At 70.3% G+C, this 55951-nt stretch carries 54 protein-coding genes (2 of these 54 cut by a window edge); 25 read left to right on the forward strand and 29 right to left on the reverse strand.

Annotation, left to right across the window (positions count from 1 at the left end):
• On the forward strand, positions 1-651 hold the 3' portion of the coding sequence (locus L3Q67_RS29990) for a cytochrome P450 family protein (protein ID WP_499184782.1). It extends 468 nt beyond the left edge of the window; only the last 651 of its 1119 coding nucleotides appear in the window; its start codon lies beyond the left edge, outside the window; its stop codon occupies positions 649-651.
• 70 nt (positions 652-721) lie between these two features.
• Here L3Q67_RS29990 and L3Q67_RS29995 read toward each other — a convergent pair whose 3' ends face one another.
• Entirely contained in the window at positions 722-1297 is a 576-nt protein-coding gene (locus L3Q67_RS29995) for a DUF3558 domain-containing protein (protein ID WP_499184783.1), read from the reverse strand.
• Between the two features lie 296 nt (positions 1298-1593).
• Here L3Q67_RS29995 and L3Q67_RS30000 point away from each other — a divergent pair, with 296 nt between their 5' ends.
• The gene (locus tag L3Q67_RS30000) at positions 1594-2937 is read left to right on the forward strand and encodes a serine hydrolase domain-containing protein (protein ID WP_499184784.1); all 1344 of its coding nucleotides are present in this window, start codon (positions 1594-1596) and stop codon (positions 2935-2937) included.
• Between the two features lie 239 nt (positions 2938-3176).
• On the opposite strand, the gene L3Q67_RS30005 is transcribed toward L3Q67_RS30000, so the two are convergent.
• Entirely contained in the window at positions 3177-3779 is a 603-nt protein-coding gene (locus tag L3Q67_RS30005) for a TetR/AcrR family transcriptional regulator (RefSeq protein ID WP_499184785.1), read from the reverse strand.
• Between the two features lie 91 nt (positions 3780-3870).
• Between L3Q67_RS30005 and L3Q67_RS30010 the strand changes: the two genes are divergently transcribed.
• The 3 genes from L3Q67_RS30010 (at position 3871) to L3Q67_RS30020 (ending at position 6195) form a co-directional block, all read left to right on the forward strand.
• Positions 3871-4704, forward strand: a complete 834-nt coding sequence (locus L3Q67_RS30010) for an arylamine N-acetyltransferase family protein (RefSeq protein ID WP_499184786.1) — start codon at positions 3871-3873, stop codon at positions 4702-4704.
• A gap of 241 nt (positions 4705-4945) precedes the next feature.
• The gene (locus L3Q67_RS30015; protein WP_499184787.1) at positions 4946-5125 is read left to right on the forward strand and encodes a recombinase; all 180 of its coding nucleotides are present in this window, start codon (positions 4946-4948) and stop codon (positions 5123-5125) included.
• Positions 5126-5187: 62 nt separating this feature from the next.
• Entirely contained in the window at positions 5188-6195 is a 1008-nt protein-coding gene (locus L3Q67_RS30020) for a hypothetical protein (protein ID WP_499184788.1), read from the forward strand.
• A 69-nt stretch (positions 6196-6264) separates the two neighbouring features.
• On the opposite strand, the gene L3Q67_RS30025 is transcribed toward L3Q67_RS30020, so the two are convergent.
• Both L3Q67_RS30025 and L3Q67_RS30030 read right to left on the reverse strand, forming a co-directional pair.
• Complete coding sequence (locus tag L3Q67_RS30025; RefSeq protein ID WP_499184789.1) at positions 6265-7113, reverse strand: Rossmann-fold NAD(P)-binding domain-containing protein; 849 nt, start codon at positions 7111-7113, stop codon at positions 6265-6267.
• Positions 7110-7529, reverse strand: a complete 420-nt coding sequence (locus L3Q67_RS30030) for a nuclear transport factor 2 family protein (protein ID WP_499184790.1) — start codon at positions 7527-7529, stop codon at positions 7110-7112. Before L3Q67_RS30030 ends, L3Q67_RS30025 begins: the two co-directional genes overlap by 4 nt.
• 154 nt (positions 7530-7683) lie before the next feature.
• Here L3Q67_RS30030 and L3Q67_RS30035 point away from each other — a divergent pair, with 154 nt between their 5' ends.
• From L3Q67_RS30035 to L3Q67_RS30045, 3 genes are all read left to right on the forward strand, one after another.
• Positions 7684-8511, forward strand: coding sequence for a helix-turn-helix transcriptional regulator (locus tag L3Q67_RS30035; RefSeq protein WP_499184791.1), 828 nt, complete (start codon positions 7684-7686; stop codon positions 8509-8511).
• A 135-nt stretch (positions 8512-8646) separates the two neighbouring features.
• Entirely contained in the window at positions 8647-8940 is a 294-nt protein-coding gene (locus tag L3Q67_RS30040; RefSeq protein ID WP_499184792.1) for a hypothetical protein, read from the forward strand.
• On the forward strand, positions 8940-10109 hold the full coding sequence (locus tag L3Q67_RS30045; RefSeq protein WP_499184793.1) for a WXG100 family type VII secretion target: 1170 nt from the start codon (positions 8940-8942) through the stop codon (positions 10107-10109). The genes L3Q67_RS30040 and L3Q67_RS30045 overlap by 1 nt, the downstream gene beginning before the upstream one ends.
• Before the next feature lie 249 nt (positions 10110-10358).
• On the opposite strand, the gene L3Q67_RS30050 is transcribed toward L3Q67_RS30045, so the two are convergent.
• The 3 genes from L3Q67_RS30050 to L3Q67_RS30060 form a co-directional block, all read right to left on the reverse strand.
• Positions 10359-10925, reverse strand: a complete 567-nt coding sequence (locus L3Q67_RS30050; protein ID WP_209667704.1) for a class I SAM-dependent methyltransferase — start codon at positions 10923-10925, stop codon at positions 10359-10361.
• Entirely contained in the window at positions 10870-12255 is a 1386-nt protein-coding gene (locus L3Q67_RS30055) for an MFS transporter (protein WP_499191676.1), read from the reverse strand. The genes L3Q67_RS30050 and L3Q67_RS30055 overlap by 56 nt, the downstream gene beginning before the upstream one ends.
• A 379-nt stretch (positions 12256-12634) precedes the next feature.
• A complete protein-coding gene (locus L3Q67_RS30060; RefSeq protein ID WP_499184794.1) occupies positions 12635-13285 on the reverse strand; it encodes a TetR/AcrR family transcriptional regulator in 651 nt (216 codons plus the stop codon).
• 117 nt (positions 13286-13402) lie between these two features.
• Between L3Q67_RS30060 and L3Q67_RS30065 the strand changes: the two genes are divergently transcribed.
• Both L3Q67_RS30065 and L3Q67_RS30070 read left to right on the forward strand, forming a co-directional pair.
• Positions 13403-14263 carry a shikimate dehydrogenase gene (locus L3Q67_RS30065; RefSeq protein WP_499184795.1) on the forward strand — a complete coding sequence of 287 codons (861 nt, stop codon included), beginning with the start codon at positions 13403-13405 and terminating at the stop codon, positions 14261-14263.
• Positions 14256-16013, forward strand: coding sequence for a bifunctional sugar phosphate isomerase/epimerase/4-hydroxyphenylpyruvate dioxygenase family protein (locus tag L3Q67_RS30070; protein ID WP_499184796.1), 1758 nt, complete (start codon positions 14256-14258; stop codon positions 16011-16013). The genes L3Q67_RS30065 and L3Q67_RS30070 overlap by 8 nt, the downstream gene beginning before the upstream one ends.
• Here the strand turns inward: L3Q67_RS30070 and L3Q67_RS30075 are convergent.
• Positions 15997-16407, reverse strand: a complete 411-nt coding sequence (locus tag L3Q67_RS30075; RefSeq protein ID WP_499184797.1) for a Dabb family protein — start codon at positions 16405-16407, stop codon at positions 15997-15999. The two genes, L3Q67_RS30070 and L3Q67_RS30075, sit on opposite strands and share 17 nt — an antisense overlap.
• Positions 16408-16488: 81 nt before the next feature.
• Between L3Q67_RS30075 and L3Q67_RS30080 the strand changes: the two genes are divergently transcribed.
• A complete protein-coding gene (locus L3Q67_RS30080; protein ID WP_499184798.1) occupies positions 16489-17109 on the forward strand; it encodes a TetR/AcrR family transcriptional regulator in 621 nt (206 codons plus the stop codon).
• 42 nt (positions 17110-17151) lie between these two features.
• Positions 17152-17421 (forward strand): hypothetical protein, encoded by a 270-nt coding sequence (locus L3Q67_RS30085; protein ID WP_499184799.1) that lies wholly within the window; start codon positions 17152-17154, stop codon positions 17419-17421.
• Positions 17422-17427: 6 nt separating this feature from the next.
• On the opposite strand, the gene L3Q67_RS30090 is transcribed toward L3Q67_RS30085, so the two are convergent.
• The gene (locus tag L3Q67_RS30090; RefSeq protein WP_499184800.1) at positions 17428-17952 is read right to left on the reverse strand and encodes a winged helix-turn-helix domain-containing protein; all 525 of its coding nucleotides are present in this window, start codon (positions 17950-17952) and stop codon (positions 17428-17430) included.
• Positions 17953-18005: 53 nt separating this feature from the next.
• Between L3Q67_RS30090 and L3Q67_RS30095 the strand changes: the two genes are divergently transcribed.
• On the forward strand, positions 18006-19214 hold the full coding sequence (locus L3Q67_RS30095) for an MFS transporter (RefSeq protein WP_499184801.1): 1209 nt from the start codon (positions 18006-18008) through the stop codon (positions 19212-19214).
• Here L3Q67_RS30095 and L3Q67_RS30100 read toward each other — a convergent pair.
• Positions 19193-20098 carry an SDR family oxidoreductase gene (locus tag L3Q67_RS30100; protein WP_499184802.1) on the reverse strand — a complete coding sequence of 302 codons (906 nt, stop codon included), beginning with the start codon at positions 20096-20098 and terminating at the stop codon, positions 19193-19195. The genes L3Q67_RS30095 and L3Q67_RS30100 overlap by 22 nt on opposite strands.
• Before the next feature lie 85 nt (positions 20099-20183).
• Between L3Q67_RS30100 and L3Q67_RS30105 the strand changes: the two genes are divergently transcribed.
• Positions 20184-20753 (forward strand): TetR/AcrR family transcriptional regulator, encoded by a 570-nt coding sequence (locus L3Q67_RS30105; protein WP_499184803.1) that lies wholly within the window; start codon positions 20184-20186, stop codon positions 20751-20753.
• Here L3Q67_RS30105 and L3Q67_RS30110 read toward each other — a convergent pair.
• Complete coding sequence (locus L3Q67_RS30110) at positions 20750-22600, reverse strand: ABC transporter ATP-binding protein (RefSeq protein WP_499184804.1); 1851 nt, start codon at positions 22598-22600, stop codon at positions 20750-20752. The two genes, L3Q67_RS30105 and L3Q67_RS30110, sit on opposite strands and share 4 nt — an antisense overlap.
• Positions 22597-24330 (reverse strand): ABC transporter ATP-binding protein, encoded by a 1734-nt coding sequence (locus tag L3Q67_RS30115; protein ID WP_499184805.1) that lies wholly within the window; start codon positions 24328-24330, stop codon positions 22597-22599. Before L3Q67_RS30115 ends, L3Q67_RS30110 begins: the two co-directional genes overlap by 4 nt.
• Positions 24331-24422: 92 nt before the next feature.
• On the opposite strand from L3Q67_RS30115, the gene L3Q67_RS30120 reads away from it, so the two are divergent.
• Entirely contained in the window at positions 24423-25013 is a 591-nt protein-coding gene (locus L3Q67_RS30120) for a TetR/AcrR family transcriptional regulator (protein WP_499184806.1), read from the forward strand.
• A 105-nt stretch (positions 25014-25118) separates the two neighbouring features.
• Positions 25119-25973, forward strand: coding sequence for an SGNH/GDSL hydrolase family protein (locus L3Q67_RS30125; protein ID WP_499184807.1), 855 nt, complete (start codon positions 25119-25121; stop codon positions 25971-25973).
• Here L3Q67_RS30125 and L3Q67_RS30130 read toward each other — a convergent pair.
• A complete protein-coding gene (locus tag L3Q67_RS30130) occupies positions 25942-27153 on the reverse strand; it encodes a PucR family transcriptional regulator (protein WP_499184808.1) in 1212 nt (403 codons plus the stop codon). The two genes, L3Q67_RS30125 and L3Q67_RS30130, sit on opposite strands and share 32 nt — an antisense overlap.
• A gap of 22 nt (positions 27154-27175) precedes the next feature.
• Between L3Q67_RS30130 and L3Q67_RS30135 the strand changes: the two genes are divergently transcribed.
• Positions 27176-27628, forward strand: a complete 453-nt coding sequence (locus L3Q67_RS30135; RefSeq protein ID WP_499184809.1) for an NUDIX hydrolase — start codon at positions 27176-27178, stop codon at positions 27626-27628.
• On the opposite strand, the gene L3Q67_RS30140 is transcribed toward L3Q67_RS30135, so the two are convergent.
• Complete coding sequence (locus L3Q67_RS30140) at positions 27625-28026, reverse strand: VOC family protein (protein WP_499184810.1); 402 nt, start codon at positions 28024-28026, stop codon at positions 27625-27627. The genes L3Q67_RS30135 and L3Q67_RS30140 overlap by 4 nt on opposite strands.
• 224 nt (positions 28027-28250) lie before the next feature.
• Here L3Q67_RS30140 and L3Q67_RS30145 point away from each other — a divergent pair, with 224 nt between their 5' ends.
• Positions 28251-29468 (forward strand): cytochrome P450 family protein, encoded by a 1218-nt coding sequence (locus tag L3Q67_RS30145; protein WP_499184811.1) that lies wholly within the window; start codon positions 28251-28253, stop codon positions 29466-29468.
• Positions 29469-29981: 513 nt separating this feature from the next.
• Positions 29982-32183, forward strand: coding sequence for a helicase domain-containing protein (locus L3Q67_RS30150; RefSeq protein WP_499184812.1), 2202 nt, complete (start codon positions 29982-29984; stop codon positions 32181-32183).
• A 69-nt stretch (positions 32184-32252) separates the two neighbouring features.
• Here L3Q67_RS30150 and L3Q67_RS30155 read toward each other — a convergent pair whose 3' ends face one another.
• From L3Q67_RS30155 to L3Q67_RS30185, 7 genes are all read right to left on the reverse strand, one after another.
• Positions 32253-33518, reverse strand: a complete 1266-nt coding sequence (locus L3Q67_RS30155) for a cytochrome P450 (protein ID WP_499184813.1) — start codon at positions 33516-33518, stop codon at positions 32253-32255.
• A complete protein-coding gene (locus L3Q67_RS30160; protein WP_499191677.1) occupies positions 33515-34051 on the reverse strand; it encodes a GTP-binding protein in 537 nt (178 codons plus the stop codon). Before L3Q67_RS30160 ends, L3Q67_RS30155 begins: the two co-directional genes overlap by 4 nt.
• Before the next feature lie 76 nt (positions 34052-34127).
• Entirely contained in the window at positions 34128-34487 is a 360-nt protein-coding gene (locus L3Q67_RS30165; RefSeq protein WP_209667683.1) for a DUF742 domain-containing protein, read from the reverse strand.
• The gene (locus L3Q67_RS30170) at positions 34484-34900 is read right to left on the reverse strand and encodes a roadblock/LC7 domain-containing protein (RefSeq protein ID WP_499184814.1); all 417 of its coding nucleotides are present in this window, start codon (positions 34898-34900) and stop codon (positions 34484-34486) included. Before L3Q67_RS30170 ends, L3Q67_RS30165 begins: the two co-directional genes overlap by 4 nt.
• Positions 34901-34977: 77 nt before the next feature.
• Positions 34978-36339 (reverse strand): ATP-binding protein, encoded by a 1362-nt coding sequence (locus L3Q67_RS30175; protein WP_499184815.1) that lies wholly within the window; start codon positions 36337-36339, stop codon positions 34978-34980.
• 382 nt (positions 36340-36721) lie between these two features.
• Positions 36722-37831 carry a PrnB family protein gene (locus L3Q67_RS30180; RefSeq protein WP_499184816.1) on the reverse strand — a complete coding sequence of 370 codons (1110 nt, stop codon included), beginning with the start codon at positions 37829-37831 and terminating at the stop codon, positions 36722-36724.
• Between the two features lie 127 nt (positions 37832-37958).
• Complete coding sequence (locus tag L3Q67_RS30185; RefSeq protein ID WP_499184817.1) at positions 37959-38705, reverse strand: ZIP family metal transporter; 747 nt, start codon at positions 38703-38705, stop codon at positions 37959-37961.
• A 98-nt stretch (positions 38706-38803) separates the two neighbouring features.
• On the opposite strand from L3Q67_RS30185, the gene L3Q67_RS30190 reads away from it, so the two are divergent.
• The gene (locus L3Q67_RS30190; RefSeq protein WP_499184818.1) at positions 38804-39934 is read left to right on the forward strand and encodes a protein kinase family protein; all 1131 of its coding nucleotides are present in this window, start codon (positions 38804-38806) and stop codon (positions 39932-39934) included.
• Here L3Q67_RS30190 and L3Q67_RS30195 read toward each other — a convergent pair.
• The gene (locus tag L3Q67_RS30195) at positions 39916-40227 is read right to left on the reverse strand and encodes a hypothetical protein (protein ID WP_499184819.1); all 312 of its coding nucleotides are present in this window, start codon (positions 40225-40227) and stop codon (positions 39916-39918) included. The two genes, L3Q67_RS30190 and L3Q67_RS30195, sit on opposite strands and share 19 nt — an antisense overlap.
• Positions 40228-40332: 105 nt before the next feature.
• Here L3Q67_RS30195 and L3Q67_RS30200 point away from each other — a divergent pair, with 105 nt between their 5' ends.
• From L3Q67_RS30200 to L3Q67_RS30215, 4 genes are all read left to right on the forward strand, one after another.
• Positions 40333-41136, forward strand: a complete 804-nt coding sequence (locus tag L3Q67_RS30200) for a peptidoglycan-binding domain-containing protein (RefSeq protein WP_499184820.1) — start codon at positions 40333-40335, stop codon at positions 41134-41136.
• 10 nt (positions 41137-41146) lie between these two features.
• Positions 41147-41437 carry a Dabb family protein gene (locus tag L3Q67_RS30205; RefSeq protein ID WP_499184821.1) on the forward strand — a complete coding sequence of 97 codons (291 nt, stop codon included), beginning with the start codon at positions 41147-41149 and terminating at the stop codon, positions 41435-41437.
• A gap of 104 nt (positions 41438-41541) precedes the next feature.
• The gene (locus L3Q67_RS30210; RefSeq protein WP_499184822.1) at positions 41542-43929 is read left to right on the forward strand and encodes an excinuclease ABC subunit UvrA; all 2388 of its coding nucleotides are present in this window, start codon (positions 41542-41544) and stop codon (positions 43927-43929) included.
• Positions 43930-43995: 66 nt separating this feature from the next.
• Positions 43996-45198, forward strand: coding sequence for an IS30 family transposase (locus L3Q67_RS30215; protein ID WP_499184553.1), 1203 nt, complete (start codon positions 43996-43998; stop codon positions 45196-45198).
• A gap of 75 nt (positions 45199-45273) precedes the next feature.
• Here the strand turns inward: L3Q67_RS30215 and L3Q67_RS30220 are convergent, their stop codons facing one another.
• From L3Q67_RS30220 to L3Q67_RS30250, 7 genes are read right to left on the reverse strand one after another with little or no spacing between them, the layout of a single operon-like run.
• Complete coding sequence (locus L3Q67_RS30220; RefSeq protein ID WP_499184823.1) at positions 45274-47115, reverse strand: sialidase family protein; 1842 nt, start codon at positions 47113-47115, stop codon at positions 45274-45276.
• Positions 47112-49112, reverse strand: coding sequence for a beta-galactosidase (locus L3Q67_RS30225; RefSeq protein WP_499184824.1), 2001 nt, complete (start codon positions 49110-49112; stop codon positions 47112-47114). Before L3Q67_RS30225 ends, L3Q67_RS30220 begins: the two co-directional genes overlap by 4 nt.
• Positions 49112-50041 carry a dihydrodipicolinate synthase family protein gene (locus tag L3Q67_RS30230; protein ID WP_499184825.1) on the reverse strand — a complete coding sequence of 310 codons (930 nt, stop codon included), beginning with the start codon at positions 50039-50041 and terminating at the stop codon, positions 49112-49114. Before L3Q67_RS30230 ends, L3Q67_RS30225 begins: the two co-directional genes overlap by 1 nt.
• Positions 50038-51027: an ABC transporter ATP-binding protein gene (locus L3Q67_RS30235; RefSeq protein WP_499184826.1), complete on the reverse strand. Its 990-nt coding sequence runs from the start codon at positions 51025-51027 to the stop codon at positions 50038-50040. The genes L3Q67_RS30230 and L3Q67_RS30235 overlap by 4 nt, the downstream gene beginning before the upstream one ends.
• Positions 51024-52952, reverse strand: coding sequence for a dipeptide/oligopeptide/nickel ABC transporter permease/ATP-binding protein (locus L3Q67_RS30240; RefSeq protein ID WP_499184827.1), 1929 nt, complete (start codon positions 52950-52952; stop codon positions 51024-51026). The genes L3Q67_RS30235 and L3Q67_RS30240 overlap by 4 nt, the downstream gene beginning before the upstream one ends.
• Positions 52949-53908: an ABC transporter permease gene (locus L3Q67_RS30245; protein ID WP_499184828.1), complete on the reverse strand. Its 960-nt coding sequence runs from the start codon at positions 53906-53908 to the stop codon at positions 52949-52951. Before L3Q67_RS30245 ends, L3Q67_RS30240 begins: the two co-directional genes overlap by 4 nt.
• Positions 53909-53926: 18 nt before the next feature.
• On the reverse strand, positions 53927-55543 hold the full coding sequence (locus L3Q67_RS30250) for an ABC transporter substrate-binding protein (RefSeq protein ID WP_499184829.1): 1617 nt from the start codon (positions 55541-55543) through the stop codon (positions 53927-53929).
• 165 nt (positions 55544-55708) lie between these two features.
• Between L3Q67_RS30250 and L3Q67_RS30255 the strand changes: the two genes are divergently transcribed.
• Positions 55709-55951, forward strand: the beginning of a protein-coding gene (locus L3Q67_RS30255) for a FadR/GntR family transcriptional regulator (RefSeq protein ID WP_499184830.1). It continues 468 nt past the right edge of the window; the window shows 243 of its 711 coding nt (coding positions 1-243); the start codon lies at positions 55709-55711; the stop codon falls past the right edge of the window.

Raw genomic sequence — 55951 nt, forward strand, 5'->3', positions numbered from 1 at the left:
TTGCTCGACGCGGGGCACGCGGCGATCGACTGCGCGATGTTCCTGCTGCCGCTGCTGGCCGAACGCCGGGCGGAACCGGGGGACGACTTCGTCAGCGAACTGCTGCGGGCCGGGGACGGCCTGCTCAGCCTCGACGAGGTGCTCGCGATCATCCTGCTGCTGCTCATCGCGGGGCAGGAGACCACCGCCGGCCTGATCGGCAACGGCGTGCTCGACCTGCTCCGCCACCCCGCCGAACTGGCCGCCCTGCGCGGCGAACCGGGCCGGGCCGGCGCGGTGGTGCAGGAGGTCCTGCGGCTGGACCCGCCGTTGCGCACCACCGGCCGGTCGGCGGCCACCGAGCAGCGGCTCGGCCAGGTCGTGGTTCCGGTCGGCGGGAAGGTGCTCGTCGACCTGGCGGCGGCCAATCGCGACCCGGCCCGGTTCACCGACCCGGACCGCTTCGCGCCGGGGCGCGCCGATGCCGGTCACCTCGCTTTCGGCGGCGGAGCCCACTTCTGCCTCGGCGCGGCGCTGGCCAGGGTCGAGACCGAGGAAGTGCTCCGGCAAGTGGCGGTGCGGCTACCGGGACTCGCCCTCGCCGAGCCGGAGCCACCCAGGCGGCCGTCGAGGAACTTCCACGCGCTGAGCAGGCTGCTCGTCCGTCCCTGACCCAGCCCGGTTCCTTCCTGGCGCACTCACCGACAGTTCGCCCGCGCCGACTGCACGGCGAGCGGAACCGTCACCCCGTCTCACTCGGCCGAGGTACGTGCGGCTCGACAGCCTCCATGACCTCCTCGATGAAGCCACAGGCCTCGTCAGTGGTTCCGGCCGAAAGGACCACACCCACCCGGACTCGGGCTCCCGAGTTGACGTCGATGAAGATCGCGCAGTCGCCTTGACCGCCACCGAGCTGTGTCTTGTCCATCACCAGCCGACGGTCGTTGTAGGTTCCGTCGACCAGATCCTTCGAGTGGGCCGCGATGTCGTCCACCCCTTTTTCGTCGAGACTGAGATTCACGCGGCCGAATCCGGGCTTGTCGGTGACGCAGCCCCGGTACCCGCCGAGGGTCTTCTCCTTGCGAGAGGCAGGGAATTCCTGTCCAGTCAACGCCTGGTCGAGAACCGAACACTCCTCGACGTCGTCGAACACGTCCGGTGCTGCCCTGGTCTGGGAGAGGGTCACGGTTGCGGAGTGGGTCGTGGGTTGGGGGGCGGGTTCGCCCGGATCCTCAGCGGAGCAGCCCCCTGCCACGAGGGCCACGGCCGCCAGCGTGAACATCCTGACCGGGTTCCGTGCGGGCACTTCGCTGCTCATCGGCAGTTCGGTTCTGGCCAAGCTCGCGAAACACCCGGTCGATCTCGGGCTCGCATCGATCCTACTTCTCTGATCGGGCCCCGCGCTCCACGTTTCAGTGTCTGAAGGACCGCGAAACGCCACCCCGCAGGACGGTGGTGGCCCGGACGACGCCACGCGCTCTGCCCGGCCGTGTCAGCCCCCGTCTGATCGGTGTCCGCGCCGTGTCAGCCGCGTGTTCGGCCCGTCGGCCAACGTGTGCGCATCTCCTCGACAACGCACTGCCCGAGTTCGACGTTCCAGGAAGGATTTTCATCATGGCGGACACGACAGACGGGCCACGGGGGCTGGGAAGCCTCCGGCGCCGGACCGTGTTGGGGGGCGCGCTGGCCACCGGCGCGCTCGTCGCCACCGGCACCGCCTCCGCGCACGTTCCCGGCACCGGCGGTGGTGAGCGCGGTGTCGCCCGCGGCTGGGGGAAGGTCGCCGACGCGTTCCGCGCGAACTTCGACGACCCCGGCGAGGTCGGCGCGGCGTGCAGCGTCTACGCGGACGGTCGTCTGGTGGTCAACCTGTGGGACGGCCTCGCCGATCGCGCGACGAACCGGCCGTGGCGCGCGAACACCACCGCGCAGGTCGCGTCCACGACCAAGGGCGCGACCGCGATCTGTGCCCACCTGCTGGTGCAGCGCGGTCAACTGGACCTGGACGCCCCGGTGGTCCGGTACTGGCCGGAGTTCGGCGCGGCGGGTAAAGAGGGGATCTCGGTGCGCTGGCTGCTCTCGCACCAGGCCGGCCTGCCGATCGTCGACGGGCCGCTGACCTTCGAGCAGGCGTGCGCCTGGGACCCGGTCATCCGCGCGCTCGAGGCGCAGAGGCCGCTGTGGGAGCCGGGCACCCAGCACATCTACCACGCCAACACCTACGGATTCCTGGTCGGGGAGCTCGTGCGCCGGATCACCGGCAAGTCACCCGGCACGTTCTTCGCCGACGAAGTGGCCCGTCCCCTCGGACTCAGCGCCTGGATCGGGTTGCCCGAAAAGCACGAGAAGCGGGTGGCCGCGATCCACAACACCGCGCCGTTCAGCGTGGAAGAGTTGCTCGCCGGGTTGATCAAGGTGACCGGGCTGGACAAGGACACGGTCACCGCCTGGGTCAACGCCCTGTACAGCCCGGGTTCCGTCGCGACCCGCGCCGGTGAACTCGGCGGCGCCTTCACCAGCTCCGACTACTTCACCACACGTGCCTGGCGCGCGGCGGAATTCCCGGCCGCCAACATGGTCGCCGACGCGCACTCGATCGCCCGCATGTACGCCGCGACCGTCAGCGAGGTCCACGGCAGGCGGCTGCTCACCGCTGAAACGGTGGAGACCGCGACGGAAATCCACACCGACAGGACACCCATGCACGGACTCCCCGCGGGAGTGGTCCTTCCCGCCGACCGCTCCTTCAACATGTCACTCGGCTTCTGGCGGGCCTGCCCGCCGTATCCGATGCTCAGCCCGGCGTCGTTCGGCCACCCGGGCGCCGGCGGATCCGTCGGTTTCGCCGACCCCGACGCCCGTGTCGGCTTCGGCTACATCACCAACCTCTGGAACTACCGCCCCGACGACCCACGGGCGACCAACCTGGCCAACGCCGTCCGGACCTGCCTCGGATGACACGTGGAGGACGAGGGGCGAGACGCTGGTCGAACCGCGGCCCCCTGAGCCCTGAGCCGTGGACAAGCGCACATCGGCATGAGGGGACATTGGCGACGCACGCTCGGCGGCATGTGTGAGGACGTTTGGCCTGGGATGGCCGTATGCCAGGCCAACTCGCTGCCGGGGACGTGACGGCGGTGTCCCTTGCCGTCCACGCAGGGTGGATCCACCATCGCAGGCACCGCTGTTGCCTGTGGTCACTCCCGTTGCCGGGTTGCGATGTCGATGGCGCGCTGCATCGCGGTACTGAGGGATTGACCGGTGCGCAGGGCTGTTTGTCCAGCCGCGAGGACAGCTCCGGTGACGGCGCCGACGATCGCGGCGGCGTCGATGTCGTCGAGTTCGTCGGTGCAGGTCTGCCGGAGTGTGGTGGCCAGTTGTTGCTGGGCGTCGAATGCCCGCTGCAGCATCGTCGCCCGCAGCGCCGGTACCGAGGTGATCAGGTCCAGCCGGATCCTCTCCAGCTCGCTGGCCGGGTCGCGGAGTCCTGTCCCGGCCTCGGCCAGCATCCGGAACATCGCGCGCCGCAGGACGCCGAGTGCCGTTTCGCCGGACTGGCGTTCCGCGATCACGTTCAGCCCGGCGCGCAGGATCTGCGCGCCGTCATCGGTGAGGACCAGGTCCTCTTTCGTCGCGAAGTGGTTGAAGAACGTCGCGTGGGACACCTCGACGGCCGCGGCGATCTCGGCGGTGGTCGTCTGGTCGTAGCCCTTGCGTGCGAAGAGCCGGTACGCCGTCTCGATCAGCGCCCTGCGGGTGCGCTGCTTCTTCCGTTCTCGCAGTCCCGCCGGTTCGGTCATGCGGACAGCGTACTAGAGCCACCATGATGTTAGAGTTACTCTAAACTTAGAGTTTGTGTAGCCAGTTGTGAGGCAAGGAAGGGAGCCAACCATGACGATCGACGCGTTCCTTGAGCGGCTGCAGTACCGCGAGCCCGTCCGGGCCGATCTGGCCACGCTGCGAGGATTGCATCGGGCGTGGCGACTGCGTGTTCCGTACGAGAACATCGACATCCAACTCGGCAGGCCGGTCCTTCTCACACCGGACGCGCTGACGGACAAGTTCGCGCGCCGCGGGCGCGGAGGCCTCTGCTACGAGATGAACGGCGCACTCGCACTGCTGCTACGGGCGATCGGGTTCACCGTGACGATCGTGGAAGCGGCGGTGCTCCGCGCTACCCGGGGCGATCGGCAATGGGGCAACCACATCGCCCTGCTGGTGGATGTCGAGGGAGAGCACTGGGTGGCCGACACGGGGATCGGGGACGCGTTCCTCGAGCCGCTGCCGTTGCGGGAGGGTGCGCACCAGCAGGGGAGGCTGACCTACCGGATGGAGCGCCTCGATACCGGAATGTGGCGGATGCACCATCATCCACAGGGCACGATGTCCTCCTACGATTTTCATACCTTGCCGCGCGAACTCGCCGAGTTCGCCGACCGGGCACGGAACAAGCCGGCAGACTCCCCGTTCGTCAGGGTGCTCGTGGCTCAACACCACCGCAACGACCACGAGTTGGCCCTCCGCGCACGGACGATCACCCGCACCGGGCCGCACGGCGCCGATCGACGCACGTTGTCCACTCTGGACGAGTTCGCCGAGGCGCTGACCGAGTTCCGGATACCGCTGGACGACATCGAACCCGAACAGCTGACCGCGCTCTGGGAGAAGACCGCCCACCAGCACGAGGCCTGGCTGGCCATCCAGGAACGGGCAGTGCAGACCTGAGCATGAAGAGCCGGAGCCCGCACCACCGGGAGATCGGCCCGAACCATTGACCTGACCGGCCATACGTTCGAGTTGTTGGCGTTGCTGTCTGTTCTGTTCGGTCAGCGTGTCGACTCGTTGCTGAAGACGCTGGTTGTCGACCAACAGCCGCTAGAGAACATATGGGACGGATTGCCCGCACGAGCACGCTTGAGATGCGCGCAGCTGCACATCAATCCGAAAGTGCTTCCCCCTTGGTGAGTTGGAGGCCGACCTGGAGGAGCGGAGGCGACGAGCCGCCTTCGAGGGCTGGCTGGGTGAGATCGAAGGCATCGACCGAACCCTCCAACGCCTGCGGGACAAGCGGTCCGACGCGTTGCGGCTGACCCGTGTTACCCGCCAAGTCAACCTCGGCATGCCGGCCATCGCCGAGGCTCGTTGATCCGATGTTGTTGGCAGACGCGCGACTCGCGGCATGAGCGGACGGCATGGGATGGTGAAGCGGTGGACACGACCGAAACCCTGGGTGCTGTGGCACATCCAGGCGGATTGCTGGTGCGCCGACCGGAATTGACCGTCGGTGTCGTGCGTGCGGTGTCCAGGGTCTCGGTCTTGGAAATCGAGCTACTGGCTCGCCGCCCCCTGGATCGGCGCAGTGCGACCGAACGGCAGCGGGACATCCACGACGGGTTCTCGAGCCAGCCGGAAGTCGCGTCCCGCCGGTTGCTGCCGGCTTATGACGAGGGCATGGACCTGCGCGCTGGCCGGCTCGACCGCACCGGCCGCGCGCACTGGGAATTCGCCACGTCGTATTCGTCGAGCAGCGGTGACCACTTCCTCGGCACCTCCGGTCCCACCTACCGGGCCGTGTTCCGGTTCCCACCGGCGTTCGACCAGATGTCGCTCGTGCTCGCCTGGCCGGAGATCGGCTTCCCGGAAACGGTCAGCACCATGCCGCTGCCCGACCGGCCCACCGTCGAGCGAGCCACCACCTCGATCTGGCAGGCACCACTGGACGTTCGTCCCGTGCCGGAAGGGCTCACCCACCATGCCGGCCGCGGCCACGACTCACCGGCCATCGAAGCAGGCACGAACGCCGCGCCACCCCGGGTACTGCACCGCCGCGATGACCGCGTCGCTGTCGTGCTCACTCGACTGACCGCCACGGATTCGATGCTGTCCATGGAACTGCTCAGCGTCGCCCAAGGGGATCACGCGGATGCGATCAACGCCCATGCGTTTCCCCCTCCGCTACCGACCTCAGGCGCGCTGGACGACCCCGCTCAGATCCGGGCAGCGGGCCCTGGCGCCTGTGTGGCAGTCATCCAGGGGTCCGAAGCCTTCTGGATCCGACCGGGTGACAGTTCCGCCTCGGGAGGCGACCAGACCTTCTCCTGCCTCCAGGAGTTCACCTTGATCCGCCCGCACGACGACCTGCTCGACTTGATAGTGGCTTGGCCTCTCGCCGGACTCCACGACGTGCGAGTACGCCTTCCCCTCAACCCGGCTTGAGCCCCCCAACGTCGTAGCGCAGGGTGGTCACCCACCAGTCGGTGTAACGCGCTTCTTGGTTTCGTCCACTTAGACCGTCCACTCGAGTGCGTGCTCCTGGACGAATTCGGCGAAGGTGCGGGGCGGACGGCCGGTCAGGGTCAGCACCGCGGTGCTGACTCGATCTTCCCGGCCGGCCCTGATGCTGTCTTCCACCGCGGCGATGGCGGCGGCGAACGCGGCGGGTATGCCTGCTGCCCGGTAGCCGGCCGCCTGCTCATCGGCCCCGATCGACACCACTCGGACCGGCCGTCCGGTGCGCGCGGTGATGATCGCCGCCGCGTCGCGGTAGCTCAACGCCTTCGGCCCGGTGAGCAGGTAGTCGCGCTGGTCGCCTGACTCGACGCCGGGACCGGCCAGCAGAGCGAAGGCGGCGGCCGCGATGTCCCGCGCGTCGATCCAGCCCACTCGGCCGTCAGCGGCGGCGGTGCGGATCTCGTCGTGCCGCCGAATCCGCTCGCCGACCGGGTGCGGGCTCAGGAAGTTCTGCATGAACCCGGACGCGCGCAGCACGACCCACCCAGGCCGGGCCTGCACCTGCGCGGCCATCTCCAGCGCACCGGGAGCGTCCGGCAGCACGATGGCGGAGCCGAGGAGCACCACCCGGCGCACGCCGAGGCGTTGCGCCCCGGCCAGGAACGGCTCGACCAGCGGCATCGGATCCACGGCGTTCACCGGAGGCACCAGGAAGATCCGGTCCACCCCGCGCAGCGCGGCCGGGTGGGTGGCCGGGTCATCCCAGTCGAACCGGACCGCGTCAGGATCACCGGCGGGCGGGTTGCGGCTGGCCACGCGGACCGCCACACCGTTGCCGCGGAGCAGTCGTACCAGCGCGCTCCCGGTCTTCCCGGTGCCGCCGGTCACCAGCACACCGGTCATCGGTCGGTCCCCGAGCGCAGCGAAGCGAGCAGTTCGGGCAGCGCCCCGGCTGCCGTGGCGTTGGCCAGCGGATTCCAATAGTCCCGGAAGCGGGTGATCAAACCGTCCCGGACGGTGATCACCACGATGTAGTCCATCCGATAGGTCTTTCCGGTGCGCACCGAGTGCCCGTTCGCGTGGTACTCCACCACAGCGGTGTCCGGCCGTTCCGTGAGGTGCACGGTGATCGCGGGGATCTCCCGCACGTCGAACACCTCCGGGAAACCCCTCAGGTAGGCGCGGACCTCTTCCCGCCCGGCCAGCCGGCGCGGCGAGGCCCCGGCGGCGAACGGGAATTCGGCGGTGCCGTCTTCCTCCCACAAGTCGGCGACGGCGTCCATGTCCTTGGCCAGCACCAGATCCAGCAGTCGGCGCATCGTTTCCTCGGCAGTGCCCGGCACGGTGTCCCTCCCATGTTCGACGGGGTGTGAAGTCCAGCCTGGACGCGGACTCGCCGCCGGGGAACTGACAGCTGAGCCCCGGACCGCCAGTCCGTGGCTGAGCCGGGCACCCCGTGCCACCATGAGCGGGGTGAGCAGAGCCGAACTGGCCGACTTCCTTCGCCGCCGGCGGGAAGCACTGCGCCCGGACCAGGTGCCGGCGACCGCGACCCGCCCGCCGGGCCGGCGTGCCCGGCGCACTCCTGGGCTGCGCCGCGAAGAGGTGGCCACACTGGCCGGGATGTCGGTCAGCTATTACGAACGGCTGGAGCAGGCCCGCGCCCCGCGCCCGTCCCCGGAGGTGCTGGCAGCACTGGGGACGGCACTGCAGCTCACCGCAGCCGAGCGCGAGCACCTGGCGCGGCTGGCCGGGCAGCTCCCGCCCGGTGCGGACGCCGGCCGGAGGCCGGTACCCGCCGAGGCCCACCGGCTGCCGGACCGGCTCGGGCCGATACCCGCCTACGTGGTCAACGAGCGGCAGGACATCGTGGCCTGGAACAGCGCGGCATCCGCGTTGATCACCGATTTCGGGCTACTGCCCGCCGAGGAGCGCAACACCGTGCGGCTGGCCATCCGGCTGGGCGGCACCTTCTGCGGGGCACCGGCAGCCGAGGAGGGCGAGTTCGCCCGGCAGTTCGCCGCCCAGCTGCGCGCGGCCAGCGTCCGACACCCGACCGACCGCGTCCTCGGCGAGCTGGTCAACGAACTCGCCGCGCACAGCCCGGAATTTGCCGCCGGCTGGCGCGACCACGACGTACGACCTGTCCCCACGCTACGCAAGCACCTGCGCCACCCTGAGCTGGGCGAGCTGGAAGTGGTCCGACAAAACCTGCTGCTACCCGGTACCGACCTGCAGCTGGCGATGTACACCGCGGAACCGGGCAGCCCCAGCGCCGCCGCGCTCGCCCAGTTGGCGTGAGCCTCCCCAACGCGTAGCCAAGTGGCCCTGGTGCGCGTGCGTCGTGTGGGTCGAACAGCCGTCACCGCGAATCCGGGCGCGCTCGATAGCCTCCCGGGCAGGAACAGTCTCCCCCGACCACACGGAGGACCGGACGTGCCAGACGGATACGAAGTGGTGATCGGCGACATCCGCAAGGCCGCCGGCGCGGCGAAGGACGCCGCGGAAATCGCCGGGAGCGTGGACCTGCAGGCGGCGATCACTCCGGTCGGCCAGGCGATGGCCGGCTCCCGGAGCGCGCAGCGGGCCAACGCAGTGGCGCAGTTCTGGAGCAAGAACCTCACCGACTGGAAAAATGGCACAACGGGCTACGCCGACGGCCTCACCACCGCGGCCGGGAAGTACGCGACCAGCGAAACGCTCGCGGCGGAAAACCTCAGGGGCAACTGATGACCACCTACGGAGAGGTCCGCAAGTGGCGTTCGGCGCCGCTGGACAGCGCCGTCGGCGTATTGAACGAACACAGCCAGCAGCTCATCGGCATGAGCGACGAACTGGACTCGTCCGGTGCGCCTGAGGGCTGGATCGGTCCCGCCGCCGAGGCGGCGAAGCAGGACCGCAACCGGCTCGCCGACGGGATGGAGGGCATTGTCGCCGGCGTGGCCGCGGTGCGCCGCGCCGTCGCGGACACCGCCGACGGTGTGCAGCGGATCGAACACCTGGTCCGCGACGCCGAGGCACTGGCCGCAGCCAAGGGCTTCGTCATCTCCGATCAGGGAACGGTGACCGAGAAGGCCTGCGATGCCCGGGAGGACCGCGAGGAGACCGCGAAGAACAAGGTGGCCGTGGAAACCGAGGTGCGCCGGATCATGGGAATCGCCGGCGATGTCGACTCCTTCCTGTCGGGCGTGCTCGGCAAGGTCGCAGCCGGTCAGATCTCGATTCATCTGCAGACGTCCACTTTGGAGTCCGCGAGCCGGCAGGGTGCGAAGCAGGGCAGTTTCCACGAACAACTGCTGCAGAAGTACAACGTCTCGACCGATCCCGAAGGGACGGTGATGTATCCGGCGGGTGCGAAAGGCGCACTGCTGAGCAAGTTCTTCGAGAAGACGAAGCTGACCGAAGGCGAGGCGGAGATGCTCGACGGACTCGGCCTCAGCGCATACGACGCCCTGCAGATCAAGAGCAAGGCCGAAGAGCTGGGCAAGACCGTGTACGGCGGCGCCGGGGTGGGCGACGGGCACGCTGACGCCTACCGGCACGGGTACCTCAGTGCGGAGTTGACCAGGAAGTTCGGCCCGGATTGGAGCGAGAAGTTCCTCACCGCGCACGAGCGGGTCCCCGGCAACAACCCGACGACCGAAGCGATGGACCTGCACAACAACGAGGTGGGCAGGCGCGTCGCCATGGCGCACCCCACCGCGAGCCCGGAGCAGCTCCAGCACCACCTCGACCAGGCCGTCCGCAACGGTGACATGGTCGTCCTGGACAAGGAAGGCAAGCTGGTGCGCAGTGATCAAGTCGAATTCGGGCAGACCGGCCTCCACCAGGACGAGCAGCCCCGCTTCGGCCAGGAGCCGAAGAAGCCACTCGACCACGGCGGTTACGGAGCCCGGTGAGCCACCACCAGCCGTCGGTGGCGCGGTAACGGGACCAGCACGACGTTCACAGCGCAGGCTCGAACACCGGTAGACCGCGAACCGTGAATTCGTGGTCCGGCGCCGGGCACGAGCCGGTCGAGCGGGAACTGAAGGAGTTCCTGCTCGACCGGCTCGTGAAGTACGGGATCCCGGTGACCGTCGATGCGGTGGACGCCCTGCCGAGCACCGGCTCCGGCAGGATCCGCAAGGCGAGCTGCGGCGGTCCGTTCAGAGCCCGAGGCCGTAGACCGACAGTGTCCGGCTGCCGCCGAAGCCGCCGGTGCGGTGCAGCAGGCGCAGGTCCGCCGTGCCCGCCATGATGTCCAGTTCCGCCAGCGGCGGGAACTCGGCGGTCCGGTGGTAGTGCCCGAGCTGCACGGGCATCGTCGGCGTTTCGATGATCACCACACCGTCGTCGACGATGTGGTCGGCGGCGGTCATCAGCAGTTCGATCTGGGCACGCAGGGTGTAGAGCTGCGCCAGTGCCGACGGTTCGACCAGTACCGCGCCGAAGACGTCCTCCAGGCACTCGCGCCGCAGGTCGGCGTGCACGAAGTAGACCGATTCCGCGCCGGGCATGCTCGCCGCGTACTCGATCGCGGTGGGGGAGTCGTCGACGACGAACACGGTGAACCCCGCCGCGGCCAGCGCGCGGGCCGGGCCGTCCGGGTTCGCGCCGAGTTCCAGGATGGTGCGGTCGGGAACCCAGTGCTGGTAGAAGGCGACGGTGTGCCGCCAGTCATCGCCCAGGGGTCTGGGGTCGAGTGTCGTGGTGCGCAGGTGGTGTAATGACATCGGGCAACCTGTCGTCCGGGGCCGGGGAACCGAGCTCGCCTGTGTTACCCCTACTTACGGCCGACCCGCCCGTTTCGTTCACCCCCAGTTGTTCCGTCGGCACACGGTGCGTTTCGCGCGCGGTGGCCGCGGCACCGGCGGCGAGCAGGCAGACGGCCGCGGTGAAGATGGCGACGCCCAGCCAGTCGTCCTTGCCGGAGCCGATGGCGGCGACCACGCTCGGCGCGAACCCGGCCACGGCGAAGCCGATCTGGGTGCCGATCGCCATCCCGGACAACCGCACCCGGGCGCTGAACATCTCGCCGTAGAACGCCGGCCACACCCCGTTGACCCCGCTGTAGACCACGCCGAACAGCAGCAGGCCGAACGGGAAGATGAGCAGGAACTGCCCGGACGAGATGGACCACAGGTACGGGAAGATCAGCACCCCGCAGCCGAGGCAGCCGCCGATGAACACCGGCTTGCGGCCGATCCGGTCGGCCAGCCCGGCCAGCGCCGGGATCGCCGCCAGCGCCAGGACGTTGGCCAGCACACCCACCCAGAGCATCGGCGTGCGTTCCAGTCCGACGGTGTTGACCGCGTAGCTGAGCGCGTAGACGGTGAAGATCGTGCTGACCGAAGCGATGGTGGCGGCGACGACCACGCGGAGCACGTCGGCCCAGTGGTCGCGGAAGAGCACCGCGACCGGCAGCTTGGCGACCTCGGCGCGTTCGAACACCGGCGTCTCGTCGAGCTTGCGCCGCACCACGAACCCGACCACCACGACCGCCGCGCTGCACCAGAACGGCAGGCGCCAGCCCCAGGACAGCAGTTGGTCTTCGGGCATCGCGGCGATCGGCAGGAACACCGCGGTCGCCAGGATCTGCCCGGCTTGGGTGCCGCTGAGCGTGAAGCTGGTGTAGAACGCGCGCCGGTCCTGCGGGGCGTGCTCCAGCGACATCGAGTTCGCGCTGGCCTGCTCGCCCGCGGCGGACAGCCCCTGCATCAGGCGCAGGACGACCAGCAGGATCGGCGCGAGCACGCCGACGTCGCCGTAGGTCGGCAGGCAGCCGACGGCGAAGGTGGCCACGCCCATCAGCAGCAGCGTGAAGACCAGCACCTTCTTGCGGCCGAAGCGGTCACCGACGTGCCCGAGGATCACCGCGCCGACCGGGCGGGCGAGGTAGCCGACGCCGAAGGTGGCCAGCGCGAGCAGCGTGCCGGTGGCGGGGGAGGAGGCGGGGAAGAAGATCTTGTTGAACACCAGTGCCGCTGCGGTGCCGTAGATGAAGAAGTCGTAGTACTCGAGCGCGCTGCCGATCCAGGCGGCCACCGCGGCCTTGCGCGGCATGTCCGGTGCGGATGTCGGGGTCAATGGGGGCTCCTGAAGTCCGTGCTCCGTTGCTCAGACACAGCGGGTCAGCTATGAACCATCTAGTTAGTTAACACAGGCTGGACAACGAGCCGTCCGATGTCAAGAGCCGATTTCCACCACCGGTGCCCGCCCGAATGCGGAGTTCGGCTTCGCGAGTGTGGGGTTCACGTGCCTGAACGTGGAACTCGCGCGCCTGAGTGTGGAGTTCGGCTGCCTGAACGTGGAACTCGGCTGCGTGAGTGTGGGACTCGGCTTCCGGCGAGTTCCATGTTCAGGCGCCTGAACTCCACACTCAGGCAAGCGAACCCCACACTCAGGCGGCTGAAACCCGCGTTCGGGTAGGCGAAACCCGCGTTCAGGTGGGGGTGTTGGTGAGGTGGTCGATGACGAGGTCGCCGAGCATGCGGCGCTGGTGCGCGCGTCGCCGCGGGTCGAGCAGGTCGCGGCCGAAGATGGCGTTGAAGGTGTGCCGGTTCGCCAGGCGGAACACGCAGAACGAGCTGATCACCATGTGGATGTCGAGCGCGTCGGCGTCGGCGCGGAAGCGGCCGGCGGCGCGGCCGCGGTCGAGGATGCGGGTGAGCACGTCGAGCGCGGGGTTGGCCAGGCCGGACAGCACCTCCGAGCGGGCGATGTGCTCGGCGCGGTGGATGTTCTCGATGCTGACCAGGCGGATGAAGTCCGGGTGCGCCTCGTGGTGGTCGAAGGTCAGCTCGGCGAGCTGGCGGATGGCGTCCTCGGGTTCGAGGTGCTCCACGTCCAGTTGCTGCTCGAGGGTCCGGATCGCCGAATAGGCCTGTTCCAGCACGGCGACGTAGAGTTGTTCCTTGCCGCCGAAGTAGTAGTAGATCATCCGCTTGGTGGTGCTGGTCCTGGCGGCGATCTCGTCCACCCTGGCCCCGGTGTAGCCCTTGTCGGCGAACTCGCTGGTGGCCACCGCGAGGATGTCGGCGCGGGTGCGGTCCTTGTCCCGCTGCCGCTCGACGTCGGACGACGGTGCGGCCACCGGGCTTCCTCCGATTCGTTCGCGGACGCCCCACTCTAACCCAGACCCTTTGCCGGGCGGCGGAGTCCGGCTACAGTGAACTCACCAGTTAGTACATTAACGCCGGAAGGCCCTGTGGTGACCAGCTATCTCATCGGACTGATCGGCTCGGGCATCGGGCCGTCGCTGAGCCCGGCCCTGCACGAGCAGGAGGCCGCCGAGCTCGGCCTGCGTTATCTGTACCGCCGCCTGGACCTCGACGTGCTCGGGCGCCCGGCCGCGGAAGTCCTTGAGGCCGCGCGGCTGGCCGGGTTCGACGGGCTGAACGTGACCCACCCGGCCAAGCAGCAACTGCTCGACCGGCTCGACGAGCTCTCCCCGGAGGCCGCCGCGCTCGGCGCGGTCAACACCGTGGTCTTCGACGGCGGGCGCGCGATCGGGCACAATACCGACACCACCGGGTTCGCCGGCAGCCTCAGCCGCGGCCTGCCCGACGCGGCGATGGAATCGGTGCTGCTGCTGGGCGCGGGCGGGGCGGGTGCGGCGGTCGGGCACGCGCTGCTGTCGCTGGGCACCGGCACGCTGCACGTCCACGACGTCGACGCCGACCGTGCCACCACCCTGGTTTCCGCGCTGTGCGAACGGTTCGGCGCCGATCGCGCGGTGGTCGGCGACCTCGACGCGCTGCGGTTCGCCGACGGCCTGGTGCACGCGACCCCGACCGGCATGGCGAACTACCCGGGCAGTCCGGTGCCCGCCTCGGCGCTGCGGCCGGAACTGTGGGTGGCCGACATCGTCTACCGTCCACTCGAGACGGACCTGCTGCGGGCCGCGGCCGCGCGCGGGTGCCGCGTGCTGCACGGTGGCGGCATGGTCGTGCTTCAGGCGGCCGACTCGTTCCGCCTGTTCACCGGGGTCGAGCCGGACGCCGAGCGCATGCTGCGCCACTTCCGGGAACTCGCCGCGCTGGAAGGGAAGGCGGTGTACGCCCGTGGCTGAGCGCCGTACTGCCATCGCCACCGTCTGCCTCTCCGGCACGCTGGAGGACAAGCTCGCGGCCGCTTCGGCGGCCGGGTTCGACGGCGTGGAGATCTTCGAGAACGACCTGCTCGCCTCGCGGCTGTCTCCGGCGGGGATCCGGCGCCACTGCGCGGATCTGGGCTTGTCGATCGACCTCTATCAGCCGTTCCGCGACTTCGAAGCGGTACCGCCGGAGATCTTCGACGCCAACCTGCGGCGGGCCGAGCGCAAGCTGGACCTGATGGCCGAGCTGGGCACGGACACCATCCTCGTCTGTTCTTCGGTCTCGCCCGACGCGGTCGACGACGACGAACTCGCCGCCGAGCAACTGCACGCGCTCGCCGAACTGGCGGGGGAGCGCGGCCTGCGGATCGCCTACGAAGCACTGGCGTGGGGCCGGTTCGTCAACACCTACCGGCGGTCGTGGCAGATCGTGCGCCGGGCCGCGCACCCGGCGCTCGGGTTGTGCCTGGACAGCTTCCACATCCTGTCCGTGGGCAGCGATCCCGCCGCGATCCGGACGATCCCCGGCGAGAAGATCTTCTTCGTGCAGCTCGCCGACGCGCCCCGGCTGGCGATGGACGTGCTGCAGTGGAGCAGGCACCACCGGCTGTTCCCCGGTCAGGGCGAGTTCGACCTGACCGCGTTCACCGGGCACGTGCTGGCCACCGGCTACGACGGGCCGCTGTCGCTGGAGGTGTTCAACGACGTGTTCCGGCAGGCCGATCCGCGGCTGGCCGCGGTCGACGCGATGCGGTCGCTGCTGGCCCTGCAGGAGTCGCTCGGCCTGGTCGACCTGCCCGCCGCGCCGGCGTTGCACGGGCACGCCTTCGCCGAACTCGCCGCCTCCTCCGGGGAGGACGTGGAGAAGGTGCTCGCCGGCCTCGGGTTCACCAGTGTGGGCCACCACCGCACGAAACCGGTGCGCTTGTGGGCGCAGAACGGCGCCAGGGTGCTGGTCAACGAAAGCGGTGAGCGCACGGCGATCGCGGTCGAGAGCGACGACCCGGCGCGGTCGGCCCGGCGTGCCGAGGCGTTCCTGGCGCAGCCGTTGCCGCGTGGCCGGGAAGCGGTCGCCGCCCCCGATTCCACCGAGTTGTTCTTCTGCGGCAGCGAGGACTGGCTGTCCGACTTCGAGCTCACCGGCGAGACCGAGGACCTCGCGGGCATCACCGGCATCGACCACGTGGCGCTGACCCAGCCGTTCGACCAGTTCGAGGAAGCCGCGTTGTTCTACCGGTCCGTGCTGGGCCTGCGGCTGGAGCCGGTGGTGGAGTTCGCCGCGCCGTTCGGCCTGGTGCGCAGCCGTGCCGCGGCACACCAGGGCGTGCGCCTGACCCTGGACACCTCGCTGGTGCGCCGCGGCGAATGGGCCCCGGCCGTGCGCGAACCGCAGCACATCGCCTTCACCACCGGCGACGCGATCGCCAGCGCGAAGGCGATGCGCGCGCTCGGCGCCCCGCTGCTGGACATCCCCGGCAACTACTACGACGACCTCGAAGCCCGCCTCGACCTGCCCGCGGACCTGCTGGCCGCGCTGCGGGCCGAGTCGGTGTTGTACGACCGCGACGAGCACGGCGAATTCCTGCACTTCTACACCGACCTCGCGGGCGAGCGCGTGTTCTTCGAGGTGGTGCAGCGCATCGGCGGCTATCGCGGGTACGGCGTGGCCAACGCGCCGATCCGGATGGCCGCCCACCGCGACCGCAGGCTCAGCGGGCCGGGTTAGCGATCCGCGCCTCGGGGATGGTCTCCAGCGCCTGACCCCACTCCGGGTACTGCGCGACCTTGGCCAGGTGCAGTGCCATCACCTTGGCGCTCAGCTCCGGGTCCAGGTCGTCGGAGAGCCGGACGGCGGACATGCGCTGGATGTGCGGCAGGATCTGCCAGTCGCCCTCCAGGTGGACCGGGTCGTGCATGTACCGCTCCAGCGCGGGAAGGTCCGCGATGGCGGCCAGGTAGGTGTGGGTGAAGCCCTCGGCGGGGTCGCCGATGTCCTGCCCCACGGTCGAAAACGCCACCGACTCCACCGAAGCGGTGCGCCGCATCGCGGTCAGCACGGTGTCCTTCTCCGCGTCGGTGGTCCCGTCCTTGAAGCTGAACCGAAGGATGTTGACGATCATCGCTGCCTCCTGAATTGAACTTGCTGGTTCAACTTAGTGTTCATCGAGGTTCATTCGCAAGGACCGGGATATGCTGGGTCCGTGACAGTTGCCTCCCGGGGGCGGATCGACAAGCGGCAAGCGATCCTGGCCGCCGCGTTCACCGTTTTCGCGCGCCGTGGCTACGCCGAAGCCTGCGTGAAGGAGATCGCCGAGGAGGCGGGCGTCGCCAAGCCGACCGTCTACAACCACCTCAACGACAAGGAAAACCTGTTCCGCCACGCCATCGAAGCCGCCGCCGACGAGGTGATGGCGGCCAATCTCGAGGTGGTAGAACGGCTCCGCGGACCGGGGGAGGACCTGCGCGCGACGCTGGAAGACGTGGCGCACCGCCTGGTCCAGGTGTGCTGCGACGAGCGCTCACGCTCCCTGCGGCGGCTGACCTACGGGCAGGTGGCGCGGTTTCCCGAGCTGATCGACCTGGTGCAGGCCCGGACCGCGGACAAGGTCGCCGAAGCGCTGGCCGACCGGCTCGCGCGGCTTTCGCTCGCCGGGCGCCTGCGGTCCGGTGATCCTTCGGTCGCTTCGGAGCAGTTGCTCGCGCTGCTCACCGGACCGCTGGAAACCCACTCACGGCTGGGTACGCGCGAAGTGCCCGCCGCGGAGATGCGGGCCGTGTCGGACGCGGCCGTGGACACCTTCCTGCGTGCCTACGCCGCCTGAAACCCGGGGACATCGGCGAGCGCGCTGGTAGCTTGGGAGGTAGTGACCCTCCTGCGAACGCTGCCGGTACGGGACCGTCCCGGGCGGCGCGCCTGGCTCGGGCCCCTTTCGCTGCTGCTCGCGGTGCTGTGCTGGTTCCTGCCGCTGGGTTCGGTGGCGGTGGCCGCCGTGGCGATCGCCTGCGCGACCGCGTCCATCCTCACCGACCGCGAGTACCGGCTCGACTGGACCGCGGTGGCGGGTGCTTCGATCGGCGCCGGCCAGTTGTTCTTCACGGTGTTCCTGATGGCCATGGAAGCCGCCGGTCACTAGCCGTCGTCACCGAGGGGGCTCGTGCAGCAGGAAGATCCCGCTGTACAACGGACGGTCCGTGCGCTGCTCATCGGTGGCGACGTACTCGTCCAGCACTTCCAGGATGCGCCGGTCCAGTTCGGCGGCCTCCTCTTCGGACAGGTGCAGCGTGAACCGCTCGTACAACCGCACCGATTCCGGGCCCGCTTCCCGCAACTCCTCCTGGAACGCGACGACCGGCGCCGACCTCGCTTCCTCGGTGTCGGCTTCGAGCAGCGGCCCGTCCAGCCACCAGGTGTCCGTCCCGCGGCGGTAGGGCTTCTCGAGCGCGCCACTCGCGCCGGTGCGGACCGGCGCCTGCTCCAGCAGACCGGCGTCGGTGAGCCGTCGGACGTGGTAGAGCACGGTGCCCGGGTCGCGGTCCAGCCGGTCGGCCAGCTCCTTGTTGGTCAGCTCGTGCTCCCGGCACAACCGCAGGATGCGCAGGCGCAGCGGGTGGCCCAGCGCCTTGACCTCCTGCGCGGTGGCGGCACGTCGTTTCTGGGCGGTCATGGGGAGATTTTACATCGATGGAGTTTCCCCCACCGATGTGCAAAACTCCACGCATGGTCGCACTGGGGGGTGCCTACTGGCGCCTGTGGATTTCCTCCGCGTTGTCGAATCTCGCCGACGGCGTGTTCAAGGTCGGCCTGCCGCTGGTGGCGGTCGGCCTGACGCGCTCGCCGGCGTTGATCGCCGGGCTGACCCTGGCGGTCACGCTGCCGTGGCTGCTGTTCGCGTTGCCCGCCGGCGCGCTGGCCGACCGGCTCGACCGCAGGCGCGCGATGATCGGCGCGAACGTGGCCCGTGCCGTCCTGCTCGCGGCCCTCGCGCTCACCGTGTCCCTTGACATCGGCTCGATCTGGGTGCTCTACGTCATCGCGTTCGCCGTGGGCACGACCGAGACGATCTACGACACCTGCGCGCAGTCGATCCTGCCGCAGCTGGTCGGCCGCGAGCAACTGCCCAGGGCGAACGGCCGCCTGTTCGCCGCCGAACTCACCGCCAACGAGTTCGCCGGGCCACCGCTCGCCGGGTTCCTCGTGGCGGCGGGCGCCTTCGCCGCGTTCGCCACCCCCGCCGGGTTGTGGGTGGCCGCGATCGGGGCACTGCTGCTCGTGCGCGGCTCGTTCCGGTTGCCGCGTGAGCGGCCCGCGACCCTGCGCGCCGACATCGCCGAAGGGCTGCGTTTCGTGTTGCGCGACCCGGTGCTGCGCATGATCGCGGTGATGGTCGGGGTGTTCAACTTCGCCGACAAGGCGGTCTTCGCCGTGCTGGTGCTCTACGCGGTCGGTCCGGGTTCGGCGATGGGCTTGTCGGAGCAGGCGTTCGGGTTCCTGCTCACCGCGATCGCCGCGGGCGGGCTGGTCGGTTCGCTGGCCGCCGAGTGGGCCGAACGTGTGCTCGGCAGGCGGTGGGCGCTCGGGCTCGGCTACACCGCGAGCGCGCTGATGCTCGGTTTCCCGGCCGTGACCACGAATCCGTTCCTGATCGGGGCTGCTTTCCTGCTCGGGGGCATCGGGGTGATGGTGGGCAACGTGGTGCTGGTGTCGCTGCGCCAGCAACTCGCCCCGGCCCGCCTGCTCGGCCGCGTCAACAGCGTGCACCGGCTGCTGTCGTGGGGCACCATGCCGCTCGGGGCCGCCGCGGGCGGCCTGCTCGCCCAATGGCTCGGGCTGCCCGCGACGTTCGCCGTGATGGGCGTGCTGCCCCTGCTGCTGCTGCCGGGTCTGCGGGTGGTGACCGCGCGGGCTCAGGTGGTGGCGGTGAAGTAGTGGCCCGAGTCGAGGTCGGCGAGCAGGCCGGGGTGCTCGGGCCGCCAGCCCAGCAGTTCCCGGGTGCGGACGCTCGAGACCGGGACGTCGACCGGGACGATCCACGCGAGGAAGCCGAAGTGGGCCTGCGCCTGCTCGGCCGGGATGGCGGTGGCGGGCACGCCCAGGTGACGGCCGATGGCTTCGGCGATCTCCCGGAACTCAACGCCTTCGTCGGCCACCGCGTGCAGCCGTGAGCCCGCCGGTGCCTGCTCGAGCGCCAGGCGGTAGACGCGGGCGGCGTCCAGGGTGTGGACCGCGGGCCAGCGGTTGGCGCCGTCGCCGAGGTAACCGGAAACGCCGGTGGTGCGGGCGATTCCGATCAGCGACGGGATGAAGCCGGAGTGGTCCAGTGAGCTGTGCACGGTCGGCGGGAGCCGGACGAGCGAGGACCTGATCCCGCGCTCGGCGAAGCCGACGACCACGTTCTCGGCGTCGACCCTGGGCGCGCCGGGTACCACGTCATCCTCGGTGCCGAGACGTCCCGGCGCGGCCCCGGCTCCGGTTCCCGAGGTGCCGACGAAGGCCTTGCCGGTTCCGTCGAGCGCGTCGCCGAACGCTCGCACGACCGTCAGGTCGTCCTCGATGGCTCGGGCGTAGTCGCCGGCGCGCATGGCTTCGTGCTTGAACGCGAGGTGGATGACCGCATCAGCGGCGGAAGCGGCTTCGCGCAGGCCGTCCAGATCGTCGAGATCGCCCAGCCGGGCTTCGGCGCCGAGGGCTTTCAGCGCGGTGGCCGAGGTTTCGGTGCGGGCGAGGCCGACGACCTCGTGGCCGGCGGAGAGCAGTTCGGGGACGACGGCCGAGCCGAGGTGGCCGGTCGCGCCGGTGACGAATACACGCACGGGAGCTCCTGAGGAGTGTGATGGGACTTGGTCTCATCACCGTAGCAGAGTGATGGGACCAAGTCCCGTCACGTAGACTGCGCGCATGGGCCGGTGGGAACCGAACGCGCGTGAGCGGCTGGAACGCGCCGCGATGGAGCTGTTCGTCCAGCGGGGTTACGAGAGCACCACGGTGGCGGAGATCGCCGAGCGCGCCGGCCTGACGAAGAGCACGTTCTTCCGGCACTTCTCGGACAAGCGGGAAGTGCTGTTCGGCCGGGACGAGCTGAGGCGCCTGTTCGCCGACGCGATCACCGGCGCCCCCGCCTCGGCCTCACCGATCGAGGCGGTCGTCGCGGTGTTCGACGCGCTGGCCCCCACCTTCGGCCCGGAACGGCGTGCGTGGGGGAAGCAGCGCCAGGCGGTCATCGCGGGCAACAGCGAACTCCGGGAACGCGAACTGCTCAAGCTCGCCAGCCTCGCCGAGGCGATGACCGGCGCCCTGCGAGACCGCGGCGTACCGGACCCGGCGGCGAGCCTGGCCGCCGAACTCGGCGGCCTCGCCTTCCGCAACGCCTACGCACGCTGGGTCGAACTACCCGCCGACGAGGACTTCGCCGTCGTCGCCCGAGAGGAACTGGACGCACTGAAGTCCGCGATGGCGGCGCTCGGCTAATCCGTCGCCGGTCGGCGGAATTGGGCGGCGTAGAGGCGGTGGTAGGCGCCTTCGGCGGCGAGCAGTTCGGCGTGCGTGCCCTGTTCGACGATGCGGCCCGCTTCCATCACCAGGATCAGGTCGGCGTCGCGGATGGTGGACAGGCGGTGCGCGATGACGAAGCTGGTGCGGTTCGACCGCAGCGCCGCCATCGCGTGCTGCACCAGCGACTCGGTGCGCGTGTCCACCGAGCTGGTCGCCTCGTCCAGGATCAGCAGCGACGGATCGGCCAGGAACGCCCGCGCGATGGTCAGCAGCTGCTTCTCCCCGGCGCTGATGTTCGTGCCGTCGTCGTCGATCACCGTGTCGTAGCCCTCGGGCAGGCTGCGCACGAACCGGTCGACGAAGGTCGCCTTCGCCGCCGCCTGGATCTCCTCCTCGGTGGCACCCGGCTTGCCGTAGGCGATGTTGTCGCGGATGGTGCCGCCGAACAGCCAGGTGTCCTGCAGCACCATGCCGATCTGCCCGCGCAGCCCGGCCCGGTCGAGCCGGGTGATGTCGGTGTGGTCGAGGGTGATCCGGCCCGCGTCCAGCTCGTAGAACCGCATGATCAGGTTGACCAGCGTGGTCTTGCCCGCGCCGGTCGGCCCGACCACGGCCACCGTCTGCCCCGGTTGGGCGACCAGCGACAGGTCCTCGATCAGCGGGGTGTCCGGCTCGTACCGGAAACCCACCTGTTCGAACTCGACGCGCCCCCGCCGCTGCGCTGGCCGCTCCGGCTCGGCCGGGTCGGGCTTCTGCTCCTCGGCGTCGAGCAGTTCGAACACCCGCTCCGCCGAGGCCACGCCGGACTGCAGCAGGTTCGCCATCGACGCCGCCTGCGTCAGCGGCTGGGAGAACTGGCGCGAGTACTGCAGGAACGCCTGCACGTCACCGATGGTCATCGCGCCGGTGGTCACCCGGAGCCCGCCGATCACCGCGAGCGCGAGGTAGCTCAGGTTCGACAGGAACATCATCGACGGCATGATGACGCCGGAGACGAACTGCGCGCCGAGGCTGGCGCCGTAGAGCTTTTCGTTGCGGTCGCGGAACTCCTGCTCCACCTCCGCGCGGCGGCCGAACGCGGTGACCAGCTCGTGCCCGGAGAAGGTCTCCTCGATCTGCGCGTTGAGCGCCCCGGTTTCCTTCCACTGCGCGATGAACAGCTTCTGCGACCGCTTGCCGATCACCCGGGTGATCACGATGGACAGCGGCACCGCGAGCAGCGCGATCAGTGCCAGCAGCGGGGAGATGACCAGCATCATCACCAGCACGCCGAGCACGGTCAGCACCGCGGACAGCAGCTGGCTCAGCGTCTGCAGCAGGGTCTGCGCGATGTTGTCGACGTCGTTGGTGACCCGGCTGAGCAGCTCGCCGCGCGGCTGCCGGTCGTAGTAACGCAGCGGCAGCCGGTGCAGCTTGTCCTCGATCTCGGCACGCAACCGGAAGACGAAGCGCTGCACCACGTTGTTGAGCATCCGCCCCTGTGCCAGTGAGAACACCGACGACGCCAGGTAGAGGCCGAGCACCCAGCCGAGCACCTGGCCGAGCGCGGTGAAGTCCAGCGCGCCGCGCTGCACCCCGGCGATCACCACGTCCGTGGCGTGCCCGAGCACCTTCGGCCCGGCCACCGACAGCGCGACGCTGGCGACGCCGAGCGCGATGATCACCAGCAGCAGCGGGCGTTCCCCGCGCATCCGCCCGAGCAGGCGCTTCGCCGAGGCGGTGAAGTCCTCGGCCTTGCTGCCGGGCGCGCCCATGGCGGGCCCGCGGCCGAACAGCGAGCCGCCCTGCGGCTGGGGCGGGCGGGTCGTGGTGGGGGCGCTCATGCCGCGGGCTCCGGGGTCAGCTGGGACTGGACGATCTCGAGGTAGGTGGGGCAGCTGTCGAGCAGTTCGGCGTGCGTGCCGCGGCCGACCACCGAACCGTTCTCCAGTACCAGGATCTGCTCGGCATCGAGCACAGTGGACACCCGCTGGGCGACCACGATGACCGCGGCGTCGGCGGTGTGCGGGCGCAGTGCGGTGCGCAGGGCGGCGTCGGTGGCCAGGTCGAGCGCGGAGAACGAGTCGTCGAACAGGTAGATCTCCGGCTTGCGCACCAGCGCGCGGGCGATCGAGAGCCGCTGCCGCTGCCCGCCGGAGACGTTCGTGCCGCCCTGGGTGATCGGCGCGTCGAGCCCGCCCTTCATCGCTTCGACGAACTCGCGGGCCTGCGCGATTTCCAGCGCCTCCCACAGTTCTTCGTCGGTGGCGTCGGGTTTGCCGTAGCGCAGGTTGCTCGCCACCGTGCCGGTGAACAGGTACGGCCGCTGGGGCACCAGGCCGATCCGGCCGCGCAGCAGGGCGGGATCGAGCTGCCGCACATCGACGCCGTCCACCAGCAGGGTGCCGCCGGTGACGTCGAGCAGGCGCGGGATCAGCGACATCAGCGTGGTCTTCCCGGCACCCGTGCTGCCGACGATCGCCGTGGTCTTCCCGGCCTCCGCGCGGAAGGAAACCCCGCGCAGCACCGGATCGGCGGCGCCGGGGTAGCGCAGTTCGACGTCGCGGAACTCCACCTCGCCGTGCGCGCTCACCTCGTGCACCGGGTTTTCCGGTGGGAGCACGGAGGAATCGGTTTCCAGCACCTCGACGATCCGCTCGGCGCAGACCGACGCGCGCGGGATCATCGTGGCGATGAAGGTCACCATCATCACCGCGGTCAGGATCAGCATCAGGTAACTGAGGAAGGCGACCATCCCGCCGACCTGCAACTGCCCCTCGGCCACCCGGTGCGCGCCGAACCAGACCACGGCCACGCTGGAGGCGTTGAGCACCAGCATCACGATCGGGAACAGCAGCGCCTGCAACCGGCCCACGCGCAACGCGGTGTCGGTCAGCGCGCCGTTCGCCTCGGCGAACCGCTGCGTCTCCACCGGCTCACGGACGAACGCGCGGACCACGCGGATCCCGGACAGCTGCTCGCGCAGCACCCGGTTCACCGTGTCGATGCGGTCCTGCATGGTGCGAAAGCGCGGCACCATGCGGACGATGATCAAGCCCATCGCGATCAGCAGCACCGGCACCGCGACCAGCATCAGCCACGACAGCCCGGCGTCCTCGCGGATCGCCAGCACGATGCCGCCGACCGAGGTGATCGGCGCGGTGACCAGCATCGTGCAGGCCACCACCACCAGCATCTGCACCTGCTGCACGTCGTTGGTGTTGCGGGTGATCAGCGAGGCGGCGCCGAAGCCGGCGACCTCCCTGGCGGAGAACCGGCCCGCCCGGTGGAACAGCGAGGCGCGCACGTCCCGGCCGAAGCTCATCGCCACCCGGGCGCCGAGGTAGACCGCGCCGGTCGAGCAGATGATCTGCACCAGGGTGACCGCCAGCATCCAGCCGCCGATGCGCAGGATGTACCCGGTGTCGCCGGTGGCCACGCCCTGGTCGATGATGTCGGCGTTGAGGCTGGGCAGGTACAGCGATCCCATCGTGCCGAACAACTGCAGGAGCACCACCCCGCCCAGTTCGCGCCGGTACGGCCGCAGGTGACCGCGCAGGAGACGACTCAGCACCCGAAACCCCCAGAAGAAACGTTCCGTATCTTACCGCGCCAGGCTACAGTGCGCCTCCAGGAACGCAACCGGATAAAAGGGGCAAGGGCGCTGTGGCAGAGCCGAGGTCGCGCCGCCGGGGGGAACACCTCGAGCAGGCGATCTTCGAGGCGGTGTGGGCTGAGCTGCTGGAGGTCGGGTACGCCAAGCTCACCATGGAGGCGGTGGCCGCGAGGGCCGGGACCAGCAAACCGGTGCTCTACCGCCGGTGGGCCGGGCGCGCGGAGCTGGTGCTGGCCGCCTGGCGGCAGCGGCTCCCCGACTCGTTCGAACTGCCGGACACCGGCACCCTCTCCGGCGACCTGAAGGAAATGCTCCGCCGGTCGCTGCGTCGGTTCGAGGACTGCGCGCCGGACCTGCTGGCCGGTCTGGCCACCGAAACCTTCCGCGACCCCGAGGTGTTCGCCCTGCTGCGCAAGCAGATCGCCAAGGTCGGGCCGGGGCTCGCCTTCGAGGCGCTGATCCGGCGGGCGGTCGAGCGCGGTGAGCTCGCCGAGCCGCGGCTGAGCCCCGGCGTGCTCTCCGTGCCGCTGGACCTGATCCGCGCCGACGCGGTGATCTACGGCAGGCAGCTGAGCGAGGAGCGGATCGGCGAGATCGTCGACGACATCTTCGTGCCGTTGCTCCGCGGCCTCGCCCTTTAGTGACCGATCACAAAACCCGGCCGGGGACTCTGGAGAGATTCCCACCGCCGCCGGGCCGTGGCGCCCGCAGGATGTTGAGCAAACAACGGCGTTTCGGAGGTCGGGATGGCAGTGGTCAAGCGGATGACGGCGGGGCTCGCGGCGGCAGCGGCGCTGACGGGGGTGGCCGCGGCACCCGCCCAGGCGGCCGGGGAACTGGACTACGTCGCACTCGGCGACTCGGCCGCGGCCGGGCCGCTCATCCCGGACCAGGACCCCAACCTGCTGTGCCTGCGCTCGAACCGCAACTATCCGGCGCTCGTGGCCGAGGCCCTCGGCGCGCGGCTGACCGACGTGACCTGCTCGGGCGCGACCACCGACGACCTGGCATCACCGCGCCTCGGCGTGCTGGCGCCGCAGTTCGACGCGGTGAACGAGGACACCGACCTGGTCACGATCACCATCGGTGCCAACGATTCCGGTCTCTTCCAGCACGCGCTGAGCTGTATCAACCTGCTGCCGGAGCCGGTCGGGCTCTCGTGCGCGGACCGGCTCACCGCCGGTGGCAAGGACACCATCGGGGAGGCCGTCGAAGCGTGGGCGCCCGAGTTCGGCGCCGCACTCGACGAGGTGGCGCGCCGGGCGCCGGAGGCGAAGGTCGTGGTCACCGGCTACGGCACCTACATCCGGCACAACGGCTGCTACCCGGTCCAGCCGGTGTGGGCGCGCGACGCGAACTACCTGCAGGGCGTGATGGACAAGGTCAGCGCGGTGGCCAGGGACGCGGCCGGAGCGCGCGGCGCCGAGTTCGTCGACTTCGCCGAGGTGACCGCCGGGCACGACATCTGCGCCGCGCCGAAGGACCGCTACCTCGAAGGCCTGATCCCGGTGAACCCGGCCGCGCCGCTGCACCCGAACGCCAGGGGCATGGCCGCCTTCGCCGGCGCCGTCACCACGGCGGCGACTGATGAGAGGCGGTGAGGGCGGCTCGGAGCAGGGCGACATCGCTGACCCGGGTCGGGTCGAGGCCGGTCAGCCCGGTGATCCGGCGGAGCCGGTAGTCGACGGTGTTCGGGTGGACGTGCAGTTCGGTCGCGGTCGGCCGCCTGCTGCCGTGGCGCAGGTAGGTTTCCAGGGTGCGCACCAGTTCGCCGTTGCCGGTCAGGGGCGCGAGCATCGCCGACAGCCGGTCGAGCGCGGCGCCCGGGCGCGACATCTGGTACTCCAGCAGCACGTCGTCGAGCTGGTAGAGCCCGGGCGCCCGGCCGGAAATCCGTGCCACCCGGAGCACTTCCCTGGCGAGCGCGGCCGCCGCGGGGACGCCCGCCGGTTCGGCGGCGGCCGCGCCCGCGGTGATCTCGGCGCGCGCCGCCCGGCTGACATCGGCGAGGATCCGCGTGAGCCGGGTCCAGTCCGGGGCGGGCGTGTCCGGGATGAGCGCGATCCCGCCCTCGGGGGTGAGCGAGGACAGCACCGGGTCGCGGATCTGCCGTTCGAGTTCGACCCGCAGCCGCCGGAGTTTGCGGCGGCCCGCGACCATCGGATCGACCCCGTCGGCCGATTCGTCGGCGTGCGCCCCGATTTCCAGGGCCAGCACGGCGTACCCGGGCGGCAGCCGCAGGCCGGTGGCGACCGGGGGCGTGCCGTCGAGCAACGCCGAAAGCAGTGTGTGCCGTGCGGACCGCTCGTCGTCGAAGACCGCCTGACGCTCGTCGAGGTAGCCGGCGCCGACCGCGGGCGTGACCAGTTCCAGGTAACGCAAGGTCAGCGCGTTCACCGCCATCACGTCGCCGACCTCGGCCGGGCGCACCTCGCCGGTCAGCGACTCCCAGACCACCTGGATGCCGATGTGGTAGGCGGTGAGCACGATGTCGATCGGGATGCCCTCCTCCGCCCGGCGGGCCGCCGACTCGCGCAGGAAGTCGAGTTCGGCCTGGGCGGGCAGGGCGCGGGTACGCAGCACGGCGGTGAACGAACGCAGGTTCTGCTCGATCACCCGGGTGATGTCGCCGCTCAGTTCCTCGGCGGGCAGCAGGCGGTAGGCGGGCACGCGGGCGGTGACCGCGGCGAGCACCATCCCGGTGTACGCGGCCAGGTCCTCGGTCAGCCGTTCGTGCAGTGGCCTGCCGCCGACGACGAGCGGAGCGGTCTTGTTACCCATCACAACAGCTTAGGCTGCCGGAATGCTGGTCCGCGATGAAGCCGGGAACGCGCTGCTCGGATTCCCCGGCGATCTGCGGTTACGGCCATTGCCGCTCGCGCTCGTGGTGGTCGAATCCGGCGGGCGGGTGCTGATGATGCTCAACGCGTTCCGGCGGACGTGGGAACTGCCCGGCGGCATGCTCGAACCGGGGGAGTCGCCGGAGGAAGCCGCGTTGCGGGAACTGGCGGAGGAGACCGGGATCCGGGCCACCGCGGCGGAGTTCGCCACGGTGGCCGAATTCGCACTCGTGGCCCCGGTCCGGCGGGAGTACGCGGCGGTCTACCGGCTGGCGCCGCCGATGCGACCCCACCCGCGCCGCAGCGAGGAAGCACTCGACTTCCGCTGGTGGGACCCGGCCACGCCGGTAGCGGAGGACATGAGCCCGCTGGACGCCGCCATCGCCCGTCACGCGACGTCCCTTCGAGGGACTTAGCCGATGTTGATCATCCACTGGGTGCCGAAGCGGTCTTCACAGGCGCCGAACTCGTCGCCCCACATCTGCTTTTCCAGCGGGACCGAGACCGTGCCGCCGGCGGAGAGCTTTTCCCAGTAGCCGTGCAGTTCGGCGGAATCGTCGCCGCTGAGGCTGATGGAAACGTTCGTGCCGGGCTTGTACTCCATGCCCTCGGGGGTGTCGGAGCCCATCAGGGCGAACCCGTTCGGGGCCTCCAGCATGGCGTGCATGATCTTGGTGGCGTCGGGACCCTCCGGCGTGCCGAACTCACCGAACGTGTTCAGCGCCAGTTCGCCGCCGAACACCTCGCGGTAGAACTCCATCGCCTCTCTGGCGGTACCGTCGAAGCTGAGATAGGGATTGAGCCGACTGGGCATCGAATGCTCCTCTGTTCGTCAACGGGGCGCCATACTCGCAGATCAGCGCGGGCGCGGACAACGCTCGATCCGGTAACACCCGCGACGCCCATTCTTCGTGGACTGATCTGTCAGCGAAAAACCGCCGTTACGGCATTCGGTCGGTTTTTCACCCGGGCGCGGGGGAAAAGGCGGCGGCGTCGCTAGCCTGGCTGGCCCCATCCACCGCCCGCACGAGGAGTGTCATGACTACGGCCCGTGAAGCGCCGGACATCCTTTCCCCCGAGTTCGCCGCGAATCCGTACGCGGCCTACCGGATCATGCTCCAGGAGCGGCCGCTGATCTGGCACGAGCCCATGGAGAGCTACATCGTTTCGCGGTACGAGGACGTCGAGCGGGCGTTCAAGGAACCGGTCTTCACCACCGACAACTACGGCTGGCAACTGGAACCGGTGCACGGCAGGACGATCCTGCAACTGAGCGGGCGCGAGCACGCGACCCGCCGGGCGCTGATCGCCCCGGCGTTCCGCGGCGGCGAACTGGAGCACAAGTTCCGCCCGGTCATCGAAGCGAACGCGCGGCGGCTGATCGACGCCTTCCGCGACCGGGGTTCCGCCGACCTGGTCACCGAATTCGCCCGCCGGTTCCCGATCGGCGTGATCGTCGACATGCTCGGGCTCGACCCCGCGGACCACGACCGGTTCCAGCGCTGGTACACCTCGATCATCGCCTTCCTCGGCAACCTGAGCCAGGACCCGGAAATCGCCGCCGACGGCCTGCGCACGCGCGCGGAGTTCGCCGAGTACATGATCCCGGTGATCCAGCGGCGCCGGGAAAACCTCGGCGACGACCTGCTCTCGACCCTGTGCGCGGCCGAGGTCGACGGCACGAAGATGAGCGACGAGGACATCAAGGCGTTCTGCAGCCTGCTGCTCGCGGCCGGTGGTGAGACCACGGACAAGGCCATCGCGAGCATCTTCAAGAACCTGCTGGAGCACCCGGTCCAGCTCGCCGCGGTGCGGGCGGACCGGAGCCTGATCCCGAAGGCCTTCGCCGAAACGCTGCGCTACACCCCGCCGGTGCACATGATCATGCGCCAGCCGGCCGAGGACATCGAACTCGGCGGCGGTGTGATCCCGGCAGGCAGCACGATCACCTGCCTGATCGGCGCGGCGAACCGCGACCCCCGCCGGTTCGCCGACCCGGACCGGTTCGACATCTTCCGCGCCGACCTGCCGACCCGGACCGCCTTCTCGGCGGCGGCGAGCCACCTGTCGTTCGCGCTGGGCCGCCACTTCTGCGTGGGCGCGTTGCTGGCGAAGACGGAGGTGGAGGTCGGGATGAACCAGTTGCTGGACGCGATGCCGGACGTCCGCTTCGACGAGGACAGCACACGAGCCGAAGAAGGCGTTTTCACCAGAGGCCCAGCTTCGCTACAAGTGCAGTTCACCCCAGTGCCCTAACACATAAGCACCGACCCCCACACTCAGGAAGCCGAACTCCACACTCGGGAAGCCGAGTGCCACATTCGGGAGGCTGAACTCCACACTCGGAAAGCCGAACCCCACGTTCAGGAAGCCGAACTCCGCATTCGGAAAGCCGAACTCCACGCTCGGGAGGCCGAACCCCACACTCGGGCCGCGCCTGACCCTCCCATCGCCGAGGCTCCCAGGCTACGAGTGTGGAACCCGCCTGCCCGAGTGTGGGACTCGGCTACCTGAGTGTGGAACTCGGCTGCGTGAGTGCGGGCTTCGATTACCTGAGTGTAGAACTCAGGTGCCTGAGTGTGGTGTTCGGCTACCTGAGTGTGGGGTTCGGGGAGTGAAGGTGGGAGGGCAGGGTGGGGGCTGGGAATGTTCGGAGGGGAAACAGTTCGCGTGTGCTTGACACGGGGGTGATACTGGAGTTTCGGCGAATGCCGTGAAAAGGAAACGTAGTCATTGCTACGACTTCAGTATAAAGGGCAAGGGGGAGCTTTGTCAAATGCGAGGCACGCCGCCGAATTGCGGGCCGAACGTGAGTACATCGCGTTCCTGTACCGGCGGCTCGCGGCCGAACGCGGCGAAGCCACCGGCGAACTGACGCACGTGCTCCGGGACAGCTCGGACGCCGGCAACGAGGCGCGGTGGCAGCGGGAAGTGGCGTTCAACGCCGTCGCCGGGCGGGTCAGCAGCCTGCGCGTGGCGGACCACGGGCTCTGCTTCGGCCGCCTGGACCACCTCGACGGCGGGCACCAGCACATCGGCCGCGCCGGCCTGTTCGACGAGGAAGCGGACTACGAACCGCTGCTGCTGGACTGGCGGGCCCCGGCCGCGCGGCCGTTCTACTGCGCCACCGCGGCAACCCCCGAGGGCGTCCGCCGCCGCAGGCACTTCCACACCCGCGGCCGGGAGGTCCTGGACTTCCACGACGACGAACTCGACGGCGGGGACCAGAACGGGGACACCGCGTTATTGGCCGCGCTCGACGCGCCACGCGAAGAGACCATGCGCGACATCGTCGCCACCATCCAGGCCGAGCAGGACGAGATCATCCGGCTCGACCACCAGGGCGTGGTGGTCATCCAGGGCGCGGCCGGCACCGGCAAGACCGCGGTCGCGCTGCACCGCGTCGCCTACCTGCTCTACACACGCCGCGAACGGCTGTCCCGCAGCGGTGTGCTGATCGTCGGCCCGAACCCGGGCTTCCTGCGCTACATCGGGGAAGTGCTCCCGTCGCTGGGGGAGACCGACGTCGTGTTCGCCACGCCGGGCGAGCTGTTCCCCGGCGTGACCACCACGGCGCGGGAACCGTCGGCGGAGGCCGAGCGGGTCAAGGGATCGGCGCTCATGGTCGACGTGCTGGCCGCCGCCGTCGCGGACCGGCAGCGCGTGCCCGACGAGCCGATCGCCATCGAACTCGACGACGTGACGGTGCCGCTCGACGCCGGGATCGCGGGCGAGGCACGGGAACTGGCCAGGGCGAGCGGATCACCGCACAACGAAGCCAGGGTCGTCTTCCACCGCGCCCTGATCGCCGGGCTCGCCGAGGCCGCGGTGCGGCAGATCGGCGAAGGGTGGCTCACCGCTGAGGACCGCGCGCTGCGGGCCGATCTCCTCGACGACGTCCGGCGGGAACTCGCGAGCAGCCCGGACCTCGCGGTCGCGGTGGACGAATTGTGGCCGGAGCTGACCCCACAGAAACTGCTGGCGGACTTCTTCAGTTCCCGTGACCGGCTGGAGGCGGCGAAAGGCGTGCTCTCCCCGGACGAACGGGAAGCGTTGTTCCGCCCGCAAGGCGACGCCTGGACGGTCTCGGACGCGCCGTTGCTGGATGAGGCGGTCGAATTCCTGGGCGTCGACCGGTCGGCGGAACGCCGCGCGGAACGGCAGCGCTGGGCCGATGCCGAATACGCCCGCCAGGTGCTGGGGCTGATGGAACTGGACCGCGCGGACGAGGTCGACGACTTCGAACTCGTCGCGTCCGATGTGGTCGACGCCGAGCGCCTGGCCGAGCGGGCCGAGGAACGCGACGAACGCGATTTGGCCGAACGTGCCGCCGAAGACCGCGAATGGACCTACGGGCACGTGGTGGTCGACGAGGCGCAGGAACTGTCCGCAATGGACTGGCGGGTGCTGATGCGCCGCTGCCCGCGCCGCTCGTTCACCGTCGTCGGCGACCTCGCGCAGCGGCAGTCGGCGGCGGGCGCGCGCACCTGGGCGGAACCGCTGGCGCCCTACGTCCAGGACCGGTGGCTCTACCGGCGGCTCACCGTCAACTACCGCACGCCCGCCGAGATCATGGCGGTCGCCGCGGGCGCACTGGCCGAAGTGGACCCCACGCTGGAGATCCCGGAATCGGTGCGCAGCAACGGGATCCGGCCATGGGCGCAGCGGGTCGCCCCGGAGGAGCTGGCCGAAGCGGTGGCCGCGGCCCGCCGCGAATCCGGGGCGGACGAAGGCTCGGTCGCGGTCATCGCCCCGCCGGGGCCGGCACTGGAGGGTCCGGTGCTGACCCCGATGCAGGCCAAGGGCCTGGAGTTCGACGCCGTGCTCCTGGTCGAACCCCAGCGGTTCGCGAGCGCCTCGGAGCTCTACGTCGCCCTCACCCGGCCGACGCAGCGGCTCGGCGTCCTGCACACCGAACCGCTGCCCGCCTACCTGACGGGCCTGGCCGAACGGATCACCACTGCGGAATAAGCCGGGCGGCGAAGTGAGCCGGGCGGCCTTCTTCGCCCCGCGCCGGGTGAAGAAGGCCGCCCCGGCCGCTCACCAGGCGCCGGTGGCCGCCGAACCCAGGTCACCGGCCACGTAGGTCGGGGTGAAGCTGACGGGCAGGCTTTCCAGCCCGCGCATCCACACCGACGGCCGCCACACCAGCGCGTCGGCCGGCACCGCCAGCGCGAGGTCCGGCAGCCGGTCGAGCAGCACCTCGATGGTGGTCCTGGCGATCACCTCGGCCACCTCCGGCGCCGGGTACGGGCACCCGTGCTCCCCGTGGCCGAACGACATGTGCGCGTGGTTGCCCAGCGAACCCGGGGTGGCTTCCTGGCGCACCAGCGGATCCGAGTTCGCCGCGGCCAGGCCCATCACCAGCAGGTCGCCCGCGCGCACCCGCTGCCCGCCCAGCTGCGTGTCACGGGTGGCGAAGCGGCCGATGAAGTTCTGCGTCGGCGTGTCGTGCCACAGCACCTCGTTGAGCGCCTGCCCGACGCTGCCGCGCCCGCCGGACAGGGTCATCGCGAACCGGAGGTCGGTCAGCATCAGCCGGATGGTGTTGCCGATCCAGCTCGCCGTCGGCTGCTGCGCGGCCGCGGTCACCACGAGCAGGTCCTGGACGATCTCCTCCTCCGACAACCCCGAGCGCAGCAGCTGCGACGGGACGTCGGCGCCGGGGAAGTCGCGCTTGTGCGCCACCAGCGCGCGCATCGCCGACTGCACCCGCAGGTGCGCGTTCATCGCGTCCGGGCCGACGTCCAGCGAGATCGCCACGTCACGCACCAGCGCCGGGGTCTCCGCCTCCGGCATGCCGTACATCTTCGCCACCGCCAGCAGCGGGATGCGCAGCGCGTACTGCGTGACCAGGTCCGCCTCGCCGGTGCCGGCGAACGCGTCCACCAGCCGGTCGGCGATCCGCTCGCAGTGCGCGCCCAGCTCGAACTGGTCCACCGCGGCGAGCGCGTCGCTGATCGCGCCCGCGCGGCGGCGGTGCTCGGGTCCCTCGGTGAACATCACCGACGGGTTGTGCGCCACGTACGGCAGCAGCGGCCAGTCGGCCGGGACGCGGTCCCATTCGTTCCACCGGCGCGTGTCCCTGGCGAACAACTGCGAATCACTGGTGACGCGGTGCATCTCGCGGTAACCGGAGACGAACCACGCCGGGATGTCGCCGTCGAGCAGGATCGGCGCCACCGGCCCGTACTCCTCGCGGATGGCGGCGTAGAGCGCGCCGGGGTCGTGGTTGAACTCCGGCCCGTAGAGCCGGACCCGTTCCCCGGGCCAGGCGGGATCGGCGGCGTGGCGGAACTCGGTCATCGTGTGGTCTCCCGGGCAGCGGTCAGTGCGTAGAGGTGGTCGACGAGGGCGATCAGGACCTGCTTCGAGGACTCCCGCCGCCGCGCGTCGCAGTCGATCAGCGGGACCTCGCCGGGCAGGGACAGCGCCTCGCGCACGTCGTCGAGGTCGTGCGCCGGCGGGCCGAAGTTGTTGCGCGCCACGATGAACGGCGTGCCGTGGTGTTCGAGGCGGTCGATGGCGTACCACGAGTCGGCCAGCCGACGGGTGTCCACCAGCACCACCGCGCCGAGCGTGCCGGAGAACAGCCGGTCCCACAGGAACCAGAACCGCTCCTGGCCGGGGGCGCCGAACAGGTAGAGCACCATCTTCTCGTCCAGGCTGATCCGCCCGAAGTCGAAGGCCACCGTGGTGGTGGACTTGCCCGGCGCGCCCGAGTTGAAGTCCACGCCCGCACCGGCCTGGGTCATCGTCTCCTCGGTGCTCAGCGGCCGGATCTCGCTGACCGAGCGGACCATCGTGGTCTTGCCGACACCGAAGCCGCCGACCACCACGATCTTCAGCCCGTGCGACGCGGACCCGCGCAGGGGGGTCCGGGTGGGCGGGGTGGCCGGGTCGGAGATTGCCGAGTCAGAGATTGCGGAGTCCAACGAGCACCTTCTTCAGGAATTCCAGCTCGGGCAGATCGGTCCCGGGGCCGACGGCGGTCGGGTGGCGGGCGGAGACGCGGCCGGCGCGCAGCAGGTCGGCCACCAGGATGCGGACCACGCTGACCGGCAGCCCGAGCTCCGAGGCCAGTTCGACCACCGAGGTCGGGTGCCGGCCCAGCTGCAGGATCCGCGCGTGCTCGGACTGCATGCCGGGGTAGGGCTCGGTTTCGCTGACGATCAGCGTGACCAGGTCGAGGTCGATCTCCTCGGCCCGGCTGCGCCCGCCCGTGACGGTGTACAGCCGGTCCGGGTTCTCGTCCTCGAGCGGCCCGCGCGTCATGTCAGCGCGCTGGGCTGCGCATGGCGCGGCGGTGCGGTCAGGTACGCGCCGATCTGCTCGACGAGTTCGTCCATGTTGTGCCCGATGAGGCCGACGTCGGCGTCCTCGGCGGCGATCACCGCGAGGTGCGCGCCCTCACCGGCGTCGACGATGAACAGCAGCCCGCCGTGGAACTCGGTCATCGAGTTGCGCACGCCACCGGTGCCGTCGCCGAACTCCACCGAAGCGCCATAGCACAGCGACTGCACCCCGGCGGCGATCGCGGCCAGCTGGTCGGCCTGGTCGACGCCGAGTGCGGGGGTGTGGCAGAGCTTGAGCCCGTCCCTGGACAGCACCAGCGCGTGGCGGGCGCCGGGGGTGTTGCGCACCAGGTTCTCCAGCAGCCACTCGAGGCTCGGATCAGTCGTGTTCATCGAGTTTCAGGGCAGGAACTGCCCCGCGCTCCCATCTGCTCATCGGGGGTGGACGGCTCGGGCGTGGACGGCGGGGATCACCGGTCGGTGTCCGGTTTCCGCGCCCGGCCCGCCTGGTAGGCACCGAAGCGGGAACCGGAGTCCGTCCGCGGCCGCGGGGTGTCGCCGCGCGGGGCGGGGGAGGGCCGGGAGGCGGCCAGTGTCTGCCCGCGCGGCCGCTTCGGCAGCCCGGCGCTCTCCGCCTGCTCGATCACGGGCGCGCCGACGGTCGCCGGCTCGGGCAGTTCGCGCGGTGGCTGCTGCCGCGGGGTCAGTTCGATCGGGTCCTGGCGGGCCTGGGTGATCAGCTGGTTCGGGATGCGCAGCACCACGCCGGTGCCGCCGCGCGAGGACGGCCGGAAGAACACGTGCAGGTCGTGCTTGCGGGCCAGGCAGCCGACCACGGCCAGGCCGAGCCGGGTGCCGGTGAGCGCGGTCAGGTCCAGCGGCCTGGTGGTGGCCACCGCCGCCTCGGCCCGGAGCAGCGCCTGCGGTTTCATGCCGAGGCCGCCGTCCTCGACGGTGACCACCACGCCGTTGTGCAGGTCCTCGACGTAGACGTGGACCTCTTCCGACGGCGCGGAGAACCGGGTGCCGTTGTCCATCAGCTCGGCCAGCGCGTGCATCACGTCCTCGGCCGCGTACCCGGCGACCGCCGCGGTGCTCGTCGAGTGGACCCGGATGCGCTGGTACGCGCCGACCCGGCCCATCGCGCCGCGCAGCACGCTCTCCATCACGATCGGCTTGGTCCAGCGGCGGCCGGAGCGGGCGCCGGTGAGCACCGCGATGCTGTCCGCGAGCCTGCCGGTCTGCGCGGTGCTGTGGTCGAGCACCATCAGGTCGCCGAGGAAGTCCTCGGAGGCGCGGTTCTGCAGCTCGCGGAGGTTGGCCAGCATGCTGGTGGCCAGCGCCTGCACCCGGCCTGCGGCGTTCGCGCAGGCGGCCGTGGCCGCGGCCCGCCGCCGTTCGCCGACGCTGATCTCCCAGACCATCGCGCGCAGCAGCCGGGCGTGGTGCTCTCCCGGCGGACGGGGGATCTCGGCGAACACGGTGTCCGCGGACGCGCCGTCGCGCAGCATCGCCACGGCGGCCGGCAGGGTGTGCTCGGCCAGCTTGGCCAGTTCGGCGTCGTGGGCGTCGACGGCGGTGCGCGCGGTGTGGATCTCCGTCCGCGTCCGTTCGAGCTGCCCGGTGCGCAGGACCGCGGCGAAGGCGGCCGCGCAGAGCGCCAGCCCGGTGAGCACGGCGAGGGTGACGACCGGCCCGCGCCCGTCGGCCGGGAGCACCAGGACCACCCACAACCACAGCCCGGCGACCACCACGGCGGCGGCCAGCGCGATGAGCGCGGCCCGGCCGGTTTCCCGCTGCGTGCTGGGACGAACGGGCAGCTGTTCCGACATAGTCCAGGTCCTCGTCGTTCGTGGCGGCCGGCGGTTTCGCGCCGGAGTTCGTGAATTCTCTTTCCGGTCGGACCACATTGTTTTGCCGTCGGCGCGGGCCTGCGCGGAATGCGGAAAAATGGGGGCTTCTCCACGGCGGGCCGGGCTGACAGGTCAGGGATGGTAGTACTCCGCCGCCACCGGGACCAGACCGGGTGGGCCACCACTTTTGCCTTGGTCTATCCGAGTGAAATCGCGAAGTACCTGATCGAGGGAGAACGCGGTGTCAACCTCGCTGCGCGTATCCGAAAACGGCGAAGGGCACAATGCGATGAATGGGTCATTGCCCGCCGCATTCACCGGCGGGAGGTGGTCCGTGTGCTTATTTGTCCGAAGTGGGCGATCACCGGCGCAGGTGGCGCGCGGCGGTTTCCGCACGGGCGCGGCGCAGCAATGGCACGAAGTCGCTGCCGCCGGTGCCTTTGCCCGCGCCGCGCTCGAAGCGGGTGATGTACCGGCCGGTGAGTCCGATGTGCTGGCCGCGCAGGTCGGTCAGCGCCCGCACGGCGGCGTCGTAGGCCTCGGTCAGCGGGGGGTGCCCGGCCGCCGAGGCGCGGGCGCGCACGGACGGGCCGGTGTCCAGCTCCCGCAGGAAGCGCCGGTGCGCCCGCGGCATGGACCGGCGCATCAGGCCGAGGAAGTCCGCGGTGAGCGGGTCGTCGTGGGTGATGCCGAGCCCGGCGTCGAAGGCCTGGATCAGCGAGCTCTGCGCGGCACTGCCGCCGGCGAGCGTCAGCGGGGGTGTGCCGGTGCCTTCGAGCGTGACGCCGGACCAGCCGGAGAGGAAACGCCGGACCCGGTGGTAGAAGACGTACGGATCGCACCAGCGTTCGATGTCGAGGAAGGCGCGGGTGGTGCGTTCGAGCACTTCCCGGACCGACCCGAGGCAGGTGGTCAGCCGCTCGGCGTCGTTCTCGGCGGCGGCTTCCTGCGCCTCGGCAAGCAGCTTCAGCCCGGGCGCACCGGCCAGTTCGACGCCCGCGGTGGCCAGGTAGAACCACTTCTCGTCGACGCCGCCGAGGAAGGTGAGCTGCGTGTCGATGTTGTCCGTGCCCAGCGGCCGGGCCGGGTCGAGGCGGCGCCAGTTCGCGAGCACGATCGAGGCGTGCGCGATGATCGGCGGCCGGTCCAGCGCGGCGGCCAGGCGGTGCAACGGGCGCGCGAGCACGGCCGGGACGCTGGTCGCGGGTGGGTCGCTCGCCCGGACGTGTGCGGCGGCGAGGCCGGTGAGGAGCAGCATCGCGCGCTCGCGTTCGGCCGGGGTGGCCAGCCGCTCCGGCGACAACTCGGGCAGCGCGGCGACGGCCTCGCGCATCCGGCCGGTCATCAGCAGGGCGCCGATGTCCCGCGCGGCGGTCTCCCACGGCTCGAAGTACGGCGGCAGCACGTCCAGCGGATCCACCGCGGGCAGGAAACCACGTTCTTCGCTGATGTCGTACTCGCCGAGTGCCATGGACCCGATGCTATGGTCCGCCGGTGACCGCCGGGTCGGCCCGGAGCCGGGGGCTCCCCGCGTTCCCTTTTATTCCAGGGACTTCGTGGAAGGAGCAGAGTGAAGCTGCCCTCGCACCGCGGTGACCTTACAGGTGCGAAACGGCGAACGCGGTGAGGAAGCCCGCCACGGTGATCAGGCCGATCCACAGGTGCGCGTCCGCGAACGCCTCGGGGATCATCGTGTCGGCGATCATCGCCAGGATCGCGCCGCCCGCCAGCGCGGTGATCGCGGCCAGCACCGGCCCCGAGACCCCGCCGAGCAGGCCGTAGCCCACCATCGCCGCGCCCGCGCTGATCACCGCGATCCCGGCCCACAGCGCGAAAACGTACTTGGCACCACGCCCGGCGCGCCGCATGCCGGACGCGCTCGACAGGCCTTCGGGCACGTTGCTGATGAACACCGCGAGCACGGTGACCGTGCTGACCGACCCGCCGCCGAGCAGGCTCATGCCGATCACCATGGACTCCGGCACGCCGTCGAGCAGGGCGCCCAGCGCGATCGCCGTGCCCGAGCCGGACTGCTCGGTTTCGCTGGGCTGCTGGTCACCGGAGCGCTTGCGGTGCCGGGCGCCGCGGCGCGCCAGCACCACGTTCGCCAGCGTGTAGATGATCGCGCCGGAAAGCGCGCCGATCGCGGTGGCCAGGAGGCCGCCGCGTTCGTGGGCTTCGGCGATCAGTTCGAACGAGACCGCCGAGAGCAGCACCCCGCTGCCGAAGGCCATGATCGCGGCGACGATCCCGGCCGGGATGCGGACCAGGTAGCCGAGCAGGGCGCCGAGCAGCAGCGCCGAACCGGCCAGCAGGCCCCAGCCGCCGGCGGCGAGCAGTTCCACCTTTTCCCGCTCCCCTCACCGAGTTCCTCCGGAAAACCGTACTAGGTCACCGGGGAAATCGCTGGGCCACGCGACACCGGACGGGTTAGCTTCGCGACATGAAGGATCTTCCGGACGGAGCCGGCGAACGGGACCTGCGTGCGGTACTGCCCGACTGGGACATCGAAGTGGTCGCGCTCGACTACGCCGCGGTCGGTTTCGGCGACTACCACTGGAACGCCACCGGCGCGAATGGGCGCCGCTGGTTCGTCACACTGGCGAACCTGGCGAACAAGGTCCACTGTGGACCAGACGCGGCCGCGGCCCGCCGTGGCCTCGAACAGGCCATGGACACCGCGTGGAGCCTGCGCGAAGAACGTGGCCTGGCGTTCGTGGTGGCTCCGATCCGCACACCGGGTGGCGAGACGCTGCGACCGGTGGGGGAGCGGTACGCGATGAGCGTCTTCCCTTTCATGGACGGGGTTTCCGGCGGGTTCGGGGAGGAACCACGCGGCTCGGTGGCCGATCTGCTCGCCGGACTGCACGGCGTCGAGCCGCCGTCGCGGGTGCCGCAGCTCGACCCGGACCTCGCCTTACGGACGCGGCTGGAGGCGTCACTCGGAGAACTGGACCACGCGTGGTCGGGCGGACCGTATGCCGAACCGGCGCGGGCACTGCTGGCCGGGCACGCACCCGGGCTGCGGCGGCGGCTGGCCGAACTGGACCACCGGATCGCGCGGTTGAGCCCCGATCGGGTGGTGACGCACGGCGAACCGCATCCCGGGAACGTGCTGTGGGCCGGGGAGTCCCGGCTGCTGCTCGACTGGGACACCGTGGGACTCGCGGTGCCCGAGCGCGACCTCGCCTTCGCCACCGAAGCGGGCCTCGAGCGGTATGCCGAACTGACCGGCCACCGGCCGGACCCGGACGCGCTGGCGTGCTACCGCCTGCGCTGGGACCTAGGCGCTCCTCCGGTGAGTCAAGGTCGCGCTCTTCGCGCCCAGGTGGCCCCTGGTGGCACGGCCGGACTCGGCCGAGTACGGCCAGTACGAGGCCGAATCGCCCGCACCGCCAGGAACCACCTGGATCACGAAGCCCATCGACCAGACTCACCGGAGGAGCGCCTGGACGAGGTCGCCACCTACGTCACGTGGTTCCGGGCGCCGCACAGCCGGTCCGGGGACACGGAACTCGCCTGGACGGAACTGGCGGAGATCGTGGCGCGGCTCGATCAGGACCGTTCGAGGTGAGCGCGGACGTGGGTGCCCGACTGGTCGAGCCAGCCCTTCGAGGCGGCGTAGGACAGCATGCCGTCGAACCGGGTGGCCCAGTCGTCGCCGACGCGGTCGCCCGCCAGGGCACGCAGGGCGCCGGTGGCGACGAAAATGTGGTCGCCACCCTCGTCGAGCTTGCCGAGGTCGTGCTCGGCGAGCAGGCCGCGGAGCCGTTCACCGGCGAGGTCCGCGCTCACCTCGACGTGGAAGCGGGTGCAGTCGTCGGGATCGGCCAGGTCCGGACCGGAGGGAGCGAGCAGCAGGCGCATGCCCCGACCGTAGTGCGGAACCGGGCCCGGATGTCCTCAGGTTTGCTCCTGACTCAGTACATTTGTCTCTGGTGAGCCAGTCACCGAGCTGCCTACGCTCACGCCGTGCTCAGGCGAATCGGTGTCCTCACTGCTGTCCTCACGTTGCTGTGCGGCGGGCTCGCGCACGCGCTGCCCGCGGTGAACATGGAGGCGGTGCTCAAGGCCGCGCAAATCGATCCCCGGCGCGCGGATTCGGCGGTGACGCCGGGCAGCGGGGACAGCGTGCTGGCGGTCGAGAGCGCGCTGAGCGCCCGGGGCCTGCTCGGCGCCGGGTACGTCGACGGGCACTTCGGCACGAGGACCGTCGAGGCGTACGCGGCCTACCAGCGTTCGCTGGGGCTCAGCGGGCTCGACGCCTCCGGCTTCCCGGGGCGGAACTCGCTGCTGAAGCTGGGTGAACAGCGGTTCTCGGTGACGCGGACGCTGGTGCCGGGTGCCAAGGTGACCTACCGCGGCGCGCTGATGAACACGCGGACCAAGGCGATGCTGGCCGAAGCGGAGGGACGGCTCGGGCACGCGCTGGTGGTCACGCAGGGTTCGTACAACCCGGGCGGCGACCCGACTTCGGCGGGTACGCACGACGGCGGGGGCGTGCTGGACATCTCGGTCACCGGGGTGACGCCGGTGAAGGTGGTGCGCGAGCTGCGCACGGTCGGGTTCGCCGCCTGGTACCGCACCCCGGCGCAGGGTGACTGGGAGTCCCACATCCACGCTGTCGCACTGGCCGACCCGGACCTCTCGCCACCCGCGCAGCACCAGGGCGGCGACTACTACCTCGGCCGCAACGGCCTGGCGAACCACGGCCCGGACGACGGCCCGGAGGTCAGTCCGAAGCGGACCTGGGAGGAATACCGCCGGGCGGGCTAGGGTTGGCTCCATGATCCGCCACACCGTCGCGTTCCGGCTCCGCCACGCCCCCGGTTCGGCCGAGGAACGCGAATTCCTGACCGCCGCGCTCGCCCTCGGTGACATCCCCGGCGTGGAGAAGTTCGAGCAGCTGCGGCAGACCAGCGCCAAGAACGACTTCCGGTTCGGCTTCTCGATGGAGTTCGCCGACCAGGACGCCTACACCGCCTACAACGAGCACCCCGTGCACACCGCCTTCGTCGCGCAGCGCTGGGTGCCCGAGGTCGAGGACTTCCTCGAGATCGACTACGCGCCCCTGTGACCGGACTGATCAGGAATCGAGAAGCGCGGGCCCTCGGGCCTCACCTAGCGTGACCGCCACAGGCGCCAGCCGACGCCGGCGCCGAGGCACCGATGGAGAAAAAGATGAGCAAGGCCAAGAGGACGGGCACGCCCGAGCCGCACCCCGCGGACAGCCATGACCTGATCCGCGTGCACGGCGCGCGCGTGAACAACCTCAAGGACGTCAGCCTGGAGATCCCGAAGCGCCGGTTGACGGTGTTCACCGGGGTCTCCGGTTCGGGCAAGAGTTCGCTGGTGTTCGGCACGGTCGCCGCGGAGTCGCAGCGGCTGATCAACGAGACCTACAGCACCTTCGTGCAGGGGTTCATGCCGACGCTGGCGCGGCCCGATGTCGACGTGCTCGACGGGCTGACCACGGCGATCATCGTCGACCAGGAGCGGATGGGGGCCAACCCGCGGTCCACGGTCGGCACCGCCACCGACGCCAACGCGCTGCTGCGCATCCTGTTCAGCCGGCTCGGCAAGCCCCACGTCGGCTCGCCGCAGGCGTTCTCCTTCAACGTCGCCTCGATCAGCGGGGCGGGCGCGGTCACCTTCGAACGCGGCGGGAAGACCACCAAGGAGCGCCGCGACTTCACCATCACCGGCGGCATGTGCCCGCGGTGCGAGGGCCGCGGCTCGGTCTCCGACATCGACCTCACCCAGCTCTACGACGACTCGAAGTCGCTGGCCGAGGGCGCGTTCACCATCCCGGGGTGGAAGTCGGACAGCCAGTGGACGGTGCAGACCTACGCCCAGTCCGGGCTGGTGGACCCGGACAAGCCGATCCGGAAGTACACCAAGAAGGAGCTGCGGGACTTCCTCTACCACGAGCCGATCAAGATCAAGGTCAACGGCATCAACCTCACCTACGAGGGCTTGATCCCGAAGATCCAGAAGTCGTTCCTGTCGAAGGACCGCGAGGCGATGCAGCCGCACATCCGGGCCTTCGTCGACCGCGCGGTCACCTTCACCACCTGCCCCGACTGCGACGGCACCCGGCTCACCGAGGCCGCCCGGTCCTCGAAGATCAAGGGCAAGAGCATCGCCGACGCCTGCGCGATGCAGATCAGCGACCTCGCCGAATGGGTCAGCGGGCTCAAGGAGCCGTCGGTGGCGCCGCTGCTGGCCACGCTGCGGCACACCCTCGACTCGTTCGTGGAGATCGGCCTGGGTTACCTCTCCCTCGACCGGTCTTCGGGCACGCTGTCCGGTGGTGAGGCGCAGCGCACCAAGATGATCCGCCACCTCGGGTCCTCGCTGACCGACGTCACCTACGTCTTCGACGAGCCGACCATCGGCCTGCACCCGCACGACATCCAGCGGATGAACAACCTGCTGCTCCAGTTGCGGGACAAGGGCAACACGGTGCTCGTGGTGGAGCACAAGCCGGAGGCCATCGCGATCGCCGACCACGTGGTCGACCTCGGTCCCGGCGCCGGTTCGCGGGGCGGCTCGATCTGCTTCGAAGGCACGATCGAGGAACTGCGGGCCAGCGACACGCTCACCGGCCGTCACCTCGACGACCGGGCCAAGCTCAAGTCCGACGTGCGCACGCCGTCGGGTGTGCTGGAGATCCGTGGCGCCGACCGGCACAACCTGCGCGAGGTCGACGTGGACATCCCGCTCGGCGTGCTGGTCGCGATCACCGGGGTGGCCGGTTCGGGCAAGAGTTCACTGGTCCACGGCTCCATGCCGACCTCGGCCGGGGTGATCTCGGTGGACCAGGGCGCGATCCGCGGCTCGCGGCGCAGCAACCCGGCGACCTACACCGGCCTGCTCGAGCCGATCCGCAAGGCCTTCGCCAAGGCCAACGGCGTGAAGCCGGCGTTGTTCAGCGCCAACTCCGAAGGCGCGTGCCCGACCTGCAACGGCAACGGCGTGATCTACACCGACCTGGGCCTGATGGCCGGGGTCGCCACGCCGTGCGAGCAGTGCGAGGGCAAGCGGTTCCAGGCCGCGGTGCTCGAACTGCGCTTCGGCGGCCGGGACATCAGCGAGGTGCTCGCGATGTCGGTGGCCGAGGCGGAGGAGTTCTTCGGCGAGGGCGAAGCCCGCACCCCGGCCGCGCACGCGATCCTGACCCGGCTCGCCGACGTCGGCCTCGGTTACCTCAAGCTCGGCCAGCCGCTGACCACCCTTTCGGGCGGCGAGCGGCAGCGGCTGAAGCTGGCCATGCACATGGGTGACAAGGGCGGGATCTACATCCTCGACGAGCCGACCACGGGCCTGCACCTGGCCGACGTCGAACACCTGCTCGCCCTGCTCGACCGGCTGGTGGACGCGGGCAAGTCGGTCATCGTGATCGAGCACCACCAGGCCGTCATGGCGCACGCCGACTGGATCATCGACCTCGGCCCGGGCGCCGGCCACGACGGCGGCCGGATCGTCTTCGAAGGCACCCCGGCCGAACTGGTCGCCAAGCGCTCCACTCTCACCGGCGAACACCTCGCGGAGTACGTCGGCGGCTAGCCGAGTGTCACAAATGTGGCGCGGTGTCTAGCGGTGGTTGCAACTCCTGAGTGAGGAGGGGTTGTGATGGGTCGTCGGTTGTTGCCGGTGGGTGTGGTGGCGGGGTTTTGGGAGGGGGTGCGGGCGGGGTTGTCGGTGCGGGCGGCGTCGCGGGTGGTGGGCGTGTCGCACGAGACAGGGCGGCGGTGGTTCGCTCAGGCTGGTGGGGTGAGTGCGAACGCGAGGATTCCCCGGCCGGGGTCGGGCCGGTTTTTGAGCCTGGCCGAGCGGGAGGAGATCGCGGTGGGGATCGCCCGGGGTGAGTCCAACACGCAGATCGCCGCCCGGCTGGGGCGGGACAAGTCCACCATCGGCCGGGAGATCGACCGCACCGTGGGCCGGGTGCTGGGCACCGAACACGCCGGCACCGATGCGCGAGAACACTACCGGGCCTCGGTCGCGCACGAACTGGCCCGCGAACGCGGCAAACGGCCGAAACCGGCGAAACTGGCCGTGCACCGGCAACTGCGTGAGCAGGTCCAGGCCGGGCTGAACCAGAAATGGTCCCCCGCGCAGATCAGCGCCACCCTGCCCGAGCAGTTCCCCGACGACCCCGGCATGCGCATCAGCCCGGAAGCGATCTACCAATCACTGTTCGTCCAGGCCCGGGGTGCGCTGCGGCGGGAACTGGCCGCCTGTTTGCGCACCGGGCGGGCACTGCGGGTCCCGCGTAACCGGGCCCGCGCCCGCGCGCAAACCTCGAAACTGGGCCACCCGATCCCGATCTCCCAGCGCCCCGCCGAAGCCGCCGACCGCGCAGTACCCGGACACTGGGAAGGCGACCTCATCCTCGGCAGCGCCAACACCTCCGCGATCGGGACCCTGGTCGAGCGCTCCACCCGCTTCGTCATCCTGCTCCACCTGCCCGACGGGCACACCGCCGAACAGGTCCGTGACGCGATGATCCCCGCCATCACCGCCCTGCCCCAGCATCTACGCCGCTCCATGACCTGGGACCGCGGCAACGAAATGGCCCGCCACCCCGACATCACCCTGGCCACCCGGATGCCCATCTACTTCGCCGACCCCGCCAGCCCCTGGCAACGCGGCTCCAACGAAAACACCAACGGACTACTCCGCCAGTACTTCCCCAAACACACCAACCTGACGACCCACACCGCCCAAGACCTCGCCCACGTCGCCACCGAACTCAACAACCGCCCACGCCAGACACTGGGCTGGCACACACCAGCCCGATGCCTACGTGAACTACTATCCCAACCAACCTAAGTTGCAACCATCGGTTGAGACCACCTGGCTTTGGGGGCCGAATACGCTCCCAAAGCCACATTCGTGACATCGCAGCTACCGGGTGATCCGGTCCAGGGGGAGGTGGAGCACCTGGCCTTCCGGGACGGCGGCGTTCTGTTCGCGGAGGCGGGTCAGGTCGGCGTCCGGGAGTGCGCGGCGGTGGAAGCGGATCTCGTCCAGGTCGCCGGTCCAGCGCTGGGTGTTGTCCAGCCGCTGTCCCACGATGAACTGCCACGAGACGGTCTGGCTGACCGAACCCGCCGGTGCCGGGCCGGTGGCGGCTTCGGTGCCGTCGACGGTCAGGGTCAGGCTGCCGCCGGTGCGCCGCAGGGCGACGTGGTGCCACCGCTGGTCGTCGTACGCGCTGCCCGTGGTAATCGTCTTCGTGCCGCCCGGGGTGGTCATCGTGGCGACCAGCCGTCCCAGCCGGGGTTCGGCCCGCAGCCACACCTGCGGGGCCGTCCCGCCCATGCCGCCCAGCCAGGTCAGCACCTGGTCGCTCTTGTTCTCGCCGTAGCGGAACCAGCCGCTCCAGGTGAACTCACCCGCGCCCGGCAACTGGGCGCTGTCGTAGGGCACCCGCAGGTAGCCGTCCAGTGCCACCGCGCGTCCGAAGCGTCCGTCCACAGTGGAGGATTCGCCGACGACGGTGGCGTCCGCGTGCCGCCGCGAATGGTCCGGAGTGGATGGTCCGGCCGGGTTCTTCCAGCCCAGGTACTCCTCGTCGAACCGGGCGAACCGGATCTCGTCGCGTGCGTCCACCGGGCCGCCTTCGTACATCAGCCCGATTTCCACCGCGGCGGACCGCGGATCACTGATCTGCACCAGGTCCGAGTACCCCGACCAGTCCGACGTCAGCCGCGTGCCCTGCTCCACGGTTTCCCAGCTGCGCCCGCCGTCGTAGGACGAACGGATCATCATCCACCGCCGCCGGTCGGTGTCCGACGGCGACGAGAACAGCAGCCGCTCCGGCTTGCCCGGCCGCTGCAACCGCAGCACCGAGCCCTGCACGATCGGCGTCACCAGATCGGGGATCGTGGTGAACGGGGTGCTGAACGACTCGCCGCCGTCGCGGCTGATGGCGAACGTCCGGTTGCCGACATCGGTGCCGCCCTGCTCGCGTCCGGCCGCGTAGACCGTGCCGTCGGCCAGTTCGGCGACGCTGATCTCCTGCGGTTTCTGGGTGTAGGTGGTGCCGACCGGGTGCGGGAAGTCGTTCAGCGCACCGATCTTCCAGTTGTCCCCGTGGTCGTCGCTGTAGATCAGCGTCGCGTGGTTCTCCACCGAATCGGTGCCACGGGCGGTTTCCGCGTTCACGCCGAACACCAGCCGTCCCGCGTGCGGGCCCTTCTCCAGCTGGATGCCGTGCACCGGCCCCGAGGCGTACCAGGCTGTCCATTCCGGACGCTTGACCTGCGCGCCGATGTCCCGCGGAGCCGACCACGTCTTGCCGTCGTCGTCGCTGTGCTGCTGGTGCGGGAAGCGCGGGCACGGGATGGCGCAGCCCTTGTCGTCGTCGCGGCCCGCGTTGTAGGTGCTGACCAGCACGATCCGCCCGGTCTGCCGGTCCACGATGGGTACCGGGTTGCCGTGGGTGTCCCCATCACCGGAGTTGACCACCTGCAGTGGTGACCACGTGCGCCCGCCGTCCTCCGACCGCTTGAGCACCAGGTCGATGTCCCCGGTGTCACCGCAGTTGTCGACGCGGCCCTCGGCGAAGGCGAGCAGGGTGCCGCGCGCCGTCTTCACGATGGCGGGGATCCGGAAGCAGGCATACCCCGGATCCCGCGAAGCCTTGAACAACACCTGCTGATCGAGCGAGACGGCGGGAGCCGCCGCGGCGGGTACCGCGAATCCCGCCAGCAGCAGGCAGACCAGGAGCAGCGCACGCTTCACGAGGTTCTCCTCACTACAGCGACACCACGCGAGCCGAGCACGACCTCGTCCAGCGCGACCCCGGGGTCTCCCAGTAGATCCGGTGCGGGTGCGGGCAGCGGCACGGTGACGTCGGTGGTGTTGTGGTTGAGCACGATCAGGTAGTCGTGCCCGGTGCCGCGGCGGACCACGGCCTGCACCCCGTCCGGCAGCCCCGGCAGCACCGGAGCGGCCGACGCCTCCGCCGTGACGCGGTCGAACAACGCGCGCATGCCGTCGGCGTCCGGCCGGGTGGCCAGGTACCAGGCGACCCCGGCGCCGAACTCGTGCCTGGTCACCGCGGGGCGCCCGCCGAGTTCACCGCCGGCGAACTCGGCGATCACTTCGGCGCCTTCGAGTTCGACCCATTCCGACCACACCGTCGCGCCGCTTTCGGCCCCGTCGGCGAACCGCACCACGGTCGAGCCGCCGTCGGGCAGCGGCCAGAACTCGTCCACCCGCAGCCCGAGGATTTCGCGCAGCGGCACGGGATAACCGCCGAGGTACGCGCGGTCGCAGGCGTCCACGATGCCGGAGAAGAACGACACCACCAGGTGCCCGCCGCGCTCGACGTAGCGGCGCAGATTGGCCGCGACCGCCTCGTCCATCAGGTACAGGCTCGGCACCACGACCAGCTTGTACCCGGACAGGTCGCGCTCCGGGTGCACCACGTCGCAGGTGATCCCCGCGTCGAACAGCGGCGCGTAGTGCGCCAGGTGCGTTTCGAGCTGGTCGAGGTCACCGGAGGGGTGGGAGTCCAGTTCCAGTCCCCACCAGCTTTCCCAGTCGTGCAGGATCGCCACGTCCGCGTCGATCCTGGTGCCCGCGAGTTCCGAGACCGTGGCCAGCTCGCGGCCGAGCGCGCTCACCTCGCGGAAGGTGCGGGTGTCCCGGCCGCCGTGCGGCACCATCGCCGAGTGGAACTTCTCCGCGCCGCCGCTGGTCTGCCGCCACTGGAAGAACAGGATCGCGTCGGCGCCCCTGGCCACCGCCTGCCAGCTGCCGAGCCGCATCTCACCGGGGGCCTTGGGGCTGTTGCGGTTGCGCCAGTTCACCGCGCTGGGTGCCTGCTCCAGCAGCATCCACGGCTTGCCGTCCTTGAGCGAGCGCACCAGGTCGTAGGCGAAGGCGGCCTCGACGTGAGACCGCGGGTCGTACGGATCGGGGTAGGAGTCGAGGCTGACCACGTCCTCGTGCGGGACCCAGCGGTGCCAGTCGAGCGACTTCTGCACCCGGCCGACGAAGTTGGTGGTGATCGGCACGTCCGGGGTGAGCCGCCGCAGCACCCGCTGTTCGGCCAGGTAGCAGCCGAGCGAGGCGTCCGAGGAGAACCGGTGGAAGTCCAGCTGCTGCGCCGGGTTCGGGAAGGTCGGCGCCACCCGCGGCGGGAACACCTCGGCCCAGTCTTCGTACTGCTGCGACCAGAAGGTGGTGCTCCAGGCGTTGTTCAGCGCGGCGATGTCGCCGTAGCGCTCGGTGAGCCACCGCCGGAAGTCCGCGGCCGAGATGTCGCAGTAGCAGGCCCGGATGTGGCAGCCGTACTCGTTGCCGATGTGCCACATCGACAACGCGGGGTGGTCGCCGTAGCGGGTGGCGACCTGCTCGGCCAGCCGCGTGGCGTAACGCCGGAAGACCTCGCTGGACGGGCAGAACTGCTGGCGCGCACCGGCGGACAGCCGCGTGCCGTCCGCCCGCACCGGCAGCACCTCGGGGTGCAGGTGGGTCAGCCACGGCGGGGGAGAGGCGGTCATCGTGGCCAGGCAGACCTCGACACCGGCGGCACCGAGCTTGTCCATCACCGTGTCGAACCAGCCGAAGTCGTACTCGCCCGGCCGCGGTTCCACGCCCGCCCAGGAGAAGATGCCCGCGGTCACCATGGTCACCCCGGACTCGGCCATCAGCTCGATGTCGGAGTCCCAGACCTCGGCCGGCCAGTGCTCCGGGTTGTAGTCGGCGCCGTAGTGGATCTTCCCGAACATCAGATCAGCCCCGATTCGGCGAGTTTCTCCTTGATCTGCAGCAGTTCCTCGGCGTCGAGCGGCAGTTGCGGCGGCGCCATCACCGCGTTGTCGATGAACCCGCGCAGTTTCATGGCCGCCTTGAACGCGCCGAGCGCGGCCGAGCCGCGGCCCATGCGCGCCGGCGGTGCCACGTCGGTGATGGTGAACAGGCGCAGCAGGCGTTCCTGGATCCGCCGGGCGGCGTCGAGCTCACCGGCCAGCACGTGCCGGTGGATGGCCACGTACCCGTCCGGGTCGACGTTGGCCAGCCCGGGCACCACGCCGTCCGCGCCCATCGACAGCGCCGCGTCCACCACCAATTCGGAACCGGTGAACACGGCGAAGGAGTCGAGCCCGCGTTCCTTCTTGCCCAGCAGCACGAACCGGAACCCGGCCTCGTCGCCGCTGGAGTCCTTCAGCCCGGCGAGCACCCCTTCGGCGGCCAGCCGCAGCACCATCTCGCGGTCCAGCCGGTTGTGCACGGCCACCGGGATGTCGTAGGCGAAGATCGGCAGCTCGGTGTGCTCGCGGATGAGCCGGAAGTGCCGCTCGATCTCGGCCACGTGGGTGCGCGTGTAGTAGGGCGCGGTGACCACGATCGCGTCGGCACCGGCGGCTTCGGCGTCGCGGACGTGGGCGAGCACGCGCAGGGTGGTCATGTCGATGCACCCGGCCAGCACCGGCACGCGCCCGGCGGCCTGGTCCACCGCGGTCTCCAGCACCACGCGGCGGTGCTCGTCGGGAAGGAAGGGCACCTCGCCGGACGAGCCGAGCACGAAGATCCCGTGCACTCCGGCGGTCAGCTGGCCGTCGATGTGCCGCCGGAAGGAGGCGGTGTCGACGGTCCAGTCGTCGTGCAGCGGGGTGCACAGGGGCGGGATGACCCCGGCGAACTGCGTGGCGGTCATGATGGGCTCACTCCGATGGTCTCGGCGGGCATTTCCGGGTGGATGCAGCGATAGGTGTGACCGGGCGAGCCGGTGGACAGCGGGGGCAGTGCTTCGGCGCAGGCGCCGGTCGCTTTGGGGCACCGCGTGCGGAATCCGCAGCCGCTCGGCGGCGCGGTGGCCGAGGGCACCGGCCCGCTCAGCACGATCGGCTCGACCGGGTCCAGCAGGCTCGGCGTGGCCGAGAACAGCGCCCGGGTGTACGGGTGACGTGCCGCACCGGGCAGTTCGGTGGCCGGTGCTTCCTCGACCACGCGCCCGAGGTACATGGTGACGATGCGATCGCTCATCTTCCGCACGGTCTGGATGTCGTGGGAGACGAAGACCATCGCCAGGCCGAGCTTCTCACGCAGGTCGATGAGCAGGTTGAGGATCTGCGCGCGGACCGAGACGTCCAGCGCCGAGGTCGGCTCGTCGGCCACCAGCAGCGACGGCTCCAGCGCGAGCGCCCTGGCGATCGCCACGCGCTGGCGCTGCCCGCCGGACAGCTGGCCCGGGACCGCGTCCGCGACGCTGTCCGGCAGCCCGACCAGGGACATCAGCTCCCGCACCCGCTCGGTGCGTGACGCACTCGTGCCCACGCGGTGCACGTCGAGCGGGTCGCGGATGATCCGGGACACCGCCAGCCGCCGGTTCAGCGCGGTGGCCGGGTCCTGGAAGATCATGCCGACGTCCCGGCCGAACTTCCCGCCCCGGTCGGCGGTGGGCATTTCCCACAGCGAGTCGCCCCGGTAGCGCACGGTGCCCGCGGTCGGCCGCTGCAGGCCGACGAGCACCTTGGCCAGAGTGGACTTCCCGCAGCCGGATTCGCCCACCACGCCCACGGTTTCGCCGGGGCTCAGCGTCAAGTGCGCGTCGGTCAGCGCGTACACCGAGGCGCGGCCGAACAGCCGGTCACCGGCGATCCGGTGCACCACGTGCACGCCGTCGAGTTCGAGCAGGCTCACGACCGCGCTCCTTCGGTGAGCAGGGCTTCTTCGTCGATCTCTGCGGGGAAGTGGCAGGCCACCTGGTGCTGCATCGCCTTGCCCGCGATGACCGGTGCCTCGGTGCGGCAGCGGGACCGGGCGGCCGGGCAGCGGTCGGCGAACCGGCAACCGTCCGGGAACTCGGCGGGCGCGGGCACCACCCCCTTGATCTGCGTGAGCCGCGCCTGGCTCGCCTCCAGCGAAAGCACCGCGCTGAGCAGCCCGCGGGTGTAGTGGTGGCGCGGCGCGCCCACCACGCGTGCGGTCGTGCCGGTCTCGGCGACCTGGCCGCCGTACATCACCACCACGCGGTCAGCCACCTCGGAGACCAGCGCGAGGTCGTGCGAAACCAGGATCAGCGCGAAGCCGAGTTCCTCCTGCAGGCGCAGCAGCAGCGAGATGACCTGCGCCTGGACCGTGACGTCCAGCGCGGTGGTCGGCTCGTCGGCGACGATCAGCTTGGGGCTGCGGGAAAGCGCCATCGCGATCAGCACCCGCTGGCGCTGCCCGCCGGACAGCTCGTGCGGATAGGCCCGGAGCGTCCTTTGAGGATCCAGGTTCACCAGCTCCAGCAGCTCGGCCGGGCCGCGGGTACCGCCGCGCCGGGTGAACTGCTTGAGCTGCGAGCGGATGGTCATCGCCGGGTTCAGCGAGCTGAGCGCGTCCTGGTAGATCATCGAGATGTCGTGACCGAGGTGGCGGCGGCGCTCGGCGGGCCGCAGCGCGAGCAGGTCGCGCTGGGCGAACCGGATCTGCCCGGTCACCCTGGCCGCGCGCGGTTGCAGTCCCATGATCGACAGCGAGGTCAGCGACTTGCCGCAACCCGACTCGCCGATCAGGCCGAGCACCTCGCCCGCCCGCACCGAGAACGACACCCCGGCCACCACGTCGACCCCGTTGTGCCGGTCGGGGAAGGAGATCGCCAGACTGTCCACTTCGAGCACCGGCGGCCGGTCGTCGAGCTGACGAGCGGTTCGCGAAAGCCGGGTGCCGACCTCGCGCAACCCGGAAATGGGCAGCACCGGCTCGGTGTTCTCCGCGGCCTCCTCGAGCGCGACCTGCTTGGCCGCGCGGCCCGCCTTGGCGCTACGGGCCGATGGCGCCGCCCAAGCGTCGGAAATGCCCTCGGACAACACGTTCAGCGCGAGCACGGTGAGCAGGATGAGCAGCCCGGGGAAGACTGTGGCCCACCAGCCGCCGATCAGCACCAGGTCCTTGCCGTCGGAGAGCACCGAGCCCCACGACGGGTCGGGTGGCTGGATGCCCGCGCCGATGAACGACAGCGACGCCTCGAACACGATCGCCTCGGCGACCATCACCGTGCAGAACACCAGCACCGGTGCCGCGCAGTTGACCGCGACGTGGCGGATGAGGATGAACCGGCGTTTCGCGCCGATGATCCGTTCCGCGTCGACGTAGTCCTCGCTGTACTGGGCCAGCACGTTCGCCCGCACCACGCGGGCGATCGGCGGCATGTTGACGAAGGCGATCGCGAGGATCAGCACGCCGATGCCGCGGCCGAACACCGCGACCAGCACCGCGGCCAGCGCGATGCCGGGGAAGGCCATCACCACGTCGAGGACCCGCATCAGCACCGCGTCGGTCCGGCGGCCCGCGGTCGCCGCGAGTGAGCCGAGCAGCGCGCCCGCGACCAGGGCGAGGGCGGTCGCGCCCAGGCCGATCGCCAGCGACCAGCGGGTGCCGGCGACCAGCCGCGAGAAGACGTCCCGGCCGGACTGGTCGGTCCCGAACCAGTGCCCGCCCGCCGGTCCACCGGCGTCGGTGCTCAGCGCGTTCGGGTCGTGCGTGGTGAACAACTCCCCGAACAGCGCGACCAGCACCAGCGCCGCCAGCACCCCGGCGGCGATCCACGAAGCGGCGCCCAGCCGCCTGGCGCCGCTCACGCGTGGCTCCGCAGGCGCGGGTTCGCCAGCAGGTACAGCAGGTCGACGATCAGGTTGACCAGCACGAAGCCGATCGCGATCGTGATCACGAAGCCCTGCACCTTGGCGGTGTCGCCGTCCTTGACGGCCTGGATCATGTTCTGCCCCATTCCCGGCAGCGCGAACATCGTCTCGATCACCACGGCCCCGCCGAGCAGGTAGCCGACCCGCAGGCCGAGCACGGTGAGCGGGTTGACCAGCGCGTTGCGCAGCACGTTGCGCCCGACCACGACCACCGGCGGCAGCCCGCCACCGCGGGCGGTCCGGACGTAGTCGCGGTCGAGTTCCTCCACCATGGAAGTGCGGATGATGCGGGTCAGCTGCGCCGCCACCGGCATGGCCAGCGCGATCGCGGGCAGCGCCATCGAATTCAGCCAGCCGCCGAACGAGTCGTTCATGCTGACGTAACCGCTGGTCGGGAACAGGCCCTCGCCCACGGCCAGCCACTGCACCAGCAGCAGCGCCACCCAGAACGCGGGCGCGGCCACCCCGGCCAGGCTGACCAGCCGGATCAGCTGGTCCGGCCAGCGGTCGCGGAACAACGCCGAGGTGATGCCGAGCAGCACCGCCAGCACCAGCGCGATGAGAAGGCCCATCAGGGTCAGCTGCACGGTCAGCGGCAGCGCGGTGGTGATGGTCTCGCCGACCGGCTGCTTGGTGATCACGCTGGTGCCGAAGTCGCCCTGCAGCAACTGCCAGACGAAGTTCACGTACTGCAGCGGCAGCGGGTCGTTGAGGCCGTTGGCCTCGCGGAACGCTTCGAGCTGCTCCTGGCTGACGTTGGCACCCTCGAACGCGGCCAGCGCCGGGTCGGTGGGGGAGAAGCGCATCACGATGAAGACGAAGAGGATGACCCCGAGCAGCAGCGGCACCAAGGCCAGCACGCGCCCGGCGAGCATCCGCACGATGACGACCACGAGAGCGATCCCTCCGGCTCAGACCGGCTTGGCCTGGTTGAGGTAGATGCCCGGATAACCCTGCGCGCGCACGCCGCTGACCGCCTTCGGGTCCCAGGCGGTGCCGAGCTGGGTGAACACCACCGGGTAGATGACCGCGTGCTCGGAGATCAGGTCCAGCAGCTGTTTGGTCAGCGCGGCGCGCTTGCCGGGATCGACCTCGGCGGCGGCCTGGTCCTGCAGCGCGAGCAGCCCCTGGGCGTCCGCGCCGGTCCAGCGGGCGTAGGTCTTCATCAGCAGCGACTTCTCGGCGTAGTAGTAGCGGATGAGCAGGTCCGGGTCGTTGCCGAACTGCTGCGGGTTGTTCGTGGTCGCCACCACCTGGAAGTCGGCACCGGAGTCCAGCTTGGAGAACAGCGCCTTGGTGTCCTGGGAGTCCAGGGTGGTCTGCACGCCGATGGCGTCCCAGCCCTCCTTGATCACCTTGACGCAGTCGGCCACCAGCGAGGTGTTCGAAGTGGACAGTGAGATGCTCAGCCCGTCCACCCCTGCCTGGCGCAACAGGTCCTTGGCCTTCTCGGGGTTGTAGCCGAAGTCGTGCACGGCCGGTTGCGAGGCGGGCAGTGCCGGGTTGATGAACGAGGTGGCAGGCGTGCCCGCGCCCTTGAGGCCGATCTCGACCATCTTCTTGTTGTCGATCGCGTAGTGCAGCGCCTGGCGCACCAGCTTGTTGTCGAAGGGTTTGTGCGCGGTGTTGAACAGCAAGAACAGGTTGTTGCCGCCGTCGGCGAATTCGACCGTGCGCCCGGCGGCCCGCAGTTGCTCGGTGTTCGCGGCGGGGATGTTCTCCACGATCTGCGCGTCCGGCGCGGCCCCGGAGATCGCGGCGACGCGGGGAGCGGCGTCCACGATCGATTTCCACAGCATCTTCTGGTACGCGGCCGGGCGCGGGCCGTTGTAGTCGGCGAACTTCTCGAACGCGGTGTGGCTCAACGGTGCCTGCTCGGTGATCTGGTACGGCCCGGAGCCGACGACCTTGCCGCTGGCCGCGTCCGCCCACTTCCCCTCGTACACGTGCTTCGGCAGGATCTTGCAGGTCTGGATGCGGTCGAGCGCGTAGGGGAACGGGAACTTCAGCACGAACTCGACCGAGCGGTCACCGGACTTGCGGACCTCCTGCAGCCAGTGCGAGAAGAAGCTGTGCACCAGCACGTTCTCCTTCGGGTCGAGCGCGCGGGCGTAGGTGAACACCACGTCGTCGGCGACGACCGGCTGCCCGTCGTGCCACTTCGCGCCTTCGCGCAGGTCGAACCGGAGCGTGGTGGCGTTGAGGTCGGCCGGCAGCGCCTTGGCCAGCGCGGGGAAGGATTCGCGGGTGATCGGGTCGCCCTCGACCAGCGATTCGTAGACGTGCAGGTTCGCCGCCATGGAGAACGCCGACGCGGTCTGCAGCGGGTCCCACGACTGGTTGTTGCCGTAGCCGAGCACCGCGGTGATCGAGCCGGTGGAGTCGCCGGTCTTGTTGGTCGACGCCGGTCCGCCACCGCAGGCGGCCAGCGCCGAGGAGAACGCCGCCGCGCCACCCGCGAGTGCGGAGTAGCGAAGCAGGTCGCGCCGGCTGAACCGGCGCGCGGATCCGATCGGGCTGTGGGGCATGGCGTCTCCCGGTGTGTGCACCAACGGCGATGGTGGTCATCGGACGTGGGATGTCCGACGTGGGCCGAACTGTAGGAGGCGGCGCGCTACCCGGTCAAGGGGTCGCATGACGTACGATGTCCGACGCAACCGGTCGGTGACCGAACGTATCCGAGGAGACCAATCGTGGCGCGTCCCCAACGTGGTGCCGAGATCACCCGCCAGATCATCGACCTGATCGTCGAGCGCGAACTGCCGTCCGGCGCGCCGATGCCGACCGAGCTGAGCCTGATGGACGACCTCGGCGTCAGCCGGACGTCCATCCGCGAGGCGATCAAAGCCCTGCAGGCGCTGGGCATCGTCGAGGTCCGCCACGGCCACGGCACCTTCGTCGGCTCCGGCGGGCCGGAGGCGCTGCAGACCTGGCTG

The sequence above is a fragment of the Saccharothrix sp. AJ9571 genome (genome assembly GCF_021725495.1).
Lineage (GTDB): Bacteria > Actinomycetota > Actinomycetes > Mycobacteriales > Pseudonocardiaceae > Amycolatopsis > Amycolatopsis magusensis.

Coding starts and splice junctions, on each gene's coding strand:
- L3Q67_RS29995 (WP_499184783.1), bottom strand. CDS start 1,297: ATGAGCAGCGAAGTGCCCGCACGGAACCCGGTCAGGATGTTCACGCTG.
- L3Q67_RS30000 (WP_499184784.1), top strand. CDS start 1,594: ATGGCGGACACGACAGACGGGCCACGGGGGCTGGGAAGCCTCCGGCGC.
- L3Q67_RS30005 (WP_499184785.1), bottom strand. CDS start 3,779: ATGACCGAACCGGCGGGACTGCGAGAACGGAAGAAGCAGCGCACCCGC.
- L3Q67_RS30010 (WP_499184786.1), top strand. CDS start 3,871: ATGACGATCGACGCGTTCCTTGAGCGGCTGCAGTACCGCGAGCCCGTC.
- L3Q67_RS30025 (WP_499184789.1), bottom strand. CDS start 7,113: ATGACCGGTGTGCTGGTGACCGGCGGCACCGGGAAGACCGGGAGCGCG.
- L3Q67_RS30030 (WP_499184790.1), bottom strand. CDS start 7,529: ATGCGCCGACTGCTGGATCTGGTGCTGGCCAAGGACATGGACGCCGTC.
- L3Q67_RS30045 (WP_499184793.1), top strand. CDS start 8,940: ATGACCACCTACGGAGAGGTCCGCAAGTGGCGTTCGGCGCCGCTGGAC.
- L3Q67_RS30050 (WP_209667704.1), bottom strand. CDS start 10,925: ATGTCATTACACCACCTGCGCACCACGACACTCGACCCCAGACCCCTG.
- L3Q67_RS30055 (WP_499191676.1), bottom strand. CDS start 12,255: ATGCCGCGCAAGGCCGCGGTGGCCGCCTGGATCGGCAGCGCGCTCGAG.
- L3Q67_RS30075 (WP_499184797.1), bottom strand. CDS start 16,407: ATGATCGTCAACATCCTTCGGTTCAGCTTCAAGGACGGGACCACCGAC.
- L3Q67_RS30090 (WP_499184800.1), bottom strand. CDS start 17,952: ATGACCGCCCAGAAACGACGTGCCGCCACCGCGCAGGAGGTCAAGGCG.
- L3Q67_RS30095 (WP_499184801.1), top strand. CDS start 18,006: ATGGTCGCACTGGGGGGTGCCTACTGGCGCCTGTGGATTTCCTCCGCG.
- L3Q67_RS30105 (WP_499184803.1), top strand. CDS start 20,184: ATGGGCCGGTGGGAACCGAACGCGCGTGAGCGGCTGGAACGCGCCGCG.
- L3Q67_RS30110 (WP_499184804.1), bottom strand. CDS start 22,600: ATGAGCGCCCCCACCACGACCCGCCCGCCCCAGCCGCAGGGCGGCTCG.
- L3Q67_RS30125 (WP_499184807.1), top strand. CDS start 25,119: ATGGCAGTGGTCAAGCGGATGACGGCGGGGCTCGCGGCGGCAGCGGCG.
- L3Q67_RS30130 (WP_499184808.1), bottom strand. CDS start 27,153: ATGGGTAACAAGACCGCTCCGCTCGTCGTCGGCGGCAGGCCACTGCAC.
- L3Q67_RS30135 (WP_499184809.1), top strand. CDS start 27,176: ATGCTGGTCCGCGATGAAGCCGGGAACGCGCTGCTCGGATTCCCCGGC.
- L3Q67_RS30140 (WP_499184810.1), bottom strand. CDS start 28,026: ATGCCCAGTCGGCTCAATCCCTATCTCAGCTTCGACGGTACCGCCAGA.
- L3Q67_RS30145 (WP_499184811.1), top strand. CDS start 28,251: ATGACTACGGCCCGTGAAGCGCCGGACATCCTTTCCCCCGAGTTCGCC.
- L3Q67_RS30155 (WP_499184813.1), bottom strand. CDS start 33,518: ATGACCGAGTTCCGCCACGCCGCCGATCCCGCCTGGCCCGGGGAACGG.
- L3Q67_RS30165 (WP_209667683.1), bottom strand. CDS start 34,487: ATGACGCGCGGGCCGCTCGAGGACGAGAACCCGGACCGGCTGTACACC.
- L3Q67_RS30170 (WP_499184814.1), bottom strand. CDS start 34,900: ATGAACACGACTGATCCGAGCCTCGAGTGGCTGCTGGAGAACCTGGTG.
- L3Q67_RS30175 (WP_499184815.1), bottom strand. CDS start 36,339: ATGTCGGAACAGCTGCCCGTTCGTCCCAGCACGCAGCGGGAAACCGGC.
- L3Q67_RS30180 (WP_499184816.1), bottom strand. CDS start 37,831: ATGGCACTCGGCGAGTACGACATCAGCGAAGAACGTGGTTTCCTGCCC.
- L3Q67_RS30190 (WP_499184818.1), top strand. CDS start 38,804: ATGAAGGATCTTCCGGACGGAGCCGGCGAACGGGACCTGCGTGCGGTA.
- L3Q67_RS30195 (WP_499184819.1), bottom strand. CDS start 40,227: ATGCGCCTGCTGCTCGCTCCCTCCGGTCCGGACCTGGCCGATCCCGAC.
- L3Q67_RS30205 (WP_499184821.1), top strand. CDS start 41,147: ATGATCCGCCACACCGTCGCGTTCCGGCTCCGCCACGCCCCCGGTTCG.
- L3Q67_RS30210 (WP_499184822.1), top strand. CDS start 41,542: ATGAGCAAGGCCAAGAGGACGGGCACGCCCGAGCCGCACCCCGCGGAC.
- L3Q67_RS30215 (WP_499184553.1), top strand. CDS start 43,996: ATGGGTCGTCGGTTGTTGCCGGTGGGTGTGGTGGCGGGGTTTTGGGAG.
- L3Q67_RS30225 (WP_499184824.1), bottom strand. CDS start 49,112: ATGTTCGGGAAGATCCACTACGGCGCCGACTACAACCCGGAGCACTGG.
- L3Q67_RS30230 (WP_499184825.1), bottom strand. CDS start 50,041: ATGACCGCCACGCAGTTCGCCGGGGTCATCCCGCCCCTGTGCACCCCG.
- L3Q67_RS30250 (WP_499184829.1), bottom strand. CDS start 55,543: ATGCCCCACAGCCCGATCGGATCCGCGCGCCGGTTCAGCCGGCGCGAC.